This window comes from Bifidobacterium pseudolongum subsp. globosum (assembly GCF_004155535.1).
Lineage (GTDB): Bacteria > Actinomycetota > Actinomycetes > Actinomycetales > Bifidobacteriaceae > Bifidobacterium > Bifidobacterium pseudolongum_C.
In genome coordinates this window covers 1-56250 of the sequence record NZ_RYUH01000007.1, presented here as the reverse complement: position 1 = coordinate 56250, position 56250 = coordinate 1, and the positions used below count along the sequence as shown (strand labels likewise).

General features: G+C 63.4%; 59 protein-coding genes and 2 tRNA genes. 12 read left to right on the top strand and 49 right to left on the bottom strand.

Going from position 1 to position 56250, the window contains the following annotated elements; translation table 11 throughout:
- Positions 1-78: 78 nt before the first annotated feature.
- Together PG2093B_RS02330 and serS are read right to left on the bottom strand one after the other, a co-directional pair.
- Positions 79-163 (bottom strand) — tRNA-Ser (locus PG2093B_RS02330).
- A gap of 87 nt (positions 164-250) precedes the next feature.
- A complete protein-coding gene (gene serS / locus PG2093B_RS02325; protein WP_129896958.1) occupies positions 251-1534 on the bottom strand; it encodes a serine--tRNA ligase in 1284 nt (427 codons plus the stop codon).
- 178 nt (positions 1535-1712) lie between these two features.
- On the opposite strand from serS, the gene PG2093B_RS02320 reads away from it, so the two are divergent.
- A complete protein-coding gene (locus PG2093B_RS02320; protein WP_129858982.1) occupies positions 1713-2846 on the top strand; it encodes a diacylglycerol/lipid kinase family protein in 1134 nt (377 codons plus the stop codon).
- A 93-nt stretch (positions 2847-2939) separates the two neighbouring features.
- Here PG2093B_RS02320 and PG2093B_RS02315 read toward each other — a convergent pair whose 3' ends face one another.
- Entirely contained in the window at positions 2940-5081 is a 2142-nt protein-coding gene (locus PG2093B_RS02315) for a glucose PTS transporter subunit IIA (protein WP_129896956.1), read from the bottom strand.
- A gap of 359 nt (positions 5082-5440) precedes the next feature.
- Here PG2093B_RS02315 and pgm point away from each other — a divergent pair, with 359 nt between their 5' ends.
- The 3 genes from pgm (at position 5441) to rpiA (ending at position 9063) form a co-directional block, all read left to right on the top strand.
- A complete protein-coding gene (pgm, locus tag PG2093B_RS02310) occupies positions 5441-7117 on the top strand; it encodes a phosphoglucomutase (alpha-D-glucose-1,6-bisphosphate-dependent) (RefSeq protein WP_022858249.1) in 1677 nt (558 codons plus the stop codon).
- 119 nt (positions 7118-7236) lie between these two features.
- Positions 7237-8229 (top strand): ribonuclease H family protein, encoded by a 993-nt coding sequence (locus PG2093B_RS02305; protein WP_101430690.1) that lies wholly within the window; start codon positions 7237-7239, stop codon positions 8227-8229.
- Between the two features lie 135 nt (positions 8230-8364).
- Complete coding sequence (gene rpiA, locus PG2093B_RS02300) at positions 8365-9063, top strand: ribose-5-phosphate isomerase RpiA (protein WP_026643552.1); 699 nt, start codon at positions 8365-8367, stop codon at positions 9061-9063.
- A gap of 97 nt (positions 9064-9160) precedes the next feature.
- On the opposite strand, the gene PG2093B_RS02295 is transcribed toward rpiA, so the two are convergent.
- Positions 9161-9250 carry a 30S ribosomal protein bS22 gene (locus PG2093B_RS02295; protein WP_004268639.1) on the bottom strand — a complete coding sequence of 30 codons (90 nt, stop codon included), beginning with the start codon at positions 9248-9250 and terminating at the stop codon, positions 9161-9163.
- Between the two features lie 88 nt (positions 9251-9338).
- On the bottom strand, positions 9339-10019 hold the full coding sequence (locus tag PG2093B_RS02290) for a hypothetical protein (RefSeq protein WP_242502784.1): 681 nt from the start codon (positions 10017-10019) through the stop codon (positions 9339-9341).
- A gap of 68 nt (positions 10020-10087) precedes the next feature.
- Between PG2093B_RS02290 and radA the strand changes: the two genes are divergently transcribed.
- Complete coding sequence (radA, locus tag PG2093B_RS02285) at positions 10088-11512, top strand: DNA repair protein RadA (protein WP_129896954.1); 1425 nt, start codon at positions 10088-10090, stop codon at positions 11510-11512.
- On the opposite strand, the gene ribF is transcribed toward radA, so the two are convergent.
- From ribF to nusA, 5 genes are all read right to left on the bottom strand, one after another.
- Positions 11493-12746, bottom strand: a complete 1254-nt coding sequence (ribF, locus tag PG2093B_RS02280; protein ID WP_129896952.1) for a bifunctional riboflavin kinase/FMN adenylyltransferase — start codon at positions 12744-12746, stop codon at positions 11493-11495. The genes radA and ribF overlap by 20 nt on opposite strands.
- Before the next feature lie 42 nt (positions 12747-12788).
- The gene (truB, locus tag PG2093B_RS02275; RefSeq protein ID WP_431520208.1) at positions 12789-13811 is read right to left on the bottom strand and encodes a tRNA pseudouridine(55) synthase TruB; all 1023 of its coding nucleotides are present in this window, start codon (positions 13809-13811) and stop codon (positions 12789-12791) included.
- Positions 13808-14440: a 30S ribosome-binding factor RbfA gene (rbfA, locus tag PG2093B_RS02270; RefSeq protein WP_129896950.1), complete on the bottom strand. Its 633-nt coding sequence runs from the start codon at positions 14438-14440 to the stop codon at positions 13808-13810. Before rbfA ends, truB begins: the two co-directional genes overlap by 4 nt.
- A 173-nt stretch (positions 14441-14613) precedes the next feature.
- On the bottom strand, positions 14614-17427 hold the full coding sequence (infB, locus tag PG2093B_RS02265) for a translation initiation factor IF-2 (RefSeq protein ID WP_101398378.1): 2814 nt from the start codon (positions 17425-17427) through the stop codon (positions 14614-14616).
- Between the two features lie 211 nt (positions 17428-17638).
- Positions 17639-18706: a transcription termination factor NusA gene (nusA, locus tag PG2093B_RS02260; protein WP_022858240.1), complete on the bottom strand. Its 1068-nt coding sequence runs from the start codon at positions 18704-18706 to the stop codon at positions 17639-17641.
- Positions 18707-18785: 79 nt separating this feature from the next.
- Between nusA and PG2093B_RS02255 the strand changes: the two genes are divergently transcribed.
- A complete protein-coding gene (locus PG2093B_RS02255; RefSeq protein ID WP_129896948.1) occupies positions 18786-19712 on the top strand; it encodes a hypothetical protein in 927 nt (308 codons plus the stop codon).
- Positions 19713-19813: 101 nt separating this feature from the next.
- A tRNA-Ser gene (locus tag PG2093B_RS02250) sits at positions 19814-19899 on the top strand.
- Between the two features lie 86 nt (positions 19900-19985).
- Here the strand turns inward: PG2093B_RS02250 and PG2093B_RS02245 are convergent.
- The 32 genes from PG2093B_RS02245 to PG2093B_RS02090 form a co-directional block, all read right to left on the bottom strand.
- Positions 19986-21122 (bottom strand): IS1249 family transposase, encoded by a 1137-nt coding sequence (locus PG2093B_RS02245; RefSeq protein ID WP_129896946.1) that lies wholly within the window; start codon positions 21120-21122, stop codon positions 19986-19988.
- A gap of 482 nt (positions 21123-21604) precedes the next feature.
- Entirely contained in the window at positions 21605-22549 is a 945-nt protein-coding gene (locus PG2093B_RS02240) for a tRNA pseudouridine synthase A (RefSeq protein WP_129896944.1), read from the bottom strand.
- A 110-nt stretch (positions 22550-22659) separates the two neighbouring features.
- On the bottom strand, positions 22660-23124 hold the full coding sequence (gene rplQ, locus PG2093B_RS02235; RefSeq protein WP_026643544.1) for a 50S ribosomal protein L17: 465 nt from the start codon (positions 23122-23124) through the stop codon (positions 22660-22662).
- A gap of 85 nt (positions 23125-23209) precedes the next feature.
- Entirely contained in the window at positions 23210-24205 is a 996-nt protein-coding gene (locus tag PG2093B_RS02230) for a DNA-directed RNA polymerase subunit alpha (protein WP_129896942.1), read from the bottom strand.
- 79 nt (positions 24206-24284) lie between these two features.
- Positions 24285-24683: a 30S ribosomal protein S11 gene (rpsK, locus tag PG2093B_RS02225; protein ID WP_004268616.1), complete on the bottom strand. Its 399-nt coding sequence runs from the start codon at positions 24681-24683 to the stop codon at positions 24285-24287.
- Between the two features lie 83 nt (positions 24684-24766).
- Positions 24767-25144, bottom strand: a complete 378-nt coding sequence (gene rpsM, locus PG2093B_RS02220; protein ID WP_022858234.1) for a 30S ribosomal protein S13 — start codon at positions 25142-25144, stop codon at positions 24767-24769.
- A 132-nt stretch (positions 25145-25276) separates the two neighbouring features.
- Positions 25277-25390, bottom strand: coding sequence for a 50S ribosomal protein L36 (gene rpmJ, locus PG2093B_RS02215; protein ID WP_003814578.1), 114 nt, complete (start codon positions 25388-25390; stop codon positions 25277-25279).
- Between the two features lie 25 nt (positions 25391-25415).
- Positions 25416-25634: a translation initiation factor IF-1 gene (infA, locus tag PG2093B_RS02210; protein WP_004268611.1), complete on the bottom strand. Its 219-nt coding sequence runs from the start codon at positions 25632-25634 to the stop codon at positions 25416-25418.
- Positions 25635-25852: 218 nt separating this feature from the next.
- Positions 25853-26431 carry an adenylate kinase gene (locus PG2093B_RS02205; RefSeq protein ID WP_129896940.1) on the bottom strand — a complete coding sequence of 193 codons (579 nt, stop codon included), beginning with the start codon at positions 26429-26431 and terminating at the stop codon, positions 25853-25855.
- Between the two features lie 101 nt (positions 26432-26532).
- Entirely contained in the window at positions 26533-27870 is a 1338-nt protein-coding gene (gene secY / locus PG2093B_RS02200) for a preprotein translocase subunit SecY (RefSeq protein ID WP_129896938.1), read from the bottom strand.
- A gap of 279 nt (positions 27871-28149) precedes the next feature.
- Entirely contained in the window at positions 28150-28608 is a 459-nt protein-coding gene (rplO, locus tag PG2093B_RS02195) for a 50S ribosomal protein L15 (protein WP_026643542.1), read from the bottom strand.
- Between the two features lie 2 nt (positions 28609-28610).
- Entirely contained in the window at positions 28611-28793 is a 183-nt protein-coding gene (rpmD, locus tag PG2093B_RS02190) for a 50S ribosomal protein L30 (protein WP_022858230.1), read from the bottom strand.
- Entirely contained in the window at positions 28793-29521 is a 729-nt protein-coding gene (gene rpsE / locus PG2093B_RS02185; RefSeq protein WP_033488457.1) for a 30S ribosomal protein S5, read from the bottom strand. The genes rpmD and rpsE overlap by 1 nt, the downstream gene beginning before the upstream one ends.
- Positions 29518-29889, bottom strand: a complete 372-nt coding sequence (gene rplR / locus PG2093B_RS02180) for a 50S ribosomal protein L18 (protein ID WP_022858228.1) — start codon at positions 29887-29889, stop codon at positions 29518-29520. Before rplR ends, rpsE begins: the two co-directional genes overlap by 4 nt.
- A 1-nt stretch (position 29890) precedes the next feature.
- A complete protein-coding gene (gene rplF, locus PG2093B_RS02175; protein WP_022858227.1) occupies positions 29891-30430 on the bottom strand; it encodes a 50S ribosomal protein L6 in 540 nt (179 codons plus the stop codon).
- Between the two features lie 16 nt (positions 30431-30446).
- Positions 30447-30845, bottom strand: a complete 399-nt coding sequence (rpsH, locus tag PG2093B_RS02170; protein WP_022858226.1) for a 30S ribosomal protein S8 — start codon at positions 30843-30845, stop codon at positions 30447-30449.
- 85 nt (positions 30846-30930) lie between these two features.
- Positions 30931-31116 carry a type Z 30S ribosomal protein S14 gene (locus PG2093B_RS02165; RefSeq protein WP_004268593.1) on the bottom strand — a complete coding sequence of 62 codons (186 nt, stop codon included), beginning with the start codon at positions 31114-31116 and terminating at the stop codon, positions 30931-30933.
- A gap of 1 nt (position 31117) precedes the next feature.
- Positions 31118-31708 carry a 50S ribosomal protein L5 gene (gene rplE, locus PG2093B_RS02160; protein WP_022858225.1) on the bottom strand — a complete coding sequence of 197 codons (591 nt, stop codon included), beginning with the start codon at positions 31706-31708 and terminating at the stop codon, positions 31118-31120.
- The gene (rplX, locus tag PG2093B_RS02155; RefSeq protein ID WP_022858224.1) at positions 31705-32040 is read right to left on the bottom strand and encodes a 50S ribosomal protein L24; all 336 of its coding nucleotides are present in this window, start codon (positions 32038-32040) and stop codon (positions 31705-31707) included. The genes rplE and rplX overlap by 4 nt, the downstream gene beginning before the upstream one ends.
- Position 32041: 1 nt before the next feature.
- Positions 32042-32410 carry a 50S ribosomal protein L14 gene (gene rplN, locus PG2093B_RS02150; protein ID WP_022858223.1) on the bottom strand — a complete coding sequence of 123 codons (369 nt, stop codon included), beginning with the start codon at positions 32408-32410 and terminating at the stop codon, positions 32042-32044.
- A 94-nt stretch (positions 32411-32504) separates the two neighbouring features.
- Positions 32505-32765, bottom strand: a complete 261-nt coding sequence (gene rpsQ, locus PG2093B_RS02145) for a 30S ribosomal protein S17 (RefSeq protein WP_022858222.1) — start codon at positions 32763-32765, stop codon at positions 32505-32507.
- Positions 32765-33022, bottom strand: coding sequence for a 50S ribosomal protein L29 (rpmC, locus tag PG2093B_RS02140; RefSeq protein ID WP_022858221.1), 258 nt, complete (start codon positions 33020-33022; stop codon positions 32765-32767). Before rpmC ends, rpsQ begins: the two co-directional genes overlap by 1 nt.
- A complete protein-coding gene (gene rplP, locus PG2093B_RS02135; protein ID WP_022858220.1) occupies positions 33022-33441 on the bottom strand; it encodes a 50S ribosomal protein L16 in 420 nt (139 codons plus the stop codon). Before rplP ends, rpmC begins: the two co-directional genes overlap by 1 nt.
- A gap of 7 nt (positions 33442-33448) precedes the next feature.
- Positions 33449-34285: a 30S ribosomal protein S3 gene (rpsC, locus tag PG2093B_RS02130; RefSeq protein ID WP_095507487.1), complete on the bottom strand. Its 837-nt coding sequence runs from the start codon at positions 34283-34285 to the stop codon at positions 33449-33451.
- A gap of 2 nt (positions 34286-34287) precedes the next feature.
- Positions 34288-34647, bottom strand: a complete 360-nt coding sequence (gene rplV / locus PG2093B_RS02125; RefSeq protein ID WP_022858218.1) for a 50S ribosomal protein L22 — start codon at positions 34645-34647, stop codon at positions 34288-34290.
- 20 nt (positions 34648-34667) lie between these two features.
- Positions 34668-34946, bottom strand: a complete 279-nt coding sequence (rpsS, locus tag PG2093B_RS02120; RefSeq protein WP_022858217.1) for a 30S ribosomal protein S19 — start codon at positions 34944-34946, stop codon at positions 34668-34670.
- Positions 34947-34961: 15 nt separating this feature from the next.
- Complete coding sequence (gene rplB, locus PG2093B_RS02115; RefSeq protein WP_022858216.1) at positions 34962-35792, bottom strand: 50S ribosomal protein L2; 831 nt, start codon at positions 35790-35792, stop codon at positions 34962-34964.
- A gap of 36 nt (positions 35793-35828) precedes the next feature.
- On the bottom strand, positions 35829-36125 hold the full coding sequence (gene rplW / locus PG2093B_RS02110; RefSeq protein ID WP_022858215.1) for a 50S ribosomal protein L23: 297 nt from the start codon (positions 36123-36125) through the stop codon (positions 35829-35831).
- 5 nt (positions 36126-36130) lie between these two features.
- Positions 36131-36790 carry a 50S ribosomal protein L4 gene (gene rplD / locus PG2093B_RS02105; RefSeq protein ID WP_026643540.1) on the bottom strand — a complete coding sequence of 220 codons (660 nt, stop codon included), beginning with the start codon at positions 36788-36790 and terminating at the stop codon, positions 36131-36133.
- A gap of 6 nt (positions 36791-36796) precedes the next feature.
- The gene (gene rplC, locus PG2093B_RS02100; RefSeq protein WP_022858213.1) at positions 36797-37447 is read right to left on the bottom strand and encodes a 50S ribosomal protein L3; all 651 of its coding nucleotides are present in this window, start codon (positions 37445-37447) and stop codon (positions 36797-36799) included.
- A gap of 17 nt (positions 37448-37464) precedes the next feature.
- A complete protein-coding gene (gene rpsJ / locus PG2093B_RS02095) occupies positions 37465-37773 on the bottom strand; it encodes a 30S ribosomal protein S10 (RefSeq protein ID WP_004268570.1) in 309 nt (102 codons plus the stop codon).
- Between the two features lie 201 nt (positions 37774-37974).
- Positions 37975-38316 carry a hypothetical protein gene (locus PG2093B_RS02090; RefSeq protein ID WP_129896936.1) on the bottom strand — a complete coding sequence of 114 codons (342 nt, stop codon included), beginning with the start codon at positions 38314-38316 and terminating at the stop codon, positions 37975-37977.
- 709 nt (positions 38317-39025) lie between these two features.
- Here PG2093B_RS02090 and PG2093B_RS02085 point away from each other — a divergent pair.
- The gene (locus PG2093B_RS02085) at positions 39026-39931 is read left to right on the top strand and encodes a YwiC-like family protein (RefSeq protein WP_242502782.1); all 906 of its coding nucleotides are present in this window, start codon (positions 39026-39028) and stop codon (positions 39929-39931) included.
- 55 nt (positions 39932-39986) lie between these two features.
- Here PG2093B_RS02085 and adhE read toward each other — a convergent pair whose 3' ends face one another.
- Complete coding sequence (gene adhE / locus PG2093B_RS02080; RefSeq protein WP_129896934.1) at positions 39987-42749, bottom strand: bifunctional acetaldehyde-CoA/alcohol dehydrogenase; 2763 nt, start codon at positions 42747-42749, stop codon at positions 39987-39989.
- A 391-nt stretch (positions 42750-43140) separates the two neighbouring features.
- Here adhE and PG2093B_RS02075 point away from each other — a divergent pair, with 391 nt between their 5' ends.
- Positions 43141-44271: an ROK family transcriptional regulator gene (locus tag PG2093B_RS02075; RefSeq protein WP_165369681.1), complete on the top strand. Its 1131-nt coding sequence runs from the start codon at positions 43141-43143 to the stop codon at positions 44269-44271.
- Between the two features lie 73 nt (positions 44272-44344).
- Positions 44345-46999, top strand: coding sequence for a glycogen debranching protein GlgX (gene glgX / locus PG2093B_RS02070; RefSeq protein WP_129896931.1), 2655 nt, complete (start codon positions 44345-44347; stop codon positions 46997-46999).
- Positions 47000-47089: 90 nt separating this feature from the next.
- Here glgX and rpsI read toward each other — a convergent pair whose 3' ends face one another.
- Positions 47090-47584 carry a 30S ribosomal protein S9 gene (rpsI, locus tag PG2093B_RS02065; RefSeq protein ID WP_022858207.1) on the bottom strand — a complete coding sequence of 165 codons (495 nt, stop codon included), beginning with the start codon at positions 47582-47584 and terminating at the stop codon, positions 47090-47092.
- 20 nt (positions 47585-47604) lie between these two features.
- The gene (rplM, locus tag PG2093B_RS02060) at positions 47605-48054 is read right to left on the bottom strand and encodes a 50S ribosomal protein L13 (protein ID WP_095507481.1); all 450 of its coding nucleotides are present in this window, start codon (positions 48052-48054) and stop codon (positions 47605-47607) included.
- A 470-nt stretch (positions 48055-48524) separates the two neighbouring features.
- Here rplM and PG2093B_RS02055 point away from each other — a divergent pair, with 470 nt between their 5' ends.
- Positions 48525-50333: a DUF262 domain-containing protein gene (locus PG2093B_RS02055; protein ID WP_242502791.1), complete on the top strand. Its 1809-nt coding sequence runs from the start codon at positions 48525-48527 to the stop codon at positions 50331-50333.
- Between the two features lie 156 nt (positions 50334-50489).
- Positions 50490-50882, top strand: coding sequence for a hypothetical protein (locus tag PG2093B_RS02050; RefSeq protein WP_129896929.1), 393 nt, complete (start codon positions 50490-50492; stop codon positions 50880-50882).
- 77 nt (positions 50883-50959) lie between these two features.
- On the opposite strand, the gene malQ is transcribed toward PG2093B_RS02050, so the two are convergent.
- The 4 genes from malQ to PG2093B_RS02030 form a co-directional block, all read right to left on the bottom strand.
- Positions 50960-53128, bottom strand: coding sequence for a 4-alpha-glucanotransferase (malQ, locus tag PG2093B_RS02045; protein WP_129896928.1), 2169 nt, complete (start codon positions 53126-53128; stop codon positions 50960-50962).
- Between the two features lie 90 nt (positions 53129-53218).
- Positions 53219-53842 (bottom strand): AbrB family transcriptional regulator, encoded by a 624-nt coding sequence (locus PG2093B_RS02040; protein ID WP_242502781.1) that lies wholly within the window; start codon positions 53840-53842, stop codon positions 53219-53221.
- Between the two features lie 70 nt (positions 53843-53912).
- Positions 53913-54551 carry an IMPACT family protein gene (locus PG2093B_RS02035; protein WP_129896927.1) on the bottom strand — a complete coding sequence of 213 codons (639 nt, stop codon included), beginning with the start codon at positions 54549-54551 and terminating at the stop codon, positions 53913-53915.
- Positions 54552-54554: 3 nt separating this feature from the next.
- Complete coding sequence (locus tag PG2093B_RS02030; protein ID WP_129896926.1) at positions 54555-55577, bottom strand: D-2-hydroxyacid dehydrogenase family protein; 1023 nt, start codon at positions 55575-55577, stop codon at positions 54555-54557.
- Positions 55578-56250 lie beyond the last annotated feature (673 nt).

The following is a 56250-nucleotide window of genomic DNA, read 5'->3' as shown; positions in this document are numbered from 1 at the left end:
AACCACTCGTGTCAGCCATGGTGCAGAGACCAACGGCATGAAAAAAGGGTTTTGAACCGAAGTCCAAAACCCTGTAGGCGGATAGGGCGAGATTCGAACTCGCGGATGGTTGCCCATCAACGGTTTTCAAGACCGTCTCCTTAGACCGCTCGGACACCTATCCAATATGCGTGACGCACGGTGTATCAGTGTAGCACGGCATGCGGTCCATGCCCCACCAAACACCGGGCGCCACACAAAATCCAATGAATCAGGCCTCCCACTTGGTGGGTTCGATCACCTCTTTGCCACCCATGTATGGGCGCATGGCCTGCGGAATCACAATCGAGCCGTCCTTCTGCTGGTGGTTCTCCATGATCGCCACAAGCCAGCGCGTGGTGGCCAGCGTGCCGTTGAGCGTGGCGACCGGCTCGGTGCCGTTCTCCACACGCTCGCGGATATTGAGGCGACGCGCCTGGTACTGCGTGCAGTTCGAAGTGGACGTCAGCTCGCGGTAACGGCCCTGCGTAGGCACCCATGCCTCGCAGTCGAACTTGCGCGCCGCGGACGAACCAAGGTCACCGGCGGCCGTGTCGATCACACGGTACGGCACCTCGACCTTGCCGAGCATCTCCTCTTCCATGGCCAGCAGGTGCTTGTGCTGCTCATAGGAATCCTCAGGCTTGCAGTAGACGAACATCTCCACTTTGTCGAACTGGTGCACGCGGATGATGCCGCTCGTGTCCTTGCCGGCGGCACCGGCCTCACGGCGGTAGCACGAGCTCCAGCCGCAATAGCGCAGCGGCCCGTTGCCCAGATCGAGGATCTCGTCCTCGTGCATGCCGGCAAGCGCCACTTCCGACGTGCCCACGAGATAATCCTCATCGGGTTCGCGCAGACGGTAGATCTCGTCGGCGTGCGAATTGAGGAAGCCGGTGCCACGCATCACTTCCGGGCGCACGAGCGTCGGCGTGATCGCGAGCACGAAGTCATGCTCCTGCGCCTGGTCTACGGCCATCGTGAGCATGGCGATCTGCAGGCGCGCGATGTCGCCGCGCAGGAAGTAGAAGCGCGAACCGCTCACCTTCACACCGCGCTTCATGTCGATGCCCGCGACCTCTTCGCCGAGCGTCAAGTGGTCCTTCGGTTCGAAGCCCTCGGCCGCGAAATCGCGGATTGTGCCGACCTTCTTGACCTCCACATAGTCGTCTTCGCCGCCTTCGGGGGCCTCGGGCTCCACGATGTTCGACAGCTTCCACATGGCGGTGGTGTATTCCTCGTTCGCGCTGTCCGCGTCCGCCTTATACGCCGAGACCTGCTCGGAAAGCTCCTTCGTCTTGGCGATCAGCGCGGCCTTCTCGTCGGCCGGGGCCTTGGCGACTTGCTTGCCGATCTCTTTCTGCTGGGCGCGCGCCTCCTCGAACTTCTTGAGCGAGGAGCGGCGCACTTCGTCGGAACGCAGTACCTCATCCACCAGTTCCACAGACTCGCCACGCTTGCGCTGCGATTCCTTGACGACCTCGGGATGTTCGCGAATGAATTGAATATCAAGCATGAGCACCAGAGTAATGCGCTTAGCAGACAGATCACCGCCCGTTTTCCGCGGCTTTTCCAAGCGCGCACACCGCACCGCCATGCGCATCTGACTCCGCGCGAACCACGGGTTGCTAAGATTGTGCTTTGACCGATTGCGCGGGCGCGCCGGCGCAGCGAGAGAGCGAGGACACGAAGTCATGAACCAACAGACGATCATACTGCTCACCGTCATGCTCGCGCTCATCGCCGGAATCATCGCCCTCATCGCGTTCCTGCGCATGCGCATGCACCGCCGGCGCGTGGCGTTGCTGCAGCAGCGCCGCGACGATCAGGTGCATTACGCGTTCATCATCAACCCATCCAAACCCGCCGCCGCGCAGACCCGCCGGCGGATCGAGGCATACTGCAAGGCGAAAGGGCTGACCGAAGTCGTGTTCATCGAGACGATGCTCGACAAAGACGGCCGCGTCTGCGCGCGCGAGGCGCTCGACGGCGGCGCCGACGTGGTGATCGCCGTGGGCGGCGACGGCACGGTGCGCACGGTGGCGAGCGCGCTCGCCGGCACTGAGCACGCGATGGGCATTGTGCCAATCGGCACCGGCAATCTCTTCGCGCGCAACATGGGCATTCCGCTCGACGACATTGAGGCCGCGCTGACGATCGCCGTCTCGCACGGGTCACGGCGTGTGGATCTGGGCCGTGTCAATCTGCTCGACGACCCGAACGAGGACCACGGGCATGCGTTCCTGATCATTGCGGGCATTGGGTTCGACGCGGTGATGATCGACGACACCGACCCCAACCTCAAGCGCAACTTCAGCTGGCTTGCCTACTTCCTTTCCGGGGCGAAGCACCTGTTCGCACCCAAATACCGTGCCGACGTGCGCATCGAAGCCGCCGACCACACCGTGCACACCGACCGCGGGCTCGAACTGCGCACATTCATGGCGGGCAATTGCGGTGAGATCCCCGTGTTCTCGCTCATGCCCGACGCGTCGTTCAACGATGGCCTGCTCGACTTCGAGGTGATCGACACGACCGGAGGTCTGCTCGGCTGGGCGAATCTGTTCGGCGATGTGGTGCACCAGACAATCACGAAGAAGGCGAAGCAGAGCCCGCTGTCCATGCATTCGAAACTCGAGCAGATGCAGGGCTACAGCGCCGAGGTGCGCCTCGACCGGCCCGTGCTCGCGCAGGTGGACGGCGACATGCTGCCGAGCACGCAGCATCTGCGGTTCTCTGTGGAGCCTGAGGCGTTGATTGTGCGCGTGCCGTTGCCCGACCCGGAGCAGCTGAGCGCGACCGCGCAGATGCCGGCTGTGCGTGCCTGAATCAGCCGGCCATGCTGCCCCATACATGACAAGAGCGGCCGCCACGATTGTGGCGGCCGCTCTATTGGTTGAGCTCAGTCTTGCTCAGCGCACTCAGTGCTCGATGTCGATGACGACATCGCCCGGCTGCACGTCTTGGTCCACATGGGGCATGACGCGGGTGAGGGCGGCGGTGTTGAGCACGGTCATCAGTGTGGTGGTGCTGTAGCCGGCGGCCGTGACCTTGCTGAAGTCCACGTCCACGAGCTTGTCGCCCACGTTCACACGCTGGCCCTGCTTGACGGCAACGGTGAAGCCGTCGCCGTTCATCTTGACGGTGTCGATGCCGACATGCACCAGCACCTCAACGCCGTCATCGGTCTTGATGCCGAACGCATGGCCGGTCTCGGCCACCGTGCTGAGCACACCGGCGAGCGGCGCGTACACGGTGTCACCAGTCGGCTGGATGCCCACGCCTTCGCCCAGCGCACGCGATGCGAACACCGGGTCGCCGCACTCGTCGAGCGAGATCACATGGCCGGCGAGCGGCGAATAGACGTGGTCGGTCGGCTGTACCGGGGCGTCTTCACGGGCCGCGGCGGCACCGGCGGCCGGCGTCTTGTCGGCGGGCAGCAGATTGTCGTCCTCATGCGTCTCGGCGTGCTCCACCGCAGCGCGGTTCGCCGGGGTCTCCGTGGCCTCGTCGGCCTGCACGGCCTGCACGCGGGCGAGCACCTCGGCCTTTTCCTCAGGTGTGCGGTAGTCGAACGTGACGACCATGAACATCGAGACGAAGAACGCGATCGCGATCGCGAGGCCGTAGACCCACATCTGGTTGAAGACCGGCACCGTGAGCAGCGACGTGAACGCGAACGCGGTCGTGGTCACACCGTGCACGACTTCGCCATTCTCCAAGGTGGACGGGAAGAGCCAGCCGAGCACGGCGATGGAGATGCCGCCGGCGGCGCAGCCCACAAGCATGCGGCTGTACATCTTCTTGAAACGCAGATGGATGCCGTAGAGCGAAGGCTCGGAGACGCCGCCGAGCAGACCAGCGGCGAGCGCGCCGATCGAGGTCTGGCGCATTTCGGTGTCATGGTCACGCAGCGCCAGGATCAGCACGCCGGCGGTGGCACCGAAGCAGGCGAAGTTCCACGCGCCCATCGGGCCCTGGATGAAGTCGTAGCCCATCGTGTCGATGTTGATGAGCATGAGGGCGTTGAGCGGCCAGTGCAGGCCGAGCGGCACGAGGAACGGGTAGATCATCGGGATCAGCAGCGCGAAGATGAATGGCGCATGCGAGTTGAGCCATGCGAGGCCCACGCCGAGCCAATTGCCGACCCACACGCCAAGCGGGCCGACGAGGAACGCGGTGAGTGCGCCAACGATGACCATGCACAGGAACGGCACGAACACGAGCTGCACCGAATCCGGGATGATCTTCTTGAGCCCGTGGTAGACGAGCGCGAGCACGGCGGCCATCAGCAGTGGCACGAACACGTTGCCGCTGTAGTCACTGAGCTGCATCGGCATGCCGAAGACGGTGGTGGTGCACTGCTGGGTGCCGACGACGCTCTGCGAACAGTGGGTTTCGGCCCAGTCGGTGCTCATGAGGTTCATGAACGAAGGCGTCATGAGGGCGGCCATGATCGCGCCGCCAAGCCACGGGTCGACGTTGAGCTTCTTGGCCGCGTTGTAGGCGATCATGATTGGCAGGAAGTAGAACACGCCCTTGTACAGCGCCTGCACAAAGACCCATGTCGGCGACTGCGTCTCGCTCTGGATCCAGCCGCATGCGATGCACACGTTGATGATCGCGATGATGAGCGACGCGCCGAGCAGCACGCCCAGGATCGGGCGGAACGAATCGGACAGGTATTCGAAGAACGAGTCGAGCCACGCCACCTTGCCGCGGGCCTTGGAGCGGGCGGCCGCCTTGACGTCGGCGTTCGACATGCCCTCCGTGGAACCGCCGGCGGCCTTGGCCGGGGCGCCGGATGCCACACGCTGCATCTCAGGCAGGTTCATGATCTGGTTGTAGACATTGGCGACGCCGCCGCCGATGACCACCTGATAGCGGTCGCCGCTCTGCGGGACCGCGCCCAGCACACCTTTCATGTGCTGGAGCTCGTTCTGGTTGACCTTTCCTGCATCAACCAGTTCGAAACGAAGGCGAGTGGCGCAGTGCGTCAGGCTTTTGACGTTATCTGGGCCACCGATCGCAGAGATGATCTGCGAAGGTAACGAGTCAGCCATCGTTCATCCTTTCCTCTTGTGATTGTGGTCGCCAACGAAGCCCCATTGCTGTTCGCCGAACGACCCGAGACGGCACAGTACGCCTCAGCGCCGCATCAAAATTCGGACCGGACGTCCCAGCAACCAGCCTCGTGGAATCGTTTCCAGTGTACTCGTTTCGCCCTTCACGCCCTCCGCCAAAAGCTAAGCGGCCCAGTATACCAAGGGGTCATTCTGATTATTTCGGTGTTTTGTGAGATGCGGAGCCGATGCAATCGATTTCATCTCTTCGCCATCGGCTAAACTTTGGTAGTGCTGCCTGCAGCGCATACGCACTGTAGGCTGGAGCAGTCCATCGTTACAGATTGATTGAAGGTTGTATGGTTGCACAGAACGCGGGCATGCCCGCCACTCCAGCAGATCTTATCGACGTCGATGAAGTCATCGGCAAGTACTACGACGTGGTGCCGGACCCATCCGTGCCCGAGCAGCGCGTCATCTTCGGCACCTCGGGCCACCGCGGCTCGTCGCTGAAGACCTCGTTCAACGAGGCGCACATCGTGGCGATCACGCAGGCCATCGCGGAATACCGCAAGGCCGCCGGCGTGACCGGCCCGCTCTACATCGGCCGCGACACCCACGCGCTGAGCCTGCCGGCGTGGAAGACCGCGATCGAGGTGCTCGTGGCGAACGGCGTGCGCGTGCGCGTCGACTCCCGCGACGACTACACCCCCACCCCGGTTGTCTCCCAGGCGATTCTGACGCACAACCGCGCGGCGGACGGCACCCAGCGCTTCGAAGGCGCCGACCTGGCCGACGGCATCGTCGTGACGCCTTCGCACAACCCGCCCACCGACGGCGGTTTCAAGTACGATCCGGTCACCGGCGGCCCGGCACCGTCCGAGGTGACGAACGCGATCGCAAACCGCGCGAATGAACTGCTCGGCGACTTCAAGAGCGTCAAGCGCGTGCCGTTCGAGCAGGCCATCAAGTCCGACCTCGTGGAGCGCTTCGACTTCCGCGAGCACTACGTGGACGACCTCAAGAACGTCATCGACTTCGACGTGATCCGCAACTCCGGCGTGCGTCTGGGCATCGACCCGCTCGGCGGCGCCTCGGTGAACTACTGGCCGCTCATCAACGAGAAGTACGGCCTGAACATCGGCGTCATCCGCCCCGAGGTCGACCCGACGTGGCGTTTCATGACGATCGACCACGACGGCAAGATCCGCATGGATCCCTCGTCGCAGTACGCGATGAAGGGCCTCGTGGACGAGCTCAACGCCGGCGCATGGGACAAGTACGACCTGGTGGGCGGCACCGACCCGGACGCCGACCGCCACGGCATCGTCTGCCCGAACTGGGGCGTGATGAACCCGAACCACTACCTGGCCGTGTGCGTCGAATACCTGTTCGGCGGCAACCGCCCCGACTGGCCGGCAGGCGCCGGCGTGGGCAAGACGCTCGTCTCCTCCTCGCTCATTGACCGCGTGGCCGCGGCGATCGACGCGCATGTCGTCGAGGTGCCGGTCGGCTTCAAGTGGTTCGTCGACCCGCTGTTCACCGGTGAGGTCGCGTTCGGCGGCGAAGAGAGCTCCGGCATGAGCTTCCTGCGCTTCAACGGCCGCGTGTGGACGACCGACAAGGACGGCTTGATCCCCGACCTGCTCGCCGCAGAGATCACCGGCAAGACCGGCAAGAACCCGGCGCAGCTGCACCAGGAGCAGGTGGAGCGCTTCGGCGAAAGCTGGTACAGCCGCATCGACACGCCCACCACCCTTGAGCAGAAGCAGAAGTTCGCGAATCTCAATGCGGACGATGTGACCGCCACCACGCTCGGCGGCGAGGACATCACCGCGATCCTGACCAAGGCCCCGGGCAACGATGCGCCGATCGGCGGCATCAAGGTCGTGACCGAGGACAACTGGTTCGCGGCCCGCCCGTCCGGCACCGAGAACATCTACAAGGTCTACGCCGAGTCGTTCGTCTCCCCCGAGACGCTCGACTCCGTGCTCGACGAAGCCACGCAGGTCGTGGACAACGCCCTCGGCGAGTGATCCACCGCGCACGGCACCGCCGCGCAACGCACTGAAGCAACGCCCAGACCCGGCCATCGGCGCCGCGCGTCTGGGCGTTGCCGTTGGTGCGGGCAGTGCCTGGCCGTACAGTGGAGGGCATGACAATCACTGTTTCCACTGACGGATCCGCACTCGGCAATCCCAACGGGCCGATGGGCTGGGCGTGGGCCGACCACTCAAGCCAAGGCGATCACGCGCACACCGGCGATTGCGACGCCGGCGGCGCAACGAACGGCACGAACCAGATCGGTGAACTGTGCGCGGTGTTGATGGCGTTGCGCGCACACCCGGGCAGCGAGCCGCTCGTCATCGAAACCGACTCGCAGTACGCGATCAACTGCTCCACCAAGTGGGTGCACGGATGGAAGAAGAACGGCTGGAAGAACTCGAAGAAAGAGCCTGTGAAGAACGCGGCGGTGATCAAGGCGATCGACGCGGAGCTGCGCGCGCGCGAAGGCTCGGTGCGCTTCCAGTGGGTCAAGGGGCATGCGGGCAACGCCGGCAATGAGAGGGTCGACGAGCTCGCGCGCACCTACGCCGAGGACTGCAGATCAGGCGTGCGCGACGGCTACCTGCCGCGCGAAGGCTGGCAGTCGCTGCTCGATTCGCCGTACGCGCGTGGCACCGACGTGCCGATGGACGCGCAACTGCTGCTCGACGGCGAGCTCGACCGCGCCAAGTATGTGGCCGGCCGATGCATCGGCGGCGCGGCAAGCGAGACGGAGGCGCCGAGCGAACCGCATGATGCGAACGAGCAGCCGGCCGCGCCCGTGCAATCCGCGCAGCCGCAGAGCGCTGACTCCACGCCCGTCGACCCTGTGCGCGACACCGACCCCGCACAGCCTGCCAAACCCGCACAATCTGCACAGCCAGCCGAATCTGCGCCATCCGTGCAGCCCGCCGAACCACTGCTGCGGCACAGCGGGCTGCATGTGAGCGGCGAGGTGCGCTTCACTCCCCCGCCTCAGTCGAGCCCGCATTTCGACGGCCGTCCGCGCCGTGTGCGCGGCTATATCGAGGTCGACGGACTGGTGAACGGCGACGGCACGTTGACGCTCGAAGGCGCGCCGTTCCTCGTCTACCAGTCATGATGTGCACAGGGACATCCGCCGCCCACACATGAAACCAGACGTGAAACACGGGAGCCTGCGCGTTCTGTTGGCTCGGTTAGTATGGGAGGCAGTGCGCGGGGCGATTCCGCGCCATGATTCGCATAAAGGAGCGTTATGGACAAGGCACAACAGGATGCGATGAAGAAGGAAGCCGGCATCGAAGCCGCAAAGCTCATCACCGACGGCATGATCGCGGGTCTGGGCACCGGTTCGACCGTGCGGTTCCTCGTGGACGAGCTCGGCCGCCGCGTGCAGGAGGAGGGCCTCGACTTCACCGGCGTGACCACTTCCCGCCGCACGCAGGAGCAGGCCGAAGGCTACGGCATCAAGATCGTGAACATCGACGACGTGGACCACATCGACCTCACGATCGACGGCGCCGACGAAGTGGACGCCAACTTCAACGGCATCAAGGGCGGCGGCGCGGCCCTCCTGTGGGAGAAGATCGTGGCCGTCAATTCCAACAAGATCGTGTGGATCGTGGACGAATCCAAGGTCGTGGACGTCATCGGCAAGTTCCCGCTGCCGGTCGAGGTAATCCCGTTTGGCTGGTCGCACGTGTTCAAGCGCCTCGACGAGCGCGGCTACAAGCCGGTGCTCCGCCTCGACGCCGAAGGCGAGCCGGTGCGCACCGACGAGAACAACTACGTGATCGACCTGCACCTCGAGCGCATCGACGACCCGCAGGCGCTGGCCCAGGACCTCATCAACATCGTGGGCGTTGTGGAGCACGGCCTGTTCCTCAACATGGTCAACGAAGTGATCGTGGGCAGCCCGGACGGCCCGCGCGTGCTGACCAACCCGAACAAGTGAGCCGGTCCAGGCACTGACCGACGGCGACACAGAACGCAGGAGGCCCCCAAATCATTGGGGGCCTCCTGCCATATACGCTTACATCAGCTGGTAAAGACTACTTGCGCTGGTGGCGAGTCTTACGCAGCAGTTTGCGGTGCTTCTTCTTGCTCATCCGCTTGCGGCGCTTCTTGATGACCGAGCCCATCTCAAGCCTCCGTTCCATATACTCGAAAAGTTTGCAACTTGACACACTCTACACGGCTGAGCCGACTTTGCGCTTCAGTCACGCCCGATTAGACCGGGAACAGCTTGTAGACCGCTTCCACGCTCGCCTGCGGTCCGGTAACGCGGAACACCACGGTGTCGTTGCGCCACAACGCAGTGGCTGTGCCGTCGCCACCCTTGCCGCCCACCACAACATAGCTGCCGGTGTTCTGCCCGGAGACCTTGATGTTGCCCGCGGCGAGCTGTTCGCCATCGAGCGCCTTGGCGAGTTTCTCGTACTGTGTTTCGGCCTCTTCGGCGTCGGCCCACTGGCCCATCAGCACGCGCACGTCTTTGGCTTGGTCGCCGTTGCCGTATGTGACCGCATATGCCTCGACCGGCGCGGCCGACTGCCATTCGTCGCTTGACTCGACCGCCCCGCGCACATAGTTCGACACATGCTCGGGCAGGATCTTGACGAGTTCGGACGCGTCGGATGGCAGCGGCTGCGCCGCGATCGTCGGTGTGGCCGAGGCGACCGCCGAAGGCACTTCGACCGGCGCGGGCGGCGTACGCACCGCCCAGCCGGGCCAGCCGAATGCGCTGACGAGCGCAAGCACCACAATGATCGCGGCGGCGCACACGACCGCACGCGCCCTGCGTGCGGTCCCCGACGTCTGCGGCGCCGGCTGTTGCGCGGTCCGTGCCGTGGTCTTCGCCGTGGCCCGTGCGCTCGTGCGCCGCGCAGGGGTTCCCGAAGTCTTTGCCATAGCCATCATCTTGGCACAGCCGCCTGACGCCTCTTGCGCATGACGCGGGCAGGCGCTACGTTTCGAATATGGCAAAGAGCAATGTGAGCTACGTGTGCACCGAGTGCGGCTGGACCGGGTCGAAATGGTACGGCCGCTGCCCCGAATGCGGCCAGTGGGGCACGATCGAGGAGTTCCGTGAGGCGAAGCCGAATCCGTCCACCACGCGCACGGCTGCTCCGGGCCGCACCGCGCGCACCACGGCGAGCGCGGTCGTCTCGAGCGCCGCGCAGCCGATCACGCAGATCAACACGGCGTCGGTGACGCGCATCCCCACCGGCTTCGGCGAATTCGACCGTGTGCTCGGTGGCGGCATTGTGCCCGGGTCTGTTGTACTGATCGCCGGCGAACCGGGCATCGGCAAGTCGACATTGCTGCTCGAGACCGCTGGCAACATCGCCAAAGCGAGCAGTGGCGCCGCGCAGCGCAACACCGTGCTCTATATTTCCGGCGAGGAGTCGCAGGCGCAGGTGCGGTTGCGCGCCTCGCGCATCGGCGCGGTCGAGGAGAACCTGCTGCTCGCCTCCACGACCGACTTGGCGACCGCGCTCGGCCTGATTGAGCAGCACAAGCCGGCCCTGGCGATCGTCGATTCGGCGCAGACGATCGTCTCGCAGGACGTGGATGGCATTTCGGGCGGCTCCACGCAGGTGCGCGAGGTGGCGAGCGCGCTGATCGACACGGCCAAATCGCTCGACGTGCCGGTGCTGCTGGTGGGCCATGTGACCAAGGACGGTTCGATCGCCGGCCCGCGCACGCTTGAGCATCTGGTGGATGTGGTGTGCCAGTTCGAGGGTGACTCGCAGACCGCGTTGCGCATGTTGCGCGCGGTGAAGAACCGGTTCGGCCCCACTGACGAAGTGGGCTGCTTTGACATGAGCGGCGTCGGCATCGAGGAGGTGACCGATCCGGCTGGCCTGTTCCTCTCGTCCACCGACGCGCCCGTCGAAGGCACGTGCGTCACGTTCACGCTCGACGGCCACCGTTCGCTGCCGGTGGAGGTGCAGGCGCTCGTGACGAAATCGGTGCTGCCCACGCCGCGCCGCGCCGTCAACGGCGTGGACACGAACCGCATCGCAATGCTCGTGGCGGTGCTGTACCGGCATGGTGGCCTTGCGCTGTTGACGAACGACCTGTACATCTCCACGATCGCCGGCGGCGTGGCCAAGGAGCCGGCGTGCGACCTGGCGGTCTGCGCGGCGTTGGCGAGCGCCGCGACGAATATGCCAATCGCCAAGACCACGTGCGCGATCGGCGAGATTTCGCTCACCGGTCAGGTACGCCCGGTGCCGCGACTGGAATACCGCCTGCGTGAGGCGGCCCGTTTGGGGTTCACCATGGCCATCGTGCCGCCGTTGCGCACGCCGGTGCACGTCGACGGCCTGACGATTGTGCCGGTGCAGTCACTCAAGGACGCACTGGAGGCCATGCGGCTCACGAAGCGCGCGAAGTGAGTTCCCTCGTCTCGTCCGCATTGCGCTTGAGTTCGGCCGCCAATTCGTCCGCCGAATCGAATTTGATCTGCGGGCGCAGGAATCCCACGAATTCGCAGCGCACACGGTGCCCATACAGTTCGAGCCAGTCGTCGGTGAGCGCGTAGGCTTCGAGCACGCGCTCGTCATGCCCGCTCTGCTCGTTGAACGTGGGTTTGCGGCCGATCGAGATCGCCGCCGGCCAGCGGTACGGCGAATGTTCGGCGAGCCGGTTCTCCACGCCGCCCGACGTGTACTGCTGCGAGATCGGCTCGGCGCCGGCTTCGGGCGCCTCGCTGTACGCGCGCTGCGACTCGTCGTATTCATCGGCGGGGCCCAGGTCGATGAGCCAGCCGGCGTATACGCCGTCGACAGGCAGATAGCCGTCGATTGGCGTCTCCACGTTCGCCGTGGGGAATCCGATTGTGCGCCCGCGTTCCTCGCCGTGCACCACGGTGCCTTCCACGCCGTGCGTGTGCCCGAGCACGTCATTGGCCGCCATGATGCGCCCCTGCCCCAGTAGCCACCGCACGTTCGTGGAGCTCAGCACGCGCACCTTCTTCGAGTTCAGTCGCTTCGTCAATGCGCGCTGTTCGGCTTTGTTCAGGCCCTCAAACGGGTCGTTGGGCTCGCCACGGCCTTCGGGCATGCGCGGCGCGGCCTGCTGCGGCACGAACACGTGGCCGCCGTGGTCGGGCACAACCACGAGTTCGAACACGCCGGTGCCTTCGGCGAGCCGGCCGATCGACTCCACTGTGCCTTCCAGATTGGCGCCCATGCGCGCGTCCTCACCCAGCACGAGCGTGCGCATGCCGAGCTTGCCCACGAGCTGGCCCAGGAAGAAGCGGAACGACTTCGCCGCGAACTCCAGGTCGTAGCGCACGATCAACACGTAATCCACGTGCAGCGCGTTCATCATGCGCAGGCGTTCGTCCACGCCGGTGATCTTCTGTGTGTCCTGCACGTCGGACGTCGGCTCCATGCCGCCGTTCTTCGCGGCGTACGCATGCACGAACGCCGGGCGCGGATCGAACATGATCACCACCGAGAAGCACTTCTCGCGTTTAGCGATGCGCACGGTCTCCTTGATCACCGACTGATGCCCGCGGTGCACGCCGTCGAACACGCCCACCGTGACGACCGATTTCTTCGATGCGCTCAGTGTGGGCCAAGCCACGGTGCCGGTGATGTCCGGCTGCAAACGAATGATGTTCAATTCATCTCACCTCTGGTAATGTGTGCCAATTGCTCAAGGTTGTCAGTCCCTACCGGCCGGCGCGGGGAACACGGTCAGCGGCTTCAGCTCGCGCGCATTGGCGCGTTCCGCGATCGCCACGACGTCGCGCGTTGCCGGCACGACGGCCGCGCACGGCACGCCGCCCGGCAGCTGCGCCGGGCATGCGATGCGCCGGCCGAAGCGCAGGTCGCGGGCCTCGCCTTCGTCCACCTCCACGATGGGCAGCGCGCCGCGCACCGCGTCGATCATCGGCAGCGCGCGGCTGAGCAGCGCATGGCCGGTTTCGTCGAGCACCGCGCGGTTGCGCGTCACCGTCACGCCTTCGCGGTTCGTGAACGTGCGTGATTCCACATGCGCATGCACCGCGCGCGGATCGTCGGCGCGGAATGCGCCGACCGCTTCGCGCCGCAGCCGTGTCAGATGCGCGCCGCAGCCGAACAGGTCGCCCAGATCGCGCGCCAAGGCGCGGATGTATGTGCCGGCGGAGCACTCCACCTCCACGTTCACGTCGAGCACCGGTGTGCCATCGGCCGCCGTGGCGGTGTGCGCGTCGAGCACGTCGAAACGCCTGATGGTCACCTCACGCGCCTTGAGCTCCACCTCGGCTCCTGCACGCGCCAGATCGTAGGCGCGCCGGCCGTTGACCTTGATCGCCGAATACGCGTTCGGCACCTGTTTGATGCGCCCGGTGAACGACTGTGCCACGGCCTCTCGCACGTCGCCAAGGTCCGGCAGCGGCGCGCCGGCCTCGCCGGGCATGATCTCACCGTCGGCGTCGTCGGTCGTGGTGCGCTGGCCAAAGCGCACGGTGGCGCTGTAGGTTTTGCTGTGCTCCACAATGATGTTGAGCAGGCGCGTCGCATTGCCGAAGCCGACCACGAGCACGCCGGTGGCCATCGGGTCGAGCGTGCCGGCGTGGCCCACCTTGCGCATGTGCAACGCACCGCGCACGGCCGCCACCAGGTCGTGGCTCGTCACGCCCTGCGGTTTGTCGATGATCAGCAGGCCGGATTGTCCGGCTGTCGTTGCCGCCACGCGGGTCAGTCCTGCGCGCCGTCGATCGTGGACTGCGGGTCGAGTTCGGCCGGGTCCACCGGGTCGTCGTCGCTGCCGTCCACCGCGTCCTCGTCGTCGTCGAAGTCCTCGAGCTCCTCCACGGTCACCACGTCGCCGTCGTACTCGTTGTACTCGTCCTTGTCTTCGTGCTCCAGGCTCTCGATCTTGTCCTCGGTCTCATCCTCGTCGTCGTGCTTGTATGGGTCGGCTTCGCCAGCGTACTGCGCGTTCGCGCGCATGCGCGCGAGCTCCTCGTCGCGGCGGCGTGCGGCCACGATGATGTCGTCGATCTCGTGCGCCTCGCCCGGCACCTCGTCGAAGATGAACTGCAGCTGCGGGGTCAGGCGCAGGCCGGCCTTCGCGCCGACCATCGTGCGCAGGCGCCCGCGCGCCTGGCTGAGCGCGGTCTGCGCGCGCTTGCGTTCGCCCTCGTCGTTGCCGGTGTGCGAGATCGTGGTCCAATACACTTTGGCGAGCTGCAGGTCGTTCGTCACCTTCACGTCGGTGATCGTGACGTTCTTGAGCCGCTTGTCGTGCAGCGTGGACTCCATGTTCGAAGCGATGACGCGTTGGATCAGCGCCGCGATGCGCGCGGCGCGAGGATTCGTTCCCTGCATGATGTTCCTTTTCGTATGGTCGTGTGTTCCAGTCTGGTACTGCTCACTAAGCGTAGTCGAAAACCAGCGGCGCGTGTGTCAGCCTGTTGCAAAACGTGTGCGCGCGAAAAAGGCGGGACAGATCAGGAGTGATCTGCCCCGCCCATTCGCGTTGCGCTCACCGCGCGCAGCGGTTACTTGCGCTCGATCTCGCGCATCTCGAAGGTCTCGATGATGTCGCCGATCTCGATGTCGTTGAACGTGCCCAGGTTGATGCCCGCCTCGTAGCCTTCCGAGACCGACTTGACGTCGTCCTTGAAACGGCGCAGCGAGCTGATCTCCAGGTCGTTGACCGTGGCCACGCCGTCGCGCAGGATGCGCGCCTTGGTGCCGCGCTTGACTTCGCCGTCGAGCACCATGACGCCGGCGATGTTGCCGAACTTGGACGAGCGGAAGATCTCGCGGATTTCGGAGTGCGAGGTGGTGACCTCTTCGAATTCCGGCTTGAGCATGCCCTTGAGCGAGGCCTCGATGTCTTCGATCGCCTTGTAGATGACCGAGTAGTACTTGATCTCCACGCCTTCGCGCTCCGCCAGATCGGCGACCTGACGGTTCGGACGCACGTTGAAGCCGATGATCACGGCCTTGTCCACGGAGGCGAGGTTCACGTCGTTCTGCGTGATTGCGCCGACGCCGCGGTGGATGACCTGGATGCCGACCTCGTCGGAGACCTCGATCTTCATGAGCGAATCCTCGAGCGCTTCCACAGAACCGGACGAATCGCCCTTGATCACGATGTTGAGCATGTCGATCTCGGACTTCGCGAACTGTTCCTTGAGGCTCTCGAGCGAAACGACCTTGCGGCGCTTCGCCAGCTGGGCGGCGCGCTCGGTGGCCTGCCGCTTCTCGGCGATCTGGCGTGCGGTGCGGTCGTCCGGCGCCACCAGGAACAGGTCGCCTGCGGTCGGCACCGAGGTCAGGCCAAGCACCTGCACCGGGGTCGACGGCAGCGCCGCTTCCATGTTCTTGCCGTTCTCGTCGAGCATCGCGCGCACACGGCCGTACGACGTGCCCGCCACGATCGAATCGCCGATGTGCAGGGTGCCGGACTGGACGAGCACGCTCGCCACGGCGCCGCGGCCCTTGTCGAGGCGCGCCTCGATCGTGGCGCCACGGGCGTCCATGTCGGGGTTCGCGCGCAGGTCGAGCTCCGCGTCGGCCGTCAGCAGCACCGCTTCGAGCAGCTTGTCGACGTTCGTGCCGTACTTCGCCGAGATGTCGACGAACATCGTGTTGCCGCCGTACTCCTCGGGCACAAGGCCGAATTCGGTGAGCTGGCCGCGCACCTTGTCGGGGTTCGCACCCTCGACGTCGATCTTGTTCACGGCCACCACGATCGGCACATGCGCGGATTGCGCGTGGTTGATCGCTTCCACGGTCTGTGGCATCACGCCGTCGTCGGCCGCCACGATCAGGATCGCGATGTCGGTCAGCTCGGCGCCGCGGGCACGCATGGCGGTGAACGCCTCGTGACCCGGGGTGTCGAGGAACGTGATCTTGCGCTCTTCGCCATCCAGGTCCACGGTCACCTGGTAGGCGCCGATGCGCTGCGTGATGCCGCCGGCCTCGCGTGCGATGACGTTCGTCTGGCGGATTGTGTCGAGCAGTCGGGTCTTGCCGTGGTCCACGTGGCCCATCACGGTCACGACCGGCGGACGCGGCTTGAGGTCCTCGTCCTCCTGCAGTTCCTCGGACTCGAGGTCGATGTCGAACTGCTGGAGCAGCTCCTTGTCTTCCTCTTCCGCGGACACGACCTTGATGTTCCAGCCGATCTCGTCGCCCAGGATCTGGAACGTCGCCTCATCGAGCGACTGCGTGGCCGTGGCCATCTCGCCCAAGTGGAACAGCACGGTCACGAGGGCCGCCGGATTGACGTTGATCTTCTCGGCGAGGTCCGCGAGCGACGAGCCCTGGCGCAGCTTGATTGTCTGGCCATTGCCCTTGGGGATGCGCACGCCGCCGATGACGGGTGCTTTCATCTCCTCGTATTCATGACGCTTCGCCAGGCGGTTCTTACGTGCCTTCGAGGATTTGCCGCCTTGGCGGCCGAACGCGCCGGCTGCGCCACCGCGACCACGGCCGCCGCCACGCGACGGGCCATTGTTGTTGTTCTGGAAGCCGCCGGAATTGCCGCCGCCGAAACGGTTGCCGCCCGGACGCCCGCTGTTGGCGCCGCCGCCTTGGTTCTGGCGGTGCTGGCCCCACTGGCCCGGACGTGCTCCGGTGCCCGGCCCCGGGCGGCCGTTGCGGGCGCCGCCACGTGCACCGGGGCGGCCGCCGCGGCGGCTGTCGTTCACGGTCGGGCGCGCCATCGGATGCGGGCGCGGAATGTCACCCGGCGTGGGCGTATGCATGCCCTGCTTGCGGCTGAACGGGTTGTTGCCCGGGCGTGGCGCATGCTGCTGCGGTGCGCCCGGCTTGGCGCCGCCGCCCTGCTGGCCGTTGCCTTGGGGGCCGCGGGGTGTGCGGGGGCCCGGCGTCGGCGCGTTGGGACGTGCGTTCGAACGCTCGTTGCGGTTGGTGTTCTGCGGACCGGGGCGAGGGCCGCCGTTCGCGCGAGGCGAAGCGGAGCGCTGACCGCCACGTGGCGCTTCGGACTGGGCGTTGCGGCGTGGGCCGGGACGTTGGCCGGGCTTGGCCGCCGTGGGGCGTGCCCCGGACGGCTTGGGGGCCGCCGGCTTGGCCGAAGTCTCTGATGCATGGGTTGCGGGGGCCGCAGGCTTCTTGGGCTGCGGCTTGGCTGCGGGGGCGTTGTTCTTGGCGGCGGGCGCTGCCGCGGAATCGGCGTTCGCTTTGGGGAACGCTTCCTTGAGTCGGCGGGCGACCGGGGTCTCCACTGTCGAAGACGCCGATTTGACGAATTCGCCCATGTCCTTGAGCTTTTCAAGGACGGTCTTGCTGTCTACGCCAAGTTCCTTGGCGAGTTCATATACGCGTGCTTTCGGCACTCAATTTCTCCTATTTCCCAGCCGCGCATACACACCAGCGCAGCTGCTTATCTTTTCACGGCGAGCATGCTGTATCTCATCGTGTGACCATGGTTGTTCTACCTCGCTCTGTTTTTCGGGCATTCCGAGAGCGCCCGACGTACAGATTTCGTGTTCAGCATACTCCCGCCGGTGGATACACGGCGGGAGTATTGCGGCGCGAGAAATATGCCTAGTTCCCGCTGTTTTCGCCGCTCTGCGCAGCTTCCTGCTGCGCCTTGAGCGCGGCCTGTTTCTTTGCGAACGTCTCTTCGGATTCGATGCCGATCTTCCAACCGGTCAGCTTGGCCGCCAGACGCGCGTTCTGCCCTTCCTTGCCGATGGCGAGCGAGAGCTGGTCATCGTGGATGAACGCGATCGCGGTCTGGTTCTTCTCGCTGATCACCTGCACGCCCGAGACGACAGCCGGCGAGAGCGCGGCCGCGACGAACGTGGCTGGGTCGTTCGACCAATCGACGATGTCGATCTTCTCCGGGCCCAGGTTCTCCATCACCGCGCGCACACGCGAACCACCAGGTCCGATCAGCGCGCCCTTCGGATTGACGCCCGGCGTGTTGGCGCGCACGGCGATCTTGGTGCGGGCACCGGCCTCGCGCGCGATCGCCATAATCGAAACGGCGCCCGAAACGAGTTCCGGCACCTCGCGTTCGAACAGGCGGCGCACCAGTTCCGGGTGCGAGCGCGACACGATGATCTCCGGGCCCTTGAGGCCGCGCGAGACGTTCACCACGTACACGCGGATGCGCTCACCATGGCGGTAACGCTCCCCCGGCACCTGTTCGCGCCGCGGCAGGATCGCCTCCACGTCGCCCACGGCCACGTGCACGTTCGCGGTGTCCTTCGCGTCCTGCTGCACCACGCCAGTGATCAGCTTGCCGCGCTGGCCCGAGAACGCGCCGAAGATCTTGTCGTCCTCGGCCTTGCGGAACAGCTGCTGGATCACCTGGCGCGCGGTCGCCGCGGCCAGGCGCCCGAAGTCGTTCGGGGTGTCGTCATACTCCTCGCCGAGCTTTGGCGCGGGGTGCGGATCGTCTTCAGTGGGCTCCTGCGGGATCTCGTCCTGCGCCCAGATGGTGAATGTGCCGGCACGCGGGTCCAGTTCGACGCGCGCGTGCTTCGCTGCATGAGGTGTTTTCAGATACGCGAGACGCAATGCTTCAGACAGCGCCTCGTCCACGGTTTCGGTATCGATTTCCTGCTCGCGAGCGAGCTGGTAAATGCCGTTCAGGTCCAGTTCCATGATGTAGACCTCCTATTTTGAGTTATATACACGAGCGCTCTGCCCCTGTGGTCACAGTCCATAACTACTGTAGTGATTCATGCCGACACGCCCATATCTGTTGTATGCACACCGCGCCCATCATTCGCGCCTCGCGGCCGCGCTGAGCTGTCTGTTCGCCGTGTGCATGCTCGCCGGCTGCGCCACGCCGCGGCTTGCAGGGCGCGCGGAGTCCGAGCAACGGCTCAGCCCGTGCGAATCCGCGGTCGAAGCGGCTTCGGCGGGCACCGAGCGCGCCACGAGCGCGGACTCGCCGATCACGATGCGGTATGTGGCGGCGAAGCAGGCGCAGCACGACTGGCTCGACGTGGCGGTGCAGTGCCCGCTGCGCTTCGCCGAAGGCACGATGCGCAGCGCACAGATGCAGCACCGCACGCAACAGCTCGCGCGTGTGCTGGGAGCGAACAGCAAACCACTGACCGTCACGCGGCTCGACAGTGTGGCCAGCGTGCCGGTCGGCGGCGATGCACTGGCGCAGGCCGCGCTCGCCGACGACCGCGCGGGATTCGCCACCGAAGTGCTTGCGGGGCGGTTCGTGAGCGGTGCGGCGCGCGACGCGCGGACCACACCGCTCGCCGAAGACGGCACACTGCTCGCGATGAGCGAGAACCACAAGCAAGCGGCCTCGCAGATGATGCAGTTGTCCAACGGCGCGCACGACCTGCGGCAGAAGCTGTACGGCACCGACGAGCTGCTCGCGCACAGCGCCAACGTGACCGACCCGGTGAACGGATTGCGCGCCAACACCGTGGCGGTTGTGGAGATGTCATGCGCACGCGAGGAGATGCAGGCGATTGCGCAGTCCACGCGCACGATGGAGTTGCCGGATAACGCGAATGCCGTGCAGCAGGCACAGCAGGGGCTGTTGCAGCTTTCGCTGCTCGCCGCCACGCACGCCTACACCGCGTTCGAGCTGGGGTATCCGAGCAGTGACTATGCGGTGTTCGCCGCGGATGATGATGAGTGATGAGTGGGTGGCTTGAATGTGGCTGCAACACGCGACATGCCCATGGATTTGACGTGGGTGCAGCTTGTGGCATAATGAACAAGTTGCTTGATTGCAGCAAAGGATGAGTGTCCGAGCGGTCTAAGGAGCACGCCTCGAAAGCGTGTGAGGGCAACCCCCTCCGCGAGTTCGAATCTCGCCTCATCCGCCCCTAGGGTTTTTGGTTCGCGCCAAAAACCCTTTTTTCATGCCTCTCCCAGAGGTTTGGGGTTATAGGCCAAAATGTGTGTCTGGCTAGTCGGTGTCTTTCCATGGTGTGCTGGTGTGGAATTCGTTCCAGTCGATGCCGGTTCCGTATCTGGCGGGGATGCCGAAGACTTGCTGCCTTCCTTCGTCGCTGTGCTCCCATGCCTGTCGGTAGAGGTGTTCGATCTGTTCGTCGCGCCACGCATGCGTGGCCAGCCATGCGGGGTTTTCGGGGTGTTCGGTGTGTTGGTGGCACCACCAGCACACGGCCTTGATGCGACGGAGCAGGCACAGGCCGCGGTGGTTCCCGGGCATGGCGCGGATGCGTGCGTTTTGCGATTCGATGGCGTTGTTGGTGGTCGGCACGGGTGTCGCGGTGCCCAGTTCGGGGTCCATGAAGGTGAACATGGTCCGCTCGCGTATGCGGCGGCGCATGGTGTCGCGCGCTTTGACGAGGCGTTGGTGCAGGTCGTTCTCGCTGCCGTCGGCCCACACGCTTTTCTGCTCGAGGAAGTCCTTGTGCCGCGTCTCCCACGCGGTGTAGGCGCCCAGCCAGGCGGCCATGGCGTCGCCGTCGTGCACGCGGGTGAGGTCCTTGGCCAGGCGCAGCAGCTGCCGGGACGCCTCGTGGCGCGGGTTCGTGCCGAGTATGGCGCCGATGTTGAGGCAGATGTGGAACAGGCAGCGTTGCACGCGGGCGCCGGGCCATGCGTGCCTGAGGGCCTTGCGGATGCCGCCGCCCCCGTCGCATACGACGGCCACGGGTTCGGCGATGCGGGCCATCAGGTTCATCCATGCCGCGCTGGTCTCGCGCCGGGCGACGTACCAGCCGAGCACGTGCCCGTCGCCCCAGGCGATGAGCACGACCGCGTTGCGGCCCAGGTGGATGCCGTCGAGGTGCACCACGTCGTGGACCTGCCCGTCCATCGGGCATGGCGGCCACAGGCTCCAGCCAAGCTCGTTGCGCCGGCGCAGCGTGCGGGCGCTCACATGCCGTTGCTCTTGGGTGTCCGCCGACAGGAGCCAGTCGATGAACCCGCGCACGTCGCGCGCGGCCGTGCCATAGCCGCGCGTCCTGCTCGACCCGCATCCCGGGTCCTTGCACCGCCAGCGGGTCCTGCCCGCGCTGGTCGTGCCGTTCCTTTTCATCTTCCCGCCGCACCGCGGGCACAATGGCTGTTCCATGGCACCATGGAACCGGCACTTTCGAACGGCTGTCAACCCAAGCGGCAGTAAGGGCCGACAAGGATTCCAGACACACATTCCGGCCGGGCGCGAAAGTCATGTCACCGACTTTCGAACCCATGAAACGCCATACTCCGCAAGGCCTAAGACGCGATTCCAGACACACTTTTTGGCCTATAACCCGAGGTTTGTCATGCTCGGCGCCCTCAGGCATGACATTCGTCAGAGAATCCCCGAGAGTCGTCATCCAACAACATGTATTGCATGACTTCCCTCAAACTCGGACCGAGGTTTGTCATGTTCTGAAGCATCCAGCATGACTTTCGTCAGAAAACTGGGCCAGGGGATTGCAGAGAGTCGTCGCGGAGGGTTCCATCCACACATACCATCCACATCCAGAGGTGTGGATATGTGGAATGGATTGCGCGGCCGTCCACATATCCACCGGAATTGTGCATGGGCGGCGCAGGTCAACCACCGGACTATGCGGCAGGCTGCTCAGGCATCGTGCGGCGCGCACGGATCTTCTCGGCGCGTTCTGCGAGCTCGCCATCTTCCGGATATTCGATGTGCTCGAGCGTCAGGCCCTCAGGCGCGATCGGCCCGGTCGACCCTTCGCGCAGCGGCGTGGCGATCTTCTCCGCGAACCAGTCGACGGTGCGCTTGCCCAGCCCCACCTGCACACAGCCGTTGACGAGCGAACGCACCATGTTGCGCGCGAACGCGTCGGCCACGATCGTAAAACAGAGCAGCCCGGATTCCATCGCCGGCGTACGGTAGCGCTCCCCTCGCGGGTCCGCGATGAGCGGACGCGCGGGCACGCGGCTCCAGTACGCGGTCTTGACGTCGCGGATCGTGGTGCCACCGGGATTCGCGATGGCGAACGAGCCGAAATCGTGCAGTCCGATCGCGCAGGCGGCGGCTTCGTTCATCACCGACTCGTCGAGCCGCTGGTCCGTGAGCCACACGTAACTCTGTTGGCGCGGATCCCAAGCGGCCGGGTCGTCGCAGATGCGGTAGACATACGTGCGTTCGAGCGCGGAGAAGCGCGCGTCGAAGCCTTCGGGCGCGATGGAGACACGGTGGATCGCGATGTCGCCGGGCATCATGCGCTGCAAGCGCAGTTCGAGCGCCTGCACCGGCGTGGCGTCCATGTGGCCGACGCAGCGCGCGAGCTGTGCCTCGGTCACGTCGAGATGGCACACCTGATGCGCGGCATGCACACCCGCATCGGTGCGCCCGGCCACCACGAGGTGCGGCAGCGGCGGGCGGCCGTCCGCATGCGCGGCATCGACCGGCCGCACGCCGCACAGCACGCGCTCCAACGCGGCCTCGACCTCACCCTGCACGGTACGCATGCCGGGCTGCGCGGCCCAGCCGTTGAACGAACACCCGTCATACCCCAGATCAATACGCAGACGAACCATGGGGCACGAGTCTAGCAACGGCGCGCTACTGCGGCGCCTGGCGTGCTGCGGAGAAACGAACAGGGCTGGAACCCTCGCGGATTCCAGCCCTGCGCAGTCTGTAGTCAGACTCACTCAGCCTTTTCGGCTTCGTTGGCTTCAGCCTCGACCGGAGCCTGGTCTGCGGCAACCTTGGTGGCTGCCTCTGCTTCCTTGACGACGGCCTTCTTGGGGCTCACCGGCTCGGTGACGAGCTCGATGATCGCCGCAGGCGCCGAATCGCCCTTGCGCGGAGCGATCTTGACGATGCGGGTGTAGCCGCCTTCGCGCTGCTCCATCTGTTCTGCGATCTGCGTGAACAGCTTGTGCACCACGGACTTGTTGCGGATCACGCGCATCACGCGGCGGCGGGAGTGCAGATCACCGCGCTTGGCGAAGGTGATCAGGCGCTCGGCCAGCGGGCGAAGGCGCTTGGCCTTCGGCAGCGTGGTGGTGATGCGGCCGTGCATGAACAGGCTCGTGGCCATATTCGCGAGCATCAGGCGCTCATGTGCCGGGCTGGAAGCCAGACGTGGGCCTTTCTTAGGTGTTGGCATTGGTTTCTCCTTGATTGCCCCGCCGGCTCAGGTGGGCATGAGCCCGAACATCCGAGACCGTCGAAGCGGTTGTGTCGAAGGTGGTTTACTCGTCTTCCGGCGAGAAGAACGTGCCGCCTTCGAGATTGGTGGCGTCGAAGCCGAGCGGCGAGGCCTTGAGGGACAGTCCGAGGGACTGCAGCTTCTCTTTGACCTCATCGATGGACTTCATGCCGAAATTACGGATGTCGAGCAGATCCTGCTCCGTGTGGTTGACCAGCTCGCCGACTGTGTGGATGCCCTCGCGCTTGAGGCAGTTGTAGCTGCGCTGCGTAAGGTTGAGGTCCTCAATCGGTACAGACATCTCCGGATCGGCCTCTTCGACAACTGGTGCCGGGCCGACTTCGACGCCTTCTGCCTGGGTGTTGAGCTCACGGCACAGGCCGAAGAGCTCGACAAGCGTCGATCCTGCGGACGCCACGGCGTCGCGCGGGGAGATAGCGGGCTTGGTCTCCACGTCCAGAATGAGCCGATCGAAGTCGGTGCGCTGTTCCACGCGCGTGGCTTCGACCTTGTAGCTCACCTTGAGCACTGGGGAATAGATGGAATCAACCGGGATGCGGCCGATCTCATCGCCATCCTGCTTGTTCATCTGGGCAGGCACATAACCGCGGCCGCGTTCGACGGTGAACTCGATCTCGAGTTGGCCGTCATCGGCGAGCGTTGCGATATGCATCTGCGGGTTGGCGATGGTCACGCCGGCCGGCGGGGTGATGTCCCCCGCGGTGGCCTCACCCTTGCCGCTCTTGCGCAGATACATGACAACCGGCTCATCGTATTCGCTGGTGAGCACGATGCCCTTGATGTTCAGCAGAATCTCGGTGACGTCTTCTTCCACACCCGGCAGAGTGGTGAACTCATGCAGGGCGCCGGAGATACGCACCGAAGTCACAGCCGCTCCCGGAATCGAGCTCAGGAGGGTGCGGCGCAGCGAGTTGCCAAGCGTATAGCCGAACCCAGGTTCGAGAGGCTCGATGATGAAACGGGAACGCTGAGGGTTCAGGGATTCCTCGGTAAGTGTCGGACGCTGTGCGATAAGCACTGTGGTTATCCTTTCAGCTTCGGCCGGTGGTGCACTCACCGGTCTCAAGCGGCTTTGGATGGATGGGGTTGTCTAGTGCTCAGACGCGACGACGCTTCGGAGGACGAACGCCGTTGAACGCTTGCGGGGTCACATCGGTGATGGAACCGACTTCGAGGCCCGCGGACTGCAGGGAACGGATGGCGGTCTCACGACCGGAACCCGGGCCCTTGACGAAGACGTCGACCTTCTTGACGCCGTGTTCCATGGCCTTGCGGGCCGCGGATTCAGCTGCCATGCCAGCAGCGTACGGCGTGGACTTGCGGGAGCCCTTGAAACCGACGTCGCCACCGGAAGCCCAGGACACGACTGCGCCCGAGGGATCGGTGATCGAGATGATGGTGTTGTTAAACGTTGACTTGATGTGCGCCTGACCGACCGGGATCGACTTGCGATCGCGGCGACGAGTCTTGCGCGCGGCCTGCTTTTGAGCTGCCATTGACCCTCGTTTCCTTGTAACGAACTCTTGTTTGTTGCTGCGGCGATGGTGGTCGCCGTGGCCGCAGCTGAGGACTCACCTAATTACTTGGTGGCCTTCTTCTTTCCAGCGACCGTACGCTTCGGTCCCTTGCGGGTACGCGCGTTGGTCTTGGTGCGCTGTCCGCGCACTGGGAGTCCCTTACGGTGACGCATGCCCTGGTAGCAGTTGATCTGAATCTTACGACGAATGTCAGCGTCGATTTCACGACGCAGGTCGCCCTCGATCTTGTAGTTGGACTCGAGGTAATCACGCAGCGTGATGAGCTGCTCATCCGTCAGGTCCTTGACGCGGGTGTCCGGGTTGATGCCGGTGGCTTCAAGGGTTTCCTTCGCACGAGTGCGGCCTACACCGAAGATGTAGGTGAGCGCGATCTCGATGCGCTTGTCATTGGGGATGTCGACTCCGGCAAGACGTGCCATTGCGATTCCTTCTGTTTCACACAGGTCTTGCACCGAGTCTCCCGGTTTCCCGGCCCGGGCCTGTGTTCCCGGGGTTCAGCCCCATGCGGGGCTGTGACTTAGTGCCTGGATTGTTGTGCCGCTGGTATCTGCTCAGCCCTGACGCTGCTTGTGACGCGGGTTGGTGCAGATCACCATGACGCGGCCGTGACGACGGATCACGCGGCAGTTTTCGCAGATCCTCTTCACACTTGGGCTAACCTTCATGGTTGTTCCTTACTTTGGTTGTACCTTACTTGTATCGGTACGTAATACGACCACGGTTGAGATCGTACGGGCTCATCTCGAGCACCACGCGGTCCTGAGGCAAGATACGGATGTAGTTCTTGCGCATTTTGCCGGAAATGGTGGCAAGCACGATATGCTTGTTCTCAAGTTCGACTCGGAACATTGCGTTTGGCAATGCCTCGACTACTCGTCCTTCGACTTCAATCACACCGTCTTTTGCCATAGGTTCTGATTCCGTTCCTCGGTTGTATTACTGCTGTGTCCGAAGACACACCAAATTGCAAGAATACACGAAATCATTCCCAAATAAAACTCGGCGTGTCGCAGTACGCACTTGCCATGCATAACCTCGCCGCGCGCGTCTCTATTCCCTATGCGTCGGGCCGGCGCGCCCCGTGGGAACGCGCCGGCCCGAATTGGCAGACGATGCCTGTGCGCAGATCAGCGAGCCTGCACGTTGGCGTCGAGCTCGGCGATGATCGCATTGCTGATCTCGTCGATCTCACCCACGCCATTCACGCTGATGAGCAGTCCGCGCTGCTTGTAGATGTCGAGCAGCGGAGCGGTCTCCTTCTCGTAGGTCTCCAGACGCTTGGCGATCACTTCCGGCGTGTCGTCGGAACGGCCCTGCTCCTTGGCGCGCTTGGCCATGCGCTCCAGCAGCACGTCGCGGCTCGCCTCGAGCGCCACCACGGCGTCGAGCTTCTGGCCGAGCTCTTCGAGCATCGCGTCGAGCGCCTCGACCTGCGCGGCGTTGCGCGGGTAGCCGTCGAGGACCCAGCCGTTGGCGGCGTCGTCCTGCGCAAGGCGGTCCTTGACGATCGAGTTCGTCAGCTCGTCGGGCACGAGTTCGCCCTTGTCGGTGTACGAGAGCGCCTCAAGGCCGAGCGGGGTCTTGTTCTTGATGTTGAAGCGGAAGATGTCGCCGGTCGAGATGGCCGGAATGTCGTAGTGCGTGCTCAGCAGAGCAGCCTGCGTGCCCTTGCCCACACCCTGGGGGCCCATGATCAGCAGTCGCATGGATCGTCCTTTCATACTTTGGTTCAATACCGGCGCGGATGCCCGGTGCTGGGTGAATATGCAACCGTGGCCGGTGGTTTGCACCACCGGCCACGGTACACTCACTTGCCTTCGATATGGCTCGTGTTGTCGAACAGGAAGCCAGCATACTGGTACTGCTCGGTCTGAGCCTTCGCCTGGCGCAGCGTGTCGAGGCCGACGCCGGCGATGATTAGGATCGTGGTGCCACCGAACGGCAGGTTCGCGTTCAGGTTGAGCGCCATGATGAGCACGGTCGGCAGCAGCGCCACGAAGAGCAGGTAGACCGCGCCGACGGTGTTCAAGCGGTTGATGACGTACTTCAGGTAGCGTGCGGTGGCGTTGCCGGCGCGGATGCCCGGGATGAAGCCGCCGTACTGCTTCATGTTGTCCGCCGTCTCATCGGTGTTGAACGTGATCTCGGTGTAGAAGAACGTGAAGAACACGATCATGAGGGCGTACAGGCAGATGTACCACACGGACGTGGTGTTGGCCAGGTTCGTGTTGATCCACTGCACCCAACCGGATTCGGCGTTGCCGAACTGCGAGATCAGCGTGGGGATCGCCAGGATCGACGAGGCGAAGATCGGCGGGATGACGCCGCTCATGTTGATCTTGAGCGGCAGGTAGGTGGACGATCCGCCGTACATCTTGCGGCCGATCATGCGGCGCGTGTACTGCACCGGAATGCGGCGCTGGGAGAGTTCCACGTAGTTGACGAAGATCATGATGGCGAGCAGCACGCCGGTGACGATGCCGAACTTGGTCCAATTGCCGTCGGTGCCATTGGTGCCCCAGCCGATGTTCCATAGCTGCGGCAGGAAGCCGGAGCAGATGGAGAGGAAGATGAGGATCGACATGCCCTGGCCGATGCCCTTTTCGGTGATGAGTTCGGCCATCCACATGATCAGGCCGGTGCCGCCGGTCATGACGAGCACCATGACGATCAGGGTCCACACGTCGTCGTTCGGGATGATGCCCGAGCACTGGTAGTTGAACAGCGCGCCCGACTTGGCGGTCACCACGATCGTGGACGACTGCAGCAGCGCGAGGCCGATTGTGAGGTAACGCGTGTACTGGGTGAGCTTCGCCTCACCGGACTGGCCTTCCTTGTGCAGGGCCTCGAAGCGCGGGATCACCACGCGCAGCAGCTGGATCACAATGGATGCGGTGATGTACGGCATCACACCAAGTGCGAAGATCGACAGCTGCAGCATGGCGCCACCGGAGAACAGGTTCACCAGACCGATGAAGTTCTCGGAGTTGCCGCTCATCTGCGTCACGCAGTTGTTGACGACGGTTTCGTCGACGCCTGGCGCCGGAATGTACGAGCCGATTCGGTAAATGATGATCATGCCAAGGACGAAGAGGATTTTGTTCCTCAGTTCCTTGGTCCGAAAGGCCTGGATAAGTGTCCTCACCTTGGGTTCCCTCCCATAATTAACTGATTCGCATGCATTACACGGGTAACAAACACACTCTAGCCGTCGAGTTTAGCCCATCGTGTCTACCATGCGCACCGTTGCATGGAAAATCTATAGAATTTCCGCACATTTTCCGCGAGTCATCACGGCGGGTGTGAGTCGATCGGTGCGGAACTATGAAAAAAGACCCCCTCCACGCTGCATGGCGGGAGGGGGTCTGATTGGGCCGGCGGCGGCTTGGTGTCAAGCCGCCGGCGCTCCGGCCTTCACTGCATATCAGTCTTCGCTGATGGAGCCGCCGGCCGCTTCGATCTTCGTCTTGGCGGACGCCGAAGCCTTCACACCCTTGAGGGTGAACGCAACGGTGGTCTCGCCTTCGCCGAGGACCTTGACCGGGCGGTTGGCGCGCACAGCACCCTTGGCCACCAGATCAGCGACCGAGATCTCGCCGCCCTGCGGGAACAGCTCGGCGAGGGTTGCGATGTTGACGACCTGGTATTCCTTCTTGAAGGGGCTACGGAAGCCACGGAGCTTCGGAAGGCGCATGTACAGCGGGAGCTGACCGCCTTCGAAGCCCGGGCGGACCTGGTAGCGCTTCTTGGTGCCCTTGTCGCCACGGCCCGAGGTCTTGCCCTTGGAGCCTTCACCGCGGCCAACGCGGATGCGGTCCTTCTTGGCGCCAGGTGCCGGGCGGAGATCATGCATCTGCAGGATCGTGGTCTCTTCTTCTGCCATGATCACTCAGCCTCCTCAACCTTGACCAGGTGACGCACGACATTGATCATGCCGCGGGTCGTCGAATTGTCTTCACGCTCAACCGTCTGGCCGATCTTGCGAAGGCCAAGCGACTGTGCGGTAGCGCGCTGCTTCTGATTGGTACGGCACATGCCGTGCACGAGCGTAATCTTCAGATTAGCCATCACTCACCATCCTTTGCGGCGGCCTTGGCCTGAGCCTCTTCGCGAGCCTTGCGGGCCTCGGCGATTCCTGCGGCGCGGGCGCGTAGCAGGGCGTCCGGGGTGACTTCCTGGACGGAGAGGCCACGGCGAGCCGCGATCTCCTCAGGGTCCTCGAGCTGCTTGAGCGCATCGACGGTGGCGCGAACCACGTTGACGGCGGTCGCGGAGCCCATCGACTTGGTCAGGACGTCGGTAATGCCAGCGCACTCCATGACGGCGCGGACCGCACCGCCGGCGATAACGCCGGTGCCGGGAGCGGCCGGACGCAGCAGGACGGTGCCTGCGTGGTCGTGGCCGATGACCGGGTGGGTCACGGTGCCGCGGATGCGCGGAACGTTGAACAGGTGCTTCTTGGCGTCCAGCTGGCCCTTGGCGATTGCCGCCGGGACCTCACGGGACTTGCCATAGCCCACGCCGACGGTGCCGTTGCCGTCACCGACCACAACGAGAGCTGCGAAGCTGAACGTACGGCCGCCCTTGTGGGTCTTGGACACGCGGTTGATGGTCACCACGCGGTCGAGCATCTCGTCGCCGCGGTTTTCCTCACGACGGTTGCGACGCTCGCCACGGCGGCCTTCGCCACGCTGGCCACGACGGTTGTTCTTGCGGTCCTCGTTGTTGGACTCGGCGGTAGCCTGAGTGTTCTGAGTCTCTTCAGCCACTTGGGTTTCCTTTTCGTTGTCGCTCACAGTGCAAGACCTCCCTCGCGGGCGCCATCAGCAACAGCTGCGACGCGACCATGGTACTGGTTGCCACCACGATCGAAGACAACGGCGGTGATGCCCGCTTCCTGCGCCTTCTTGGCGATCAGGAGGCCGACCTGCTTGGCCGCTTCGGTCTTGGTGCCCTGGAAGTCGGCGAAGTCGCTCATCAGCGTGGATTCGCTCACCAGGGTCTTGCCGACGGTGTCGTCGACAATCTGGGCAACCATATGACGGTTGGAACGGGTGACCACCAGACGCGGGAGCTCGGCGGTGCCGTTGATGCGCTTACGGATACGAGCGTGGCGACGCTTCAGCGCAACCTTCTTGCCTTTACCGAAAATCTTAACGCTCATATCACTTACCAGCCTTTCCAGCCTTGCGGCGGATCTGCTCATCCGTGTACTTGATGCCCTTGCCCTTGTAGGGTTCCGGAGCGCGGAGCTTGCGGATGTTCGCGGCAGCCTGGCCAACGGCCTGCTTGTCGGTGCCCTTGACGATTACCTGATTCGGGTTCGGCAGTTCGAACTCGATGCCTTCCGGCGGTTCCACAGTGATCGTGTGGGAGTAACCGAGCGAGAACTCGATGCCCTTACCCTTCATCTGGGCGCGGTAACCGGTACCCACGATGTCGAGGCTCTTGGCATAGCCCTCGTGCACGCCCTTGACCATGGAAGCCATGATCGAACGGGCCAGGCCGTGCTTCGCGCGCGTCGGACGCAGGTCGTCGTTGGCGCTCACGATGAGCTCGTTGCCTTCGACCTTGGCGGTGATGCCCTCGGGGATGGTGTAGGAATCAGTGCCCTTCGGTCCCTTGACCGAGAACTCCTGACCATTGATTGTGACTTCGACGCCCGCCGGAATGGTGATCGGGAGCTTACCAATATGCGATGCCATGTTCAGCTCTCCTTTCTCACCAAACGTAGGCGACGATTTCGCCACCGATGCCTCGGTCGAGGCATTCCTTCTGGGTCATCAGTCCCGAGCTGGTCGAGATGATGGCGATGCCGAGGCCGCCAAGCGGCATCGGAAGCGCGTCGGACTTCGCGTAACGGCGCAGGCCGGGCTTCGAGATGCGCTTGATGCCCTGAATGGAACGCTCGCCGTTCGGGCCGTACTTGAGGGTGACCTCAAGGGTCTGGCCAACGCGGGCTTCCTTGGCGGTGTAGTCGGCGATGTAGCCTTCGCGCTTCAGGATCTCAGCGATGTTCTTCTTGAATTTGGAGTACGGCATATCCACGGTCTCGTGCTTTGCCGCGCTCGCATTACGCAGACGCGTAAGCATATCTGCGATTGGATCTGTCATTGTCATTTGGGCTAACGCCCTTTCTCGCCGTGGTTTCCGCCGCCCTGTGGAACCTGGTTCCACACGAGCCGCGGACCTTCAGCGTCGATATTTACCAACTGGACTTCGTAACGCCTGGCAGCTCGCCGCGGTGCGCCTTCTCACGAAGGCAGATGCGGCACAGACCGAACTTGCGGTACACGGAATGAGGACGGCCGCAGACCATGCAACGGGTGTATGCGCGCACCTTGAACTTCGGCTTGCGCAGCGCCTTGACCTTAAGACACGTTTTTGCCATTTCAGTTCTCCTTGAATGGGAATCCGAGGGCCTTGAGCAGAGCGTAGGCCTCATCGTCATCCTTGGTGCTGGTCACAACGGTGATGTCCATACCGCGCTGGTGATCGATCGAATCCGGATCGATCTCGTGGAACATGGACTGTTCGGTCAGACCGAAGTTGTAGTTGCCCTGACCGTCGAACTGGTGGCCGTTGATGCCGCGGAAATCGCGGATACGCGGCAGCGCCAGCGTCAGAAGACGATCGAGGAACTCCCACATGCGGTCGCCACGCAGGGTGACGTACGCGCCGATGGCCTGGCCTTCACGCAGATGGAACTGCGCGACGGACTTCTTCGCCTTGGTAATCTTCGGCTTCTGGCCGGTGATGGCGGTCAGATCGCGCACTGCGCCCTCGATGAGCTTCGAGTCGCGGGCCGCGGCGCCGACGCCCATGGAGACGACGACCTTCTCGATGCGAGGGATCTGCATCGGGTTGTCGTGCTTGAATTCCTTCTCGAGCTCAGGGATGATGACATCCTTGTACTCTTGCTTCAGGCGCGGAGTCTGAGGTGCTTCGACGACGAGCTCTTCGCTCACGATTTCTTCGCTCATGCCAGCTCCTTTCCAGACTTCTTGGCCACGCGCACGCGCACGGTCTTCACCTTGCCGTCACGGGCTTCTTCCTTGATCACAACGCCAACGCGAGTCGGCTGCTTGGTCTCCGGGTCGATCAGCATCACGTTGGAGCGATGGATCGGGGCCTCGACGGAGACGATGCCGGACTGCTGGCCCTGCTGCGTCGCACGCACATGCTTCTTGACCATCTGCACGCCCTCGACGATCAGGCGATCGTCCTTGAGCACGCGCTTGACGGTGCCTTCCTTACCGCGATCCTTGCCGCGAATGACCTTGACCAGGTCGCCGCTTTTGATCTTGGCTACCATCTCAGATCACCTCCGGGGCGAGGGACACGATACGCATGAAGCGCTTGTCGCGCAGTTCACGACCAACCGGTCCGAAGATACGAGTGCCCTTCGGTTCACGGCCGGAGCCGAGAATAACCGCAGCGTTCTCGTCGAACTTGATGTAGGAACCGTCTGCACGACGGCGTTCCTTGACTGTACGGACGACGACGGCCTTGACGACGTCGCCTTTCTTGACCGACCCGTTAGGGATTGCGTCCTTAACGGAGGCGACGATCACGTCGCCAATGCCGGCATAGCGTCGCTTCGATCCGCCGAGCACTCGGATGCAGAGGAGTTCCTTGGCACCCGTGTTGTCGGCGACATGAAGCCGCGTTTCCTGCTGAATCATTGATTCTCCTTAGCCGAGCCGGTTCTCCCTGCTCACCCGGTACGTCCCGCGAACGGGACGTACCGGGTGAGCCAGCGAGCCTTGCCGAACTTAATTACTTAGCGCGCTCGATGATGGTATCGAGACGCCAACGCTTGGTCTTGCTCAGTGGACGAGTCTCCATGATACTCACGAGGTCGCCAACGTGAGCGTCATTGTGTTCGTCATGAGCCTTGACCGTGCGGGTTGAACGAACGACCTTGCCATACAGCGGGTGGGTCGTACGAAGTTCGAGTTCCACGGAAATGGTCTTGTCCATCTTATCGGACACGACATAACCGCGACGAACCTTGCGGGAGTTACGCTCTTGCGCCATTACTTCTCCTCAGCTTTCGTTTCGGTTGCCGCCGGAGCCTGGCTGATGCCGAGCTCGCGTTCACGCAGAACAGTGTACATCCTGGCGATGTCACGCTTGACTGCCTTGAGGCGGGCCGTGTTGTCAAGCTGACCGGTCGCATGCTGGAAGCGCAGGTTGAACAGCTCTTCCTTGGACTTCTTGAGGAAACCCTCGATCTCTTCGTTGGTCTTCTCGTTGAGGTTCTGGATGGTGTATTCAGTAGATCCGACTGCCATCAGATGTCACCGCCTTCACGTGCAATAACACGGCACTTCATAGGGAGTTTGTCGATTGCGCGGCGCAGAGCCTCACGAGCGACATCCTCAGACACGCCACCGATTTCGAACATCACGCGGCCCGGATGCACATTGGCGATCCAGAATTCCGGGGTGCCCTTACCGGAACCCATTCGGGCGCCGAGGGGGTGCTTGGTCAGCGGGCGATCCGGGAAGATCGTGATCCACACCTTGCCACCACGCTTGATGTAACGCGTCATGGCGATACGGGCGGCCTCGATCTGACGGTTGGTCACATACGCCGGGGCCATGGCCTGGATGGCGAAATCACCGAAGTTGATCTCGTTGCCGCCCTTGGACATGCCGTGGCGGTCCGGACGGTGCTGCTTACGATATTTTGTCCTCTTTGGGATAAGCATCTTCAGCTCACTCCTTAGTTTCCGAAGACGGTGCAGCGGTGGCGTCGGAAGCGACCTCGGCCTCGATCGGCTGGTCGGCACCGGTCTTCACCTGGTTCTGCTGGTTGCCGCGCTGAGCACCGCGCTGGCCACGGCGCGGACGGCGATCGCCGCGGCGGCCGCCACGGTTGTTGCCCTGCTGCGCCTGAAGCTCTTCGAACTCGCGCTCGGTCATGTCGCCCTTGTAGATCCACACCTTGACACCGATGCGACCGTAGGTGGTCTTGGCCTCGAAGAAGCCGTAATCGATGAGTGCACGGAGGGTCTGCAGCGGCACGCGGCCTTCGCGGTAGAACTCGGAACGGCTCATCTCGGCGCCGCCAAGACGGCCGGAGAGCTTGATGCGGATACCCCTGGCGCCAGCGCGCATGGCATCCTGCTGAGCCTTACGCATCGCGCGGCGGAAGGTCACGCGGTTCGTAAGCTGCTCGGCGATGCCCTGGGCGACGAGCTGGGCGTCGATCGCCGGGTTCTTGACTTCGAAGATGTTGAGCTGGACCTGCTTGCCGGTGAGCTTCTCGAGCTTTGCGCGAACGCGCTCGGCTTCGGCGCCACGGCGGCCGATCACGATGCCCGGGCGGGCGGTGTGGATGTCCACACGCACGCGGTCACGGGTACGCTCAATGATGATGCGGGACACGCCTGCGCGCTCGAGGTCCTTCGTCATCTCCTTGCGGATGGCGTCGTCTTCAAGCACGAAATCGCGGTAGCGTTCGCCGGCCTTGTTGGAATCGGAGAACCACTTCGAACGATGGTCCTCAGTAATGCCCAGGCGATAGCCAAAGGGATTAATCTTCTGACCCATCTTTAGCGGGCTCCTTCCTTGGTGGCGACAACGACCGTGATGTGGCTCGTACGCTTGTTGATACGAGCGGCACGGCCCTGTGCACGAGCGCGGAAACGCTTGAGCGTCACGCCCTCATCCACATAGGTCTCCTTGATGTACAGGTCGTTCTCGCGGAACGGCTCGCCGGCCTTGTCGGCCTTGACGCGCTCGTTGGCGATGGCGCTCTCCAGGACCTTGAGCACAGGCAGTGCAGCGGCCTGAGGGGCGAACTTGAGGATGGTGATTGCATCGGTCGCCTTCTTGCCTCGGATGAGGTCGACCATGCGGCGAGCCTTGCGCGGCGTCACGCGGACGTGACGTGCGATTGCTTTAGCTTCCATGTGTCTTTACTCTCCTACTATTAACGGCGCGACTTCTTGTCGTCCTTCACGTGACCCTTGAAGGTGCGCGTGGGGGCGAACTCACCGAGCTTGTGACCGACCATGGCTTCGGTGACGAACACCGGCACATGCTTGCGGCCATCGTGGACTGCGAAGGTGTGTCCGATGAAGTCAGGGGTGATCATCGAACGGCGCGACCACGTCTTGATGACGTTGTGCGTACCCTTCTCGTTCTGCTCGTCGACTTTCTTCTGCAGGTGGGCGTCGACGAAGGGGCCCTTCTTGATGCTACGAGTCATCTACTCGACACTCCCTTACTTGCGGTTCTTGCCATTAGGACGGCGGCGAACAATCATCTTGTTCGAAGCCTTCTTCGGACGACGAGTACGAACTTCGCCCTTGCCCCACGGGGAGACCGGCGGCTTGCCACCGCGGGTACGACCGCCGTGCGGGTGGTCGACCGGGTTCATGGACTCACCACGGGTGATCGGGCGCTTGCCGAGCCAGCGTGCACGACCGGCCTTGCCGAGCGAGATGTTGGCGTGGTCGGAGTTGCCGACCTCACCGATCGTTGCGCGGCAGCGGGCGTCCACGTTGCGGATTTCGCCGGACGGCATACGCAGCTGGGCGTAGGCGCCGTCCTTCGCGACGAGCTGCACGGCCGCACCAGCGGAGCGGGCGATCTTCGCGCCGCCGAGCGGGCGGAGTTCGATCGCGTGCACCACGGTACCGGTCGGGATGTTGCGCAGCGGCAGGTTGTTGCCCGGCTTGATGTCGGCCTTCGGGCCGGTCTCGATCAGGTCGCCCTGCTTGATGCCTTCCGGGGCGATGATGTAGCGCTTCTCGCCGTCTGCATAGTTGAGCAGGGCGATGCGGGCGGAACGGTTCGGATCGTATTCGATCTCGGCGACGCGCGCCGGCACGCCGTCCTTGTCCCAACGACGGAAGTCGATGAGACGGTACTGGCGCTTATGGCCACCGCCGCGATGGCGGGAGGTCATACGGCCGTAAGAGTTGCGGCCGCCAGTCTTGCTTTTCTTGCGTACGAGCGACTTCTCAGGCGTGGAGCGCGTGAGGTCGGAGAAATCCGACACGGACGCGTTACGGCGGCCCGGAGTCGTCGGCTTATAAACGCGGATAGCCATAATCTAGTTCTTCCTTTAACTTTTCTCGGCTAACCTTCAGTTACCGAAGATGTCGATCGACTGGCCCTCGGCCACGGTCACGATTGCGCGCTTCTCGTTGGCGCGGCGGCCGTAACCGGTGCGGGTGCGCGTGCGCTTGCCTGCACGGTTGAGGGTGTTGACGTTCGTCACCTTGACCTTGAAGATCTCCTCGATTGCCTGCTTGATCTGCACCTTGTTCGCGTTCGGGGCCACCACGAAGGTATACTGGCCCATATCGGACAGGGCGTAGCTCTTCTCAGAGACAACGGGCTTGAGGATGATGTCATGAGCTGGCTTGTGAACTGCGACCATGAAAATCAGGCCTCCTTTTCTGCCGGCTTCTTCGCCTCGAGGAACGCTTCGTAGCCTTCCTTCGAGAACACCACGTACTGCGCGGTAACCACGTCGTAGGTGTTGAGCTGATCGGCGAAGATCGGGTGAACAGTCGGAATGTTGCGGACCGAGAGCCATTCGTTGATGTTGTCGCGGGACAGCACAACGGTGGTGAAGTTGTCGGCCACGATCGGGTTCAGAGCGGCAAGGGCGGCCTTGGTCGAAGGTTCGGTGATGCCGAAGTCGACCACTGCCACGCGACCGTTGTTCACGCGATCGGAGAGCACATACTTGAGTGCCGCAGCCTTCATCTTCTTGGGGGTGCGCTGGCTGTAGTCACGCGGGACCGGGCCGTGCACAACGCCGCCGTGATACCACTGCGGAGCGCGGATCGAGCCCTGACGAGCGCGACCGGTGCCCTTCTGCTTCCACGGCTTGCGGCCGCCGCCGGAGACCTTGGCGCGGTTCTTGACCGCGTGGGTGCCCTGACGGGCTGCAGCGAGCTGAGCCACAACCACCTGGTGGATCATCGGCACGTGGGCCTGCACCTCTTCGGCGGAGAAGCCGAAGAAATCAGCCGGTGCTTCGATGGAGCCAGCGGCCTGGCCCTTGTTGTCGGTGACGTTCAGAGTAACGTTTGCCATGATGTATCAGGCTCCCTTCACTGCAGAACGGACGAGCACAATACCGCCCTTGGGGCCAGGGATGGCGCCCTTGATGGCGATGACGCCGTTCTCAACGTCGGAGGAAACGACGGTGAGGTTCAGCACGGTGTTGGTGGCGTGGCCCATGCGGCCAGCCATGCGCTTGCCCTTGAGGATACGGCTCGGAGTCGCGCATGCGCCGACCGAACCGGGACGGCGTTCGTTCTTGTGAGAACCGTGGGTGCGGCGGTAGGACTTGAAGCCCCAGCGCTTGATGGTGCCAGCGAAGCCCTTGCCCTTGGTGGTGCCGGTCACGTCGACCTGGGCGCCTTCGGGGAACAGCTCAGCGGTCAGTTCCTGACCCGGCTGGAAATCCTCAACGTTCTCAGTGCGCACTTCGGCGAGATGACGGCGCGGGGTCACGCCGGCCTTGGCGAAGTGGCCCTGCATCGGCTTGGTGACCTTGCGCGGGTCGACCTGGCCGTAGCCGAGCTGCACGGCCTTGTAGCCGTCGGTTTCCTCGTTCTTCACAGCGGTGACCACGTTGGTGGACACGTCGACGAGGGTGACGGGGACGAAGAAGCCGTTTTCATCCCACACCTGCGACATGCCGAGCTTCTTGCCGAGCAAAGCGGTGCGATTCGTGTTCTGTGACATAGCGGTCTCCTCCTCCCTTACAGCTTGATCTCGATGTTGACATCTGCGGGCAGATCAATATGCATCAGGGAGTCCACAGCCTTGGGGGTGGGATCCACAATGTCGATGAGGCGCTTGTGAGTGCGCATCTCGAAATGCTCGCGAGAATCCTTGTATTTGTGAGGAGAGCGGATAACGCAGTATACGTTCTTCTCAGTCGGGAGCGGAACCGGGCCAACCACAGTTGCGCCCGCGTTCGTCACCGTTTCGACGATCTTCTTCGCCGATTGGTCGATGACCTCATGGTCATAGGACTTAAGCCTGATGCGGATTTTCTGTCCCGCCATTGCCTTCCGCCCTTTCTAGCGATTCGTTGACTTGTAACTTAACCTGCTCACGGGCACCGGCACAGAACGCCGCGAAAGGCATGGGCCTCCCGGCTTTCCACATCAGTGCGCGGCCATGCGGCGTGCCACTTGCGTGACCTGCCGTGCCGCGCTCGCTTTTTTGATTCCAATATGCGAGCCCTTTTCAGGCAACTGTTATATTTAAGCACTCCCCCGGTACAGCTGAACTTCGGGCGTGTCGCCACCGTTCTCGCTGCGCTGATCAGCATGCGGCAACAGGTGGAACACGGCGGCGCAATCGGTGTGCTGCCGGTTGCACTCCGCATACAGCTCCTGTTTTGTCAGCCCCCTGCGGATTGCGGAGTCCAATACCGCCACCGCGCCACATGGATCCATCACACACGCACAGTCTATGACGGTGCGGGCCAGCCCGGTCACCTTGATGCCCTCGACGCAGTGGGGCTGTATGCCATAGGCGTGAATCCGCTGCAGCTGATCGCAGTCGGATGCGCTCGCCGCACACGGCCCGATGACGTACACCATGTGCCGCATAGCGACCCAAGGCACCTCCAATCCATGCACGCATGCCGCGCACTCGCCGGCAAACACCCATTCCGGATGCTTGTGCGCCAGTGAGCGTACGAGGTGGCACACGCGTTCCGTGGGCGTCAGCCCATTCCAGTACTCGGGTCTCATATACATGCCCGGATATACGCGCATGAGATCACCGGCCCTGTACCGCCGCGAAAGCATCCGTGCCTGCCGTGGGCTTTCCGCTGCGATGCATCTGCGCCCTTGCTGGGCCTGACTGTGCATTCGGAGCAACTCGTGGTTCGTTCTCATACGCAGACCGTAAACATCCCCGCCCTCCCCTGGCAACCCATCCGGGCCCCTGTGGTCGGACGCCCCCGTATCCACATTTCCCCGACCGTCCGGCAGCCCCGCATACTACGTATCTCAAGGCCTTACGTCCGAAAAATCGTATCTCCACCGTGATTTCGGACAGTTACTCACCCCTCGCGACCGAAAAATCGCTGCCCCGCCGATAAAACGGACAGTTACGACCTCTAACTGTCCGAAAACACGGAGGCACAAAGATATTTCGGACGCTGCCTAGGGGTGGTGGCTGGGAGGTTGGTAAATCCGGGTGGCATGTGGGATTATGGGGGCCTGAGGCCGGATAGGTAGGGATTGCGCATATTCATATACAAGGTCTGGCGGTTCACACGAAAATTCCCTACCCTTGGGCAGCATGACCAAAGCAGACAGCATGAGACCACGCACGCAGCCTACGCCAAAACCGGTTTCCGCGCCCAAGGCGGCCACACGCACCACACCACGGTTCAAGTCACGCCGCGACTGGCTTTCCAACGAACCCGGCGCATGGGCGATCGTGCTGATGCCCACACTGTCCGCGCTGTTCGTATGCGGCCCCACACTGGCGTTGTGCTGGGTGGCCGTGGCATGGGCATGTTGTTACTGCGTGCAATTCAGCGCCGCACGCTGGTTCAAATCGCGCTTCCGCACACGCTACGCAGTCCCAACGCTCACCTACTTGGGCGCGCTCGCGGTCATCGGCGTGCCGTTCGTGGTGCTGCACCCCGGCGTACTGCGTTGGGCGCCGCTGTATATTGTGCTCACCGCCGGCTCGATGCTCGGCGCATGGATGCGTCGTGAGCATTCGCTGTGGGCCAATGCCTGCGCGGTGCTGGCGTCGAGCGCGATGCCGGTCGTCATGCAGCCGTACGGCGCACACGCCACCGCCGCCATGCAGCTCGCCGGCGATACGCTGCCGTCGGTGCACAACTGGTTCCCCGCGGGCACATTCGCACAGCCCGCACTCACTGTGAGTCTCGCATACGCCGCCATGCTTGGCGGATCCGTGCTGTTCGTCAAAACGATGATCCGCGAACGCGGCAACCGCGCGTACTTGGCTGCGTCATGGATCTGGCACATCGCGATCTGCGCAGTTGGATTTGCCGTAAGCCCATGGCTCGGTGCGGCCGGTGCGCTGTTGCTGCTGCGCGCCATCGGCCTGCCGTCGATCGCCCGCGTGCGCCGTGTGCCCGCGAAATACACCGGTATCACCGAATGCGTGGCGAGCACGCTGTGCTTTGCGCTGATCACCTGTGCCGCCATCTGCCCTATATATGAGTGAGAGCCCCGGAGATGAATCCGGGGCCCTCACTTGTTAACGCTCAGATGACACTACCTCAGACGCGCTGCGACGCCTCTTCGGTGGCGGCCAGGCCTTCGCGCTCCACGCGCATCTTGTGGCCTTCCTCCTGCGACACGCCGTAGTAGGCAGCGATGGCAATGTCCATCATGTCCTGGATCTGCGGGATGCGCGGATTCGCCGGCGCGCACTGGTCTTCGTAGGCGCGCATGCCGATCTGCTCGAGGATGGACCAGAAGTAATCCTCGTCCACACCGCAATCCTGGAAGCTCTTGTTCATGCCGAGCTTGTTGTCGCGGTAATCCTCAACAGCGGCAGCCAGGTTCTCCACGCCTTCGGCCGGAGTCTTGCCCGGGTCGAGGCCGAGGTTCTTGGCGAGCTCCTGGTAGCGCTCCGGCGCGATGTACTTGCTGTACTTCGGCCACGAGGTGGGCTCTTCCGGCACCTGGCCGTTGTAACGGATCACATACGGCAGCAGGATGGAGTTGGTGCGGCCGTGCGCGATGTGGCACAGGGCGCCGATTGTGTGCGCCATGGCGTGGCACATGCCCAGGAACGCCGATCCGAACGCCATGCCGGCCATGGTGGCGGCGTTGTGCATCTTCTCCTGCGCCTTGGTCTTGGCCGGGCCGGGCTCGCTGTTCACGGACTCCGCGAGGTTGTCCCAGATCAGCCTGGCCGCGTGCAGCGCCATGCCGTCGGTGAAGTCGTTCGCGTACACCGAAACGTACGCTTCCATCGAGTGGGTCAGGGCGTCGAAGCCGGCGTCGGACGCCAGGCGGCGCGGCTGCGTGCGGGCGAGCACCGGGTCGACGATCGCGACCGAAGGCGTGAGCGCGTAATCGGTGATCGGGTACTTGTAGCCGGTCTTGTGGTCGGTGATCACGGCGAACGGCGTGACCTCGGAGCCGGTGCCCGACGAGGTCGGGATGCACACGAGCTTGGCCTTCTTGCCGAGCGGCGGGATCTTGAACGCGCGCTTGCGGATGTCGAAGAACTTCTCACGCACGTCGGAGAACGAGATTTCAGGGTGCTCATAGAGCAGCCACATGATCTTCGCGGCATCCATCGGCGAACCGCCGCCGACGGCGATGATCGTGTCGGGCTCGAACTCGTCGCGCATCATGGCGGCGCCGCGCTCAACGGTCTCGACGCTCGGCTCCGGCTCGACGTAGTCGACGATGCGGAAGGTGACGCGGTTGGAACGCGCGCGCAGCTGGTCGATGACCTTGTCGACGATGCCGAGCTGCTCCATGACCTTGTCGCACACGATCACGGCGCGCTCGATGCCGTACATGTCGCGCAGGTACTTGATGGCGTTCGGCTCGAAGTAGGTCTTTGCCGGGATCTTGAACCACTGCATGTTGTTGTTCCTCCGAGCGATGCGCTTGATGTTGAGCAGATTGATCGCCTGAACGTTGCCAGACACCGAGTTGCCGCCGTACGATCCGCAGCCCAGGGTGAGCGACGGGGCGATCGAGTTGTAGATGTCGCCAATGCCGCCCAGCGAGCTCGGCTGGTTCCAGATGATGCGGCATGCGTGCATGCGCAGGCCGTATTCACGCACCAGGTCGTCGTTGTTGGTGTGGATGGCGGCGGTGTGGCCCGCGCCATGCTTGAGCATCTCTTCGCACATCTCGAAGCCCTGCTCCTGGTCGTTGAACTTGAGCACGGCGTGCACCGGCGCAAGCTTCTCCATGGTGAGCGGCTCGTTCTCGCCGACCTCGGCGCATTCCGCGGCCAGGATCGTGGCATCTTCGGGGATCTCGAAGCCGGCTTCGTGCGCGATGTACTGCGGGGACTTGCCCGGCACGACCGCGTTGAGCTTCGGGGTCTGGCCCGAGTACGCGGTGCAGCCGAACATGTACTGCTCGAGCTTGGCCTTCTCTTCGTCGTTGACGAAGTAGGCCTTGCGGCGCTTGAGCTCCTTGACGAGCGGCGCGTAGATGTCCTTATGCGCGATGATCGCCTGCTCGGTGGCGCAGATCATGCCGTAATCGAAGTGCTTGGAAAGAATGAGGTCGTTGGCCACGCGCTGCACGTCCACATTGGCGTCCACGTAGGCCGGCGCGTTGCCCGCACCCACACCGAGGGCCGGCTTGCCGGACGAGTAGGCCGCCTTGACCATGCCCGGGCCACCGGTCGCGAGGATCGTGGCGACGCCCGGGTGCTTCATCAGCGCGCCGGTCGCCTCGATCGACGGGTGCTCGATCCACTGGATGCAGTCCGCCGGGGCACCTGCCTCAACGGCGGCGTCACGCACGATGCGCGCCGCTTCCGCGGAGCACTTCTGCGCGAACGGGTGGAAGCCGAAGATGATGGGGCAACGGGTCTTCAGCGAGATGAGCGACTTGAAGATCGCCGTGGAGGTGGGGTTGGTGACGGGCGTGACGCCGGCCACCACACCGACCGGCTCGGCGACTTCGTCGATGCCGAGCACGTCGTCTTCGCGGATGATGCCGACGGTCTTCTGGCCGGCCATGTAGTTGGTCACGTGCTCGCACGCGAAGATGTTCTTGGTGGCCTTGTCTTCCACGAGGCCACGGCCGGTCTCGTCCACGGCCATCTTGGCGAGCACCAGATGCTTGTTCAGCGCGGCGACCGAGGCCTTGGCCACAATGCGGTCCACGGTCTCCTGGTCGAGCTTCTCGAATTCCTCCAACGCCTTGCGGGCCTTGACCACAAGGGCATCCACCTCGGCAGCCGCCGCGGCCTCTTTGTCCACAACAGGGGCTGCTTCGGGTGCGTTCTGGGCAGGGGCCTTCTTCGCCTGAGCATCGTCCTTGCGTGCTTCTGCCATGCGATCCTCCTCGAATCCATGTTCGTCGCGTATGGGTACGCAGTTGTACTTCTGGACTTCATCACGCGCGCCCCGCATGACGCGGGGTCACATATCACGTGAGCCACACCACAATGTACCGTACAATCGCACGTCTGTCAGCCTCTGCCAGTGTCGCCACACAATGTTCGACTCTGTGCGTTTCGCGAGTGCTTTGTTAGCCTTTATGGCACCTTTGCTGGCAGTAATCGTCCATTTGAAACGTTTTGTGCATTTTCACCACAACATGCACACCATCCGAGCGCAGTCACCGCGAGAACTTTTAGCAAACTCTCTTACAAAAGTTTCAAATCTCACCAAAGTTTTGAAAACCTATTTTGCAAAAGCGCGCTCGTCCGCTACGCTCAACACCATGACGAGCCCACTGCAGAGCCCAACCATGGCCTCATCGACGAAACCCACCACCACTGCGCCGGCGAGCCCCACCCAACTGCGTGTACTGCGCCAGCTCTACACACACTCGCCACTGACGAAGCAAGACATCGCCACGCAGCTTGGCCTGAGCCTGCCCACTGTGACCGCCGCCCTGCGCGCACTCGAGCACAACGGCACCGTGGTGCGCACCACCCCGCGTGCCTCGACCGGCGGCCGCCGCCCCGCCACCTACAGCTTCAATATGCGCAAGCATGTGGCGCTCGGCGTCACGATCCGCTCCACCGAGATCGTCTGCATAGCCGTCGACCTCTCCGGCGCCATCGTGGACCAACGGCACACCACAATCGCCGCACGCGCCGAAGCGATCTTCTACCAGCGCGCCGCGCACATCATCGAAGACTTCGCACATTCCCTTTCCGCCAACGGCCTGACGCCCCTCGGCACCGGCCTGACCGTGCCCGCGCACGTCAACGCCGCCAACAGCCTCGACTACGAGCGCATCGGCGCCAACATCGCCCCGCCCGTCACCTTCACCGAGCGGTACTGTGCCTACGCGCTCGCCGAACATTGGGCGCGCCCGCACCTGCACGACGCCGTCTGCCTGTTCCTCGGCAACCACATCGGCAGCGCGGTGATCGTGAACGGCACGCCGCACACCGGCGCAATCGAGCACATGCAGCTCGTGCCGGGCGGCCCGCAGTGCGAATGCGGCTCCACCGGCTGTCTGAACGTCTACTGCGCATCGAACCGCCTCGCCGAAGAGGGCGAAAGCCTGCCCGGATTCTTCGGCGTGCTCGAGCAGGGCGAGATCCACCACCGCGAGCGCATGCGCGCCTGGCTCGAATCACTCGGCCACGCCATTGCGAACGTGCACACGGTGTTCAACGCGGACGTGGTGTTGTGCGGTCCGATCGCGGGCTATCTCGACGACGCGGAGATTGCGCAGCTGCAGCAGATGAGTGCCGCACGCCCCACCGCCGCGCGTTGCATACCGGACTACAGCGGCTCGCCGCACATCATCCGCGGTCTGTGCGACAAGTACCAGGACGCGACCGGTGCGGCGCTCGCCGTGGTGAAGGCGCACCTCGCCTCGCTCGGCTGCGTCTGAACAGCAGAACGCGCCGTATTGCCGGGCAATACGGGCATTGTCTGCCCCGCCCCGCCCTCTTACAATGGTGGGCATGCAGTTACCTCAGTTACATCGTTACGCCACACGCCCGGGCCTGTTTTTCACCGAAGACGGCGGCGCCGACGTGGTGGCGCGCTCAGAGACCGCCGAACAGCTTTGGTTCTGTGTATTGGAGTCGCTCGACGTGCCGAGCGCGTTCTACAACGACGCCGTGCGGATCCACGATGACGCCGACAGCGCAGAGTTCATTCAGGCGATGCAGCAGCACAGGATCTGCACGCGCGTGGTGCGCGGATTGCGCATGCGCGAGACCCTGTTCCGTATGGACGGCCCGAATTACGGCCTGTGGTATCTCCACCTGCCCAAGGCGTGGAACGGCATGCATTACGGCTATCGTGCGCAAGGCGCGTGGGACCCGAAGCACGGACTGCGGTTCAACCCGTACAAGTTTTTGATCGACCCGTATGCGAAGGGTGTGGAGGGCCGGATGTGCCTGGACCCGGCCGCCTTCGCCTACGAATGCGAGATCGACGGCGAGGGCCATGTGAAGGGATCGGCGTGGGGTGCGATGAACCGGCTGGATTCGCTGGGCAAGGTACCGATGTCGATCGCGATCGACGACCGCGATGTGACGAAGCACGACGCCGACCCCTCGCACCCGCATGTGCCGTGGAGCAAGACGGTGATCTACGAGCTGCACGTGAAGGGGTTCACCGCGAACGCGCCGTGGCTGCCCGAGGAATTGCGCGGCACGTACGCTGGCCTTGCGCACCCGGCCACGCTTTCGTACCTGCAGGGTCTGGGCGTCACATCGATCGAACTGCTGCCGATCATGGCCAAGCAGCCCGAGGTGTTTTTGCAGGAGCACGACCGGCCGAACTACTGGGGCTACTCCACGCTCAGCTTCTTCGCGCCGGAGCCGACATACGCCACGCGCGCCGCCCAGGAGCAGGGCGCGGACGCCGTGCGCAACGAGGTGCTCATGATGGTGCGCGCGCTGCACGAAGCCGGCTTTGAGGTGATCATGGACGTGGTGTTCAACCACACGTGCGAAGGCGGCAACGCGGGCCCGAGCGTGTGCTGGCGCGGGCTCGACAACCTTTCGTTCTACCGCCGCCAGCAGCAGAATGCCGGTGAATTGGAGGACACGACCGGCTGCGGCAACACGATCGACTTCACGTACACGCACAACATCACGTTTGCGGTGGACGCGTTGAGCTACTGGGCCAAGCGCATTGGCATCGACGGCTTCCGCTTCGACCTGGCGGTGAGCCTGGCGCGCCTCAACGGTGCGTTCACGCCCTACCACCCGTTCCTGTACGCGTTGCGCTCCGACCCGATGCTCGGCAATCTGAAGCTCATCATGGAGCCTTGGGACCTGGGCAACCAGGGGTGGCGCACCGGCCAGTTCCTTTCGCCGTTCGCCGAGTGGAACGACCGGTTCCGCGACGCCGCGCGCCGCTTCTGGGTGACCGAAGTGGACCACAAAGACAACGAGGGCGTGGGCATGCAGGAGATGGCCACGCGCCTGTGCGGCTCGGCCGACCTGTTCGCCACCGACCCGGGGCGCGGCGCCACGTCTTCCGTCAACTTCATCACCGCGCACGACGGCTTCACGCTCGCCGACCTGACCCAATACGCGCACAAACACAACGAGGCGAACGGCGAACACAACAACGACGGCGCGAACATCAACTACTGCGCGAACTTCGGCGTGGAAGGCCCCACCGACGACCACGACGTGATGATGATCCGCGAACGGACGCGCATGAACATGCTGGGCACGCTGCTGCTGTCGTTGGGCACGCCGATGTTGCTTGCGGGCGACGAGTTCAACAATTCGCAATACGGCAACAACAACGCCTACTGCCAAGACAACGACATCACATGGCTCGACTGGGATTGGCTCGTTTCCGACGAGAAGACGCCGGAATTCCACCGCATGGAGGCCATCTCCAAACTCATCGCGATTCGCAAGTCACTCGACATCTACCATCATGAGGACTTCTTCACGCGGTTGAGCCAGCTTGGCCTGCTCAAGCCGTCGAGCCGCGTGCAGTGGCTGCTGCCCGACGGCACCACGCCGATGGAACGCGACTGGTTCGACACGTCGATCCGATCGTTCACCATGCGCCTGCTCGCGAGCGACGAGCTCGACGTGGTGATTGTGGTCAACGGCGACGGCGAGCCGCGCCAGTTCCATATGCCGCCCGACGCGCGCTGGCATCTGCTGTGGAGCTCGGCGGAGACGACATGCGAGCGTCCGCAGCAAGGGCCGGTGACCGAACATTTCACGCCCGAACCCGAGCTGTCGTTCTGGGCGTCGCTGCTGCCGAAGGAGCACGACCACCTGCACAGCAACATCTACGCGCAGCGCCGTGTGGACGAATCCACGCACACCCCGCGGCACGCCGCGCCGGCACCGTCCGCCGTTGAATCGGCCACAACCCAACAGATCGGCGCCGACGCCGATGTTGTGGATTCGTGGATCATGCCGCCGTTGCCGCGCATACACAACGCGATTGTGGCGCATGTGGCAAAGTCAGCCAGGCCGTTCACGCCGGTGCGTGCGCGCGACGAGATGCTGCTGCTCGAGGAACCGGCGCCGCGTGCGGCAGCCGACGCGACCGAAGTGCACATCTGGACCTTCCCCGCGCTGAGCATCAGCATCCTCATGCAGGATGCGAAAGACGGCCCGTTGCAATAGCCGGACCGGACTCGCGGATAGGCGCAACTAACGGGAAAGGCTCCCCATCGTGGTGATGGGGAGCCTTTCGTAACGCTTGTGCGTCGAAAATCAACGCTTCGAGAACTGCGGTGCGCGGCGAGCCTTGTGCAGACCGGCCTTCTTGCGCTCCACAACGCGGGCGTCGCGGGTCAGGAAGCCAGCCTTCTTCAGGGCTGCGCGGTTGGCGTCGCGGTCGATTGCGTTCAGTGCGCGGGCAACGCCCAGACGGATTGCGCCAGCCTGACCGGTGGTGCCGCCACCGTCGACGAGCACGACCACGTCGAACTTGCCTTCGAGCTTGAGCAGCACGATCGGCGAGTTGACTTCACGCTGCTGGAGCTTCGACGGGAAGTACTCCTCGAGCGTGCGGCCGTTGATCTTCCATTCGCCGGTGCCCGGGATCAGGCGCACGCGGGCGACGGCTTCCTTGCGACGGCCGGTGCCGTAGCCCGGAGCGATCGTGGAGGTGCCGGTGCCTGCACCGGAGTTGGTCTCGGTGGTGAAAGCGGCGGTGTTCTCAGCCTCGGTTTCCTGAACCGGGGAGTTGTTGGTGTTCTCAGCCATGGTATCTATCTCCTAACGGTTCACTTTGCCTGCTGCGAGACCTGTTCGATCTCGAAGACCTGCGGCTGCTGGGCGGTGTGCGGGTGCTCCGCACCTGCGAAGACGCGCAGACGGGTCAGCTGGACCTTGGCGAGCTTGTTCTTCGGCAGCATGCCCTTGACGGCGTGCATGATGATGCGCTCCGGCTTGTTCTTGAGCAGCTCGGCATAGCTGTCGCGACGCAGACCGCCGGGACGGCCGGAATGGGAGTAGAGCTCCTTGTCCATCTTGTCACCAGTCAGTGCGATCTTATCGGCATTGATGATGATCACGTAGTTGCCGGAGTCGGCGTGAGGAGCGAAGGACGGCTTGTTCTTGCCGCGCAGCAGATTGGCTGCAGCAACGGAGAGGCGGCCGAGCACAACGTCGGTGGCGTCGATGATGTACCAGTCATGAGTCAGGTCAGCTGGTTTCGGTGTGAAAGTTTTCACGATATACCTTTTCCACTATTGTGTTCCGGATCTTCACCCAGATGGCGTGGTCAGCGCACATCCGCGTTCCGATCTCATTACCGTGGGCTCCCTGAAAGTCCTTATGGCGAGTGGGAAAGCGCTTTGAAGGACCCCGTAGGGAAACACAACAATCTACTAGTATATCGACTGGCTTGACAACGGTGGCGTGCGTAACACGCCGAAGATCACGACCATGAACTGATGAAACGCGGGAACAAGACAAAATCACGATCCTGAGTGATCATGGGATCCACAAGCATATTGGGGACATCGGATCAATGGAGGTCGTGATGAACATAGTGGCAAACAGCCAAACACTCGCGAGGACCTTTGCGATGGACGGCCGGGAGTATTACCACATCCCGCCGTACCAGCGGCCATATTCATGAAAGGATCAGCAGATCGACCAGCTGTTCCAGGATATCTGCGCGGAGTCCGCCGGCTATTACATCGGTAACGTCCTGGTCGCTGAACATGATTCGGGTCCTGATCCCTCCACCAAGATCTACGCGGTCATCGACGGGCAACAACGACTCACCACTTTGTCCTTGTTCCTGCTGGCGCTGTGGGAGATCTGCACCGAGCGCAACAATGACGGCAATCTTTCCGCGGATGACAAGCGCATCATCTCGGAGATGGGCGGCGACATCAAACGTCGTCTACTCGTGAACCGCAACGTGTCGGACCCCCATCTGCAACTGCTCGAGGATGATGCGGCGATCTACAAGGAGCTCATCCGCGCCATCGACGCAAGCGCCTTCGGCACAAAGGAGGCTCCGCGGGTCAACAAGAACCGCGTGTTCATGAAACGGTACAATCACATCCTCGCCATGTTGAAGGATCCAGATGACTTCCCGAGCATGGATGCACTGTCTGGTTTCTACGAAAAACTCATGGATGTAGTCATCCTGCAGATCGCTGCCTCAAGCATCGGGGACGCCTTCAACATCTTCTCCTCGCTCAACTCGAAGGGACTGCCGCTGACGCTTGTGGATCTGCTGAAAAGCGAGTTTCTGAGCATGGACAGCAATCGAACCGATCCGCACGAATCCACTCTGGAAGAGCAATGGGAGGAATTGGCGCACATCTTCATCAGGCCCGGCACCGATGGCGACGTGGACACGACGGCGTTTACACAGTTCTTCCTCAACAACTATGACGCCTTTGAGAGCGACACGAAAAGTTCGATCACGAAAAGCAAAGCGCTGTACCGCTATCAGGATGTCATCAAGCATAAGCAGCCCACGTCCCGGCTGAATGGACGCACCTATCTTCAGGAAATGATCAGCCGAGCGCGCGCGTACGCCGCCATCATTCAGCTCTCTGATGAGCCTAATGATGGCGCTCTGTTCAACAGTCCGGACATCCAGCAACTGCTCGCGGAACTCAGACAACTGGAATCGACGCAAGCCTACCCATTGTTGCTATTCCTATTCGTGAAAGCCAGCAAATTGGAGCTGGAAGAGACACAAATGACCACGATCCTGCGTGCGTTCGTGACGTTCTACGTACGGCGCAACATCGCGGAATACCCGAAGTCGTCGAACATCCGCTCCCGACTTATCGGACTCATCCGCGCCATCGATGGCACAGATGACACGGAGGCAGACGCGTTGCGCGGCGACGACATCGTACGCGCTATCGTGCATGCGTTGAAGGATATGAGCAGGGACGATGAGGACTTCGGCAATGAGATCCTGCAGCGGCCGATCTATGAGCAGAACCGGAAGACCGCGCGCTTCGTGCTCATTGACTTGGAACATGGCTTACAGCAGAGCAACCACGTCAGCCTGTCGACGAAGGCGCGTCCTCTCGATCTCAACGATGTGTTCCCCAATGGCAAGCCACGCTGGACAATCGAACACATCCTGCCGGAAGGCAAGCTGCCCGAGCATTGGCAGCGGATGATTGTCCCAGAGCATCCGGAGGACGCCGAAGACATCAAGGACGACTACACGCACCGCTTCGGCAACCTGACACTCACTGCATACAACGAGAACATGCAACAGAAGCCATTTGCCGACCCCGAACACCCGGTGGCTGCGGAGGACACACATTACAACCGTTCGAAGCGTGACTACAAAGACAATGGCGAGTACGTGGGCATGCGTAGCCAGCTGCAAATCAATACCAGCATTCCGCGGCCCGGCGAGCGCATCGAAGACAAAACGTCATGGACGATCGACGACATCAAGCGGCGTTCCGAATGGTTCCGTGATGAGATGCTGAAGCGTTACCGGTTCCCGGACGTCGACTGATCCATAAACGTCCCACTACCATGTGCCCTTGCATTCACTGCAAGGGCACATGTGGTTGCGCTTATGGATCCCAGCACTTTCCCAGCACGATCCCGATCCAGTCACAGTGTGTTTGCCTAGGCTCATTGGGGGCATCAGCACAACACTGGAAGCGGCATGGACGGCGGACTTGATGAGCGCATGTTCGGAGCGATCATTCGCTCCATGCTGGATATCGCGCGCACCAGCGAGAACCACACATGGTTTCTCGAAAAAGAGGACTTCACATCAGGTGAGCTCACTGACGACGACTGGCGGCGCTTTCTGGGCGATGTGGCGTGGCTGGCCGCCCAGCACCCCGCATTGCACATCGAGTCGGTCATCGAGGTACCGGCGCCCGATTGGCGCGATGCAGACGATTATGTGGCCGCCTTCTATGGCAGGTTTCCGGACCTCTTCGACGAAGAGCCCGCTATCGAAGAAGTATGGCGGTCATTCGAGCACCGGCATACACAAGGTTTTCTGGGTCTGCCATTCCCTCTGACCCTGATATACATCCGCAAGCCTTGAAGTCAATCAGCTCCGATTATTGAAAGAGGGCCGCCACTCCCATGGGAGGTGACGGCCCTCTTGGTCAATCCAGCGGATCAGGCGTTCATGATCTTCGTGATGCGCTGCAGCAGGTCACTCTGGAACAGGTCTTCGAGCATCACGGCGGCGCCGTTCGCGTCGGCGAGCGGGATGCGCCAGTTCGGGTACTCGTTGTCGGTGCCCGGCTGGTTCTGCGCGCGCTTCTCGCCAACGGCGTCCACAACGGATGCGGCGAGCAGCTTGCACGGCGAGCCCTTGAGGCCGCGGTACAGTGCTTCGATGATCTCGGTCTCGTGCGCGGCTTCGTCCTCAAGCAACGAAGCGTCCAGGTAACCCTGGTCCACGAGCATCTGCAGCATGGCGTTGTGCTCGGCGCGGGCGCTCGCCTCGAACGCCTCCGAGCCCTCTTCGAGCAGGCCAAGGCGTTCGCGGATCTTCACATGCTCGTACTCGAGGTAGCCGGCCGCCGGCGGAAGGTCGTGCGTGTTGACGGACGCGAGCGCGTACGGGCGCCAATGCTTCGGCGGGGTGAACACGCCATCCATCTGCTCGAACCATTCCACGGCGCAGCCGAGGATGCCATGGTCGGAAAGCGACTTCTGCACATAATCCGGCACAACACCCAGATCCTCGCCGACCACGATGCCGCCGACGCGGCTCGCTTCGATCGCGAGGATGCCGAGCATCACGTTGTGGTCGTAGTACACGTAGGTGCCGTCGACCGCCGTATGGCCTTCCGGGATCCACCACAGGCGGAACAGGCCCAGGATGTGGTCGATGCGCACGGCGCCGGCGCAGTCGAACATGCCGCGCACCATCTCACGGTACGACAGGTAGCCGGTGTTCTTGAGCGCGAGCGGGCTGAGCGGAGGCTGGCTCCAATTCTGGCCCTGCTGGTTGAACATGTCCGGCGGCGCGCCCACGGTGGCGCCCTTGGCGAAGCGCTCTGGGTTCCACCACACTTCGGAACCGAGCGGGTGCACGCCCACGGCCATGTCGGACATGATGCCGATCTTCATGCCGACGGTGCGGGCCGCTTCCTGCGCCAAGTGCAGCTGCTGGGTGGCGGTCCATTCGAGCCAACGGTAGAACTCGAGCTCATCGGCGTGCTTCTCGCGCAGGTCGATGACCTCCGGGGATTCCTTCGTCATCGTGCGGATCCAGTTGTCCGGCTTGTCTTCCGGCGCGCCCCACAGCTCGTAGCACAGGCACCACGTGGCGTAGGCCTCGAGGTCTTCGCCGCAGCGCGCCTTGTACTCGTCGAACTCGCGCTGGCGTTCCTGGCCCAGGCCGGCATCGAAGATCGTGCGCAGCGCCGGCTTCTTCTCGAGCCACATCGCGTCACGGTCGATGAGCTGCGGGTCGTTGTTGAACGTCTCCACATTGACGTGCTCGGCCTTGATCTTGGCCTTGGCTTCGCCGTCGAGCATGTTGTATTCCGGAATGTCCTCCGGGCGGATGTACGTGAAGTTCACGAAGCGGCGCGACACCGGCAGGTACGGCGAGGGCGTCAGCGGCACCACGGGCTCGGCCGCGTGCAGCGGGTTCACGAGCAGGAAGTCGGCGTCGGTGTAGCGCTTGCCGTCGGTGAGCAGCGTGCGCAGGTCGGAGTAGTCGCCCACACCCCACGAATCAGCCGAACGGATCGAATACAGCTGGGCCATCCAGCCCCACAGCGAGCCGTCCTTCATCGGGTCGAGCATCTCGATGCGCTCCGGAGCGCTGATGAGCGTGGCGTTCTCGGTGTGGTCACCGCTCTCCACGTGCAGCGTGTGGTAGCCCACCGGCAGATCGGCCGGCAGCACCAGGTCGGATTCGGCCACGAACTTGCCGTCGATCTCACGCACCTTGGCCTCTGGCATCGGGTTGAGCTGCAGCCCGCCCTCGAAGCGCTCGCCGTTCTCCAGGATCAGCGTGATCTGCGCGGGCTCGGTGATGCCCGTGCGCAGCGTCACATGCGTCTCCTTGCCCACCGTGTGCAGCACGGTCGGGTCCACAAGACGCAGGTTCTGCTCGTGGGTGATGGTGGTGATCGCCTGCTCGATCGCCTCCGGGGTGGTTGCGTCGATTCCAAGAGCCCCGAGGACCGCAATGAGCGTCTCGTCGGAAATCTCGTGGAAGTCTCGCGACAATCCAGTGTAACTAGTTGCAACGCCCATCATGGACGCCAGACGCACGAGCGGGCGTGCGAGGCGTTCGGGGCTTTCTTCCATGTGCTCTGCCATAAGACCTTAGTGTAGGGCACTCACCCCCAACAAAACACCCATACCCCGCGTTTTCAACACACTTTTGTCACGAAATCCGCCAATCGCGTGTCATTTCCCCGCGGCAAGGCGCCGCTGTGCCGCGTGCACGACCTCGGCGCTCGCGTCTTCGCTCAGCCTGCGCACGGTCTCTTCCGAGGCGTTGGGATTGAGCGCCACCGACCGCCGCACCATCGACGACAGCACTGCCGGCGCGTCCGGTTCGATCTCGGTGCCGAGGCGCGACAGATAGTCGAGCGTTTCCACACCCACCTGCGGGTTCTGCGCGCCTTCCATGCGCATCTTCCACGAGGTCTGCTTGTTGCGCAGCGCCTCGTCGCGCACGCCGGCGTCGCTGTCCTTGGTCAGGCGCCCCACGAGCCAGTTCTTCGCGTCGGTGTTCGCCGCCACGGCGCGCCGCACGTCCACCGCTTCGTCCGCCGACAGTTTGACGAGCACGTTCGGGAACGGCATCGTCTGCGCCAGGAACACGCGGTCCTCGAACGGCGTGTGCTGATTGCCCGCCACGGCCTCGAGCAGTGCGGTGGCGCGTGAGAACGCCGCCTGGTCCGCGCGGTCCGGCAACGGCCGGCGCGCGAACTCGTGCAGCTCCGCTTCGTCTGTGGAATGCCGCAGACGCTCGTACGTCTCGGTAAGCGTGGCGTGTTCGGCCTGCGTGTTCTGCTCGCTGCTCATGCCTGACCTTTCGCTGGTTCGCGGGATTGGTGCGCGCGGATGGCGCCGTGCGTTGCTATCTTACTCTGGCTTACTCTGGCATCGGGCGCGCGACCTGCCTGAGTGGCTCGGGCACCACGCCCGCATTGAACGCCTCACGCACGCGGTGTTCGAACGCCTCGCAGTTGGACTGCGGAATCGTCGCGACGATCTCCACGCGGTCGGTGAACTGCGCCTCGGTCTGCTCGCCTTCGCACTGCGCGAGCAGCTGCTGGAACTGCCCCAGCTGCGCGTAGTCGAGCCGTACGCGCAACTGCCGGCATGGCACAATGCGCGCCAGTTGTGCGGCTTTGACGGCGATCGACGCGCCGGTGGAATACGCGCGCGTCAGTCCGCCCGATCCGAGCAGGATGCCGCCGAAATACCGCGTGACCGCCACCACGCAGTCGGTCAGGTCGTTCGCGCGCAGCACGTCCAGGATCGGTTTGCCCGCGGTGCCCGACGGCTCTCCGTCGTCGCTCATGCGCTCCATCACGCGTCCGGAATCGTCGGTCACAATCGCCGCATACGCCACATGGCGTGCCTTCGGGTGGGCCTCGCGGATCGATTCGACGAACGCGAGCGCCTCGGCGAGCGTGGCAACACGGCACGCGTCGCCGATGAACTCGGATTTCTTCTCCACGAACGAGTCATGCGCGGGGGTGTCTGCGGTGTTGAGGATTGTGCGCATGGCCTACTTCCCCGCGTTCCATGCCACGCCCGGCGTGACGGCGTTGTAGTCGCCGCCGGTGAAGTACGACGCGACCGATTCGACGCACTGCCGCGTGAGGTTGCGGTTCGCGCCGTCCGAGCGCCATGCCACGTGCGGCGTGAGCACCAGATTGGGCATGGAGCGCAGCGGGCTGTCCGCGGGCAACGGCTCGGTGTCGAAGACGTCAAGGCCGGCGGGAATGTCACCGCGGGCGAGGCGCTTCTCGAGCGCGCCGGGCGCGATCACTTCGGCGCGCGCGGTGTTGATGAAGATCGTGCCGGGGCGCATCGCGTCGAGGTGTTCGGCGGTGATCATGCCACGTGTTTCGTCGGTGAGCGGCATGTGCACGCTCACCACGTCGGCGCCGGCGAACAGCTCGGGCAGTGTGGGCACCGGCGTCACGTTGTGCGTGGCGAAGCGCGCCGGGTCACCGCGACCGGAGTCCCACGCCGTCACGTGCATGCCGAAGCCGTTCGCGATGCGCGCCACCGTGCCGCCGATGCCGCCAAGGCCGACGATCGCGAGCGTGCGCCCGTTGAGGTCGAGCCCGGGGGCGCCATCCCAACTGCCGGCGAGCAGCTGGCGGTCGAGCGCGCCCACGCGGCGTGTGATCTCAAGCATGAGCGCGAACGCGAATTCCGCCACGGCGGCGTCGCCATAGTGGCGCACATTGCATATGCGCACGCCGAGTTTGGCGGCAAGGTCCAGGTTCACATAGCTCGCCACGCCCGTGCCACCGAACGCGAGCACGCGCACATGGCTGGCGAGTTCGGTGAGCATGGCGTCGCTGATGTGCACATTGATGACGATGACCGCCTGTGCGCCGGCGCAGCGCTCCACGAATTCGTGCGTGTCGAAGGTGTGGTCGGTGTGCATGCGCACGCGCGCGATGCCGTCGAGCAGGGGGAATGCCTCACGCAGCGGCTCGATCATGTCGTCGAACACGCTGGGGATCACCACGAGCGGCAGGTCGGTGCGGTCTTGCTGGGTTTCGATGAGGGTCATGGTTCCACTGTAGCGAGCTCCTGATACGGAGCAAGTGTGGGAGATTGTGTGCAGGCGTGGCGCGTGGGGCGGTGATACGCGCGTGGTATGCGGGTGTGTTGTGTGGATATTGTCGGTATGCGACCCGCGCGGTTGCCGACATGCGGGCAGATGGGTAGACTTGGTGCCGAGGCAGCGGACAAAGGCGTACCGCGGCCTTGCATACTTATGCCTCGTGCCTATCCTTCGATTTCGGGGCGTTCGTATGTTTGTGGTTTGGTTTGGTTTGTTTGCCCTGTTTGCCCCAATCCCCCGCGGTATGGCGCGTACCCAGCTATGCGCCCACCAGGGCCAATGCGGTAGGCCACCCAAGCTATATGCCCCTTCCCACCTGTTGCATCCCTGACGAAAGTCATATTCTGGGCCGCTGAGCACGACAACCCTCTGTAATCGTCCGAAAACACGGTGCAACAACGATTTTTAAGACAGATACACCCAATAACTGTCCGAAAAAACGGTGTAGCAACGATTTTTGCGACAGATAGACCGGCTAACTGTCCGAAATCAGGGTTATACGCCAAAAGATGTGTCTCTAATCTGAGCTGAAGCCTTCTGCCGATTGGCGTGTCGGGGTGTTCATGATGTGTCCGGTCATTATGGCGCCTGGCCATTTCGTGTGTCCGAAATGATTCCC

What these genes read in the sequence shown, in the direction of transcription:
- rpmJ (WP_003814578.1), bottom strand. Translation starts at nt 25,390, where the DNA reads ATGAAGGTTAGCCCAAGTGTGAAGAGGATCTGCGAAAACTGCCGCGTG.
- pgm (WP_022858249.1), top strand. Translation starts at nt 5,441, where the DNA reads ATGGTTGCACAGAACGCGGGCATGCCCGCCACTCCAGCAGATCTTATC.
- rplO (WP_026643542.1), bottom strand. Translation starts at nt 28,608, where the DNA reads ATGGCAGAAGAAGAGACCACGATCCTGCAGATGCATGATCTCCGCCCG.
- PG2093B_RS02315 (WP_129896956.1), bottom strand. Translation starts at nt 5,081, where the DNA reads ATGGCTGACTCGTTACCTTCGCAGATCATCTCTGCGATCGGTGGCCCA.
- PG2093B_RS02240 (WP_129896944.1), bottom strand. Translation starts at nt 22,549, where the DNA reads ATGGTTCGTCTGCGTATTGATCTGGGGTATGACGGGTGTTCGTTCAAC.
- rpsK (WP_004268616.1), bottom strand. Translation starts at nt 24,683, where the DNA reads ATGGCAGCTCAAAAGCAGGCCGCGCGCAAGACTCGTCGCCGCGATCGC.
- PG2093B_RS02085 (WP_242502782.1), top strand. Translation starts at nt 39,026, where the DNA reads ATGACCAAAGCAGACAGCATGAGACCACGCACGCAGCCTACGCCAAAA.
- rpsH (WP_022858226.1), bottom strand. Translation starts at nt 30,845, where the DNA reads ATGACAATGACAGATCCAATCGCAGATATGCTTACGCGTCTGCGTAAT.
- PG2093B_RS02090 (WP_129896936.1), bottom strand. Translation starts at nt 38,316, where the DNA reads ATGGTGTACGTCATCGGGCCGTGTGCGGCGAGCGCATCCGACTGCGAT.
- rpsM (WP_022858234.1), bottom strand. Translation starts at nt 25,144, where the DNA reads ATGGCACGTCTTGCCGGAGTCGACATCCCCAATGACAAGCGCATCGAG.
- rplP (WP_022858220.1), bottom strand. Translation starts at nt 33,441, where the DNA reads ATGCTTATCCCAAAGAGGACAAAATATCGTAAGCAGCACCGTCCGGAC.
- PG2093B_RS02030 (WP_129896926.1), bottom strand. Translation starts at nt 55,577, where the DNA reads ATGACCCTCATCGAAACCCAGCAAGACCGCACCGACCTGCCGCTCGTG.
- PG2093B_RS02035 (WP_129896927.1), bottom strand. Translation starts at nt 54,551, where the DNA reads ATGCGCACAATCCTCAACACCGCAGACACCCCCGCGCATGACTCGTTC.
- PG2093B_RS02205 (WP_129896940.1), bottom strand. Translation starts at nt 26,431, where the DNA reads ATGCGACTGCTGATCATGGGCCCCCAGGGTGTGGGCAAGGGCACGCAG.
- rpsJ (WP_004268570.1), bottom strand. Translation starts at nt 37,773, where the DNA reads ATGGCGGGACAGAAAATCCGCATCAGGCTTAAGTCCTATGACCATGAG.
- rpsC (WP_095507487.1), bottom strand. Translation starts at nt 34,285, where the DNA reads ATGGGTCAGAAGATTAATCCCTTTGGCTATCGCCTGGGCATTACTGAG.
- rbfA (WP_129896950.1), bottom strand. Translation starts at nt 14,440, where the DNA reads ATGCAGGGAACGAATCCTCGCGCCGCGCGCATCGCGGCGCTGATCCAA.
- nusA (WP_022858240.1), bottom strand. Translation starts at nt 18,706, where the DNA reads ATGGAACTGGACCTGAACGGCATTTACCAGCTCGCTCGCGAGCAGGAA.
- rplX (WP_022858224.1), bottom strand. Translation starts at nt 32,040, where the DNA reads ATGGTAGCCAAGATCAAAAGCGGCGACCTGGTCAAGGTCATTCGCGGC.
- PG2093B_RS02075 (WP_165369681.1), top strand. Translation starts at nt 43,141, where the DNA reads ATGACGAGCCCACTGCAGAGCCCAACCATGGCCTCATCGACGAAACCC.
- PG2093B_RS02245 (WP_129896946.1), bottom strand. Translation starts at nt 21,122, where the DNA reads ATGGAACAGCCATTGTGCCCGCGGTGCGGCGGGAAGATGAAAAGGAAC.
- rplV (WP_022858218.1), bottom strand. Translation starts at nt 34,647, where the DNA reads ATGGAAGCTAAAGCAATCGCACGTCACGTCCGCGTGACGCCGCGCAAG.
- infA (WP_004268611.1), bottom strand. Translation starts at nt 25,634, where the DNA reads ATGGCAAAAGACGGTGTGATTGAAGTCGAAGGACGAGTAGTCGAGGCA.
- rplD (WP_026643540.1), bottom strand. Translation starts at nt 36,790, where the DNA reads ATGGCAAACGTTACTCTGAACGTCACCGACAACAAGGGCCAGGCCGCT.
- glgX (WP_129896931.1), top strand. Translation starts at nt 44,345, where the DNA reads ATGCAGTTACCTCAGTTACATCGTTACGCCACACGCCCGGGCCTGTTT.
- rpsQ (WP_022858222.1), bottom strand. Translation starts at nt 32,765, where the DNA reads ATGGCGCAAGAGCGTAACTCCCGCAAGGTTCGTCGCGGTTATGTCGTG.
- rpsI (WP_022858207.1), bottom strand. Translation starts at nt 47,584, where the DNA reads ATGGCTGAGAACACCAACAACTCCCCGGTTCAGGAAACCGAGGCTGAG.
- PG2093B_RS02305 (WP_101430690.1), top strand. Translation starts at nt 7,237, where the DNA reads ATGACAATCACTGTTTCCACTGACGGATCCGCACTCGGCAATCCCAAC.
- rplQ (WP_026643544.1), bottom strand. Translation starts at nt 23,124, where the DNA reads ATGCCAACACCTAAGAAAGGCCCACGTCTGGCTTCCAGCCCGGCACAT.
- rplC (WP_022858213.1), bottom strand. Translation starts at nt 37,447, where the DNA reads ATGTCACAGAACACGAATCGCACCGCTTTGCTCGGCAAGAAGCTCGGC.
- radA (WP_129896954.1), top strand. Translation starts at nt 10,088, where the DNA reads ATGGCAAAGAGCAATGTGAGCTACGTGTGCACCGAGTGCGGCTGGACC.
- rplE (WP_022858225.1), bottom strand. Translation starts at nt 31,708, where the DNA reads ATGAGCGAAGAAATCGTGAGCGAAGAGCTCGTCGTCGAAGCACCTCAG.
- adhE (WP_129896934.1), bottom strand. Translation starts at nt 42,749, where the DNA reads ATGGCAGAAGCACGCAAGGACGATGCTCAGGCGAAGAAGGCCCCTGCC.
- rplB (WP_022858216.1), bottom strand. Translation starts at nt 35,792, where the DNA reads ATGGCTATCCGCGTTTATAAGCCGACGACTCCGGGCCGCCGTAACGCG.
- PG2093B_RS02290 (WP_242502784.1), bottom strand. Translation starts at nt 10,019, where the DNA reads ATGGCAAAGACTTCGGGAACCCCTGCGCGGCGCACGAGCGCACGGGCC.
- PG2093B_RS02050 (WP_129896929.1), top strand. Translation starts at nt 50,490, where the DNA reads ATGGACGGCGGACTTGATGAGCGCATGTTCGGAGCGATCATTCGCTCC.
- rplR (WP_022858228.1), bottom strand. Translation starts at nt 29,889, where the DNA reads ATGAGCGTTAAGATTTTCGGTAAAGGCAAGAAGGTTGCGCTGAAGCGT.
- rpsS (WP_022858217.1), bottom strand. Translation starts at nt 34,946, where the DNA reads ATGACTCGTAGCATCAAGAAGGGCCCCTTCGTCGACGCCCACCTGCAG.
- rpiA (WP_026643552.1), top strand. Translation starts at nt 8,365, where the DNA reads ATGGACAAGGCACAACAGGATGCGATGAAGAAGGAAGCCGGCATCGAA.
- rplW (WP_022858215.1), bottom strand. Translation starts at nt 36,125, where the DNA reads ATGGTCGCAGTTCACAAGCCAGCTCATGACATCATCCTCAAGCCCGTT.
- rplF (WP_022858227.1), bottom strand. Translation starts at nt 30,430, where the DNA reads ATGGCATCGCATATTGGTAAGCTCCCGATCACCATTCCGGCGGGCGTC.
- PG2093B_RS02320 (WP_129858982.1), top strand. Translation starts at nt 1,713, where the DNA reads ATGAACCAACAGACGATCATACTGCTCACCGTCATGCTCGCGCTCATC.
- rpmD (WP_022858230.1), bottom strand. Translation starts at nt 28,793, where the DNA reads ATGGCTAATCTGAAGATTACGCTCGTGCACGGCATGTGCCGTACCAAT.
- malQ (WP_129896928.1), bottom strand. Translation starts at nt 53,128, where the DNA reads ATGGCAGAGCACATGGAAGAAAGCCCCGAACGCCTCGCACGCCCGCTC.
- PG2093B_RS02165 (WP_004268593.1), bottom strand. Translation starts at nt 31,116, where the DNA reads ATGGCAAAAACGTGTCTTAAGGTCAAGGCGCTGCGCAAGCCGAAGTTC.
- PG2093B_RS02040 (WP_242502781.1), bottom strand. Translation starts at nt 53,842, where the DNA reads ATGAGCAGCGAGCAGAACACGCAGGCCGAACACGCCACGCTTACCGAG.
- PG2093B_RS02255 (WP_129896948.1), top strand. Translation starts at nt 18,786, where the DNA reads ATGCCGACACGCCCATATCTGTTGTATGCACACCGCGCCCATCATTCG.
- PG2093B_RS02295 (WP_004268639.1), bottom strand. Translation starts at nt 9,250, where the DNA reads ATGGGCTCGGTCATCAAGAAGCGCCGCAAGCGGATGAGCAAGAAGAAG.
- rplN (WP_022858223.1), bottom strand. Translation starts at nt 32,410, where the DNA reads ATGATTCAGCAGGAAACGCGGCTTCATGTCGCCGACAACACGGGTGCC.
- serS (WP_129896958.1), bottom strand. Translation starts at nt 1,534, where the DNA reads ATGCTTGATATTCAATTCATTCGCGAACATCCCGAGGTCGTCAAGGAA.
- rpmC (WP_022858221.1), bottom strand. Translation starts at nt 33,022, where the DNA reads ATGGCAGTCGGATCTACTGAATACACCATCCAGAACCTCAACGAGAAG.